Annotated in this window: 43 protein-coding genes and 1 other RNA gene; 11 read left to right on the top strand and 33 right to left on the bottom strand. The window is 43.0% G+C overall.

The genetic code is table 11. From position 1 onward, the window contains the following. Positions 1–391 precede the first annotated feature (391 nt). From CXF95_RS11295 to CXF95_RS11285, 3 genes are all read left to right on the top strand, one after another. Positions 392–1,438 carry an MBL fold metallo-hydrolase gene (locus CXF95_RS11295; protein ID WP_101198813.1) on the top strand — a complete coding sequence of 349 codons (1,047 nt, stop codon included), beginning with the start codon at positions 392–394 and terminating at the stop codon, positions 1,436–1,438. A 374-nt stretch (positions 1,439–1,812) separates the two neighbouring features. Further along, on the top strand, positions 1,813–2,187 hold the full coding sequence (locus tag CXF95_RS11290; RefSeq protein WP_101198812.1) for a hypothetical protein: 375 nt from the start codon (positions 1,813–1,815) through the stop codon (positions 2,185–2,187). Continuing rightward, complete coding sequence (locus CXF95_RS11285; RefSeq protein WP_232787792.1) at positions 2,181–4,589, top strand: GGDEF and EAL domain-containing protein; 2,409 nt, start codon at positions 2,181–2,183, stop codon at positions 4,587–4,589. The genes CXF95_RS11290 and CXF95_RS11285 overlap by 7 nt, the downstream gene beginning before the upstream one ends. Positions 4,590–4,609: 20 nt before the next feature. Here the strand turns inward: CXF95_RS11285 and CXF95_RS11280 are convergent, their stop codons facing one another. Beyond that, entirely contained in the window at positions 4,610–6,265 is a 1,656-nt protein-coding gene (locus CXF95_RS11280) for an ATP-binding protein (protein ID WP_101198811.1), read from the bottom strand. A gap of 149 nt (positions 6,266–6,414) precedes the next feature. Between CXF95_RS11280 and CXF95_RS11275 the strand changes: the two genes are divergently transcribed. Beyond that, complete coding sequence (locus CXF95_RS11275; RefSeq protein ID WP_101198810.1) at positions 6,415–6,618, top strand: hypothetical protein; 204 nt, start codon at positions 6,415–6,417, stop codon at positions 6,616–6,618. Positions 6,619–6,736: 118 nt separating this feature from the next. Here the strand turns inward: CXF95_RS11275 and gcvA are convergent, their stop codons facing one another. Genes gcvA through CXF95_RS11250 form a run of 5 tightly spaced genes read right to left on the bottom strand, consistent with a single transcriptional unit; the run spans position 6,737 to position 12,719 of the window. Then, positions 6,737–7,630, bottom strand: a complete 894-nt coding sequence (gcvA, locus tag CXF95_RS11270) for a transcriptional regulator GcvA (protein ID WP_101198809.1) — start codon at positions 7,628–7,630, stop codon at positions 6,737–6,739. A gap of 18 nt (positions 7,631–7,648) precedes the next feature. Beyond that, on the bottom strand, positions 7,649–8,431 hold the full coding sequence (locus CXF95_RS11265) for an IclR family transcriptional regulator (RefSeq protein WP_101198808.1): 783 nt from the start codon (positions 8,429–8,431) through the stop codon (positions 7,649–7,651). Positions 8,432–8,441: 10 nt separating this feature from the next. Further along, positions 8,442–9,938: a CoA-acylating methylmalonate-semialdehyde dehydrogenase gene (locus tag CXF95_RS11260; RefSeq protein WP_101199274.1), complete on the bottom strand. Its 1,497-nt coding sequence runs from the start codon at positions 9,936–9,938 to the stop codon at positions 8,442–8,444. A gap of 28 nt (positions 9,939–9,966) precedes the next feature. Then, entirely contained in the window at positions 9,967–11,124 is a 1,158-nt protein-coding gene (locus CXF95_RS11255; RefSeq protein WP_101198807.1) for an iron-containing alcohol dehydrogenase, read from the bottom strand. 2 nt (positions 11,125–11,126) lie between these two features. After that, entirely contained in the window at positions 11,127–12,719 is a 1,593-nt protein-coding gene (locus tag CXF95_RS11250) for a BCCT family transporter (protein ID WP_198556570.1), read from the bottom strand. Between the two features lie 235 nt (positions 12,720–12,954). On the opposite strand from CXF95_RS11250, the gene CXF95_RS11245 reads away from it, so the two are divergent. Then, a complete protein-coding gene (locus CXF95_RS11245) occupies positions 12,955–15,576 on the top strand; it encodes a CoA transferase (protein ID WP_101198806.1) in 2,622 nt (873 codons plus the stop codon). 250 nt (positions 15,577–15,826) lie between these two features. Beyond that, positions 15,827–17,386, top strand: coding sequence for a long-chain-fatty-acid--CoA ligase (locus CXF95_RS11240; protein ID WP_101198805.1), 1,560 nt, complete (start codon positions 15,827–15,829; stop codon positions 17,384–17,386). 208 nt (positions 17,387–17,594) lie between these two features. Here CXF95_RS11240 and treF read toward each other — a convergent pair whose 3' ends face one another. The 3 genes from treF to CXF95_RS11225 form a co-directional block, all read right to left on the bottom strand. Beyond that, on the bottom strand, positions 17,595–19,160 hold the full coding sequence (gene treF / locus CXF95_RS11235) for an alpha,alpha-trehalase TreF (protein WP_101198804.1): 1,566 nt from the start codon (positions 19,158–19,160) through the stop codon (positions 17,595–17,597). Positions 19,161–19,165: 5 nt separating this feature from the next. Continuing rightward, complete coding sequence (locus CXF95_RS11230) at positions 19,166–20,416, bottom strand: sugar MFS transporter (RefSeq protein WP_198556569.1); 1,251 nt, start codon at positions 20,414–20,416, stop codon at positions 19,166–19,168. 101 nt (positions 20,417–20,517) lie between these two features. Then, positions 20,518–21,573, bottom strand: a complete 1,056-nt coding sequence (locus CXF95_RS11225; protein ID WP_232787790.1) for a LacI family DNA-binding transcriptional regulator — start codon at positions 21,571–21,573, stop codon at positions 20,518–20,520. Positions 21,574–21,721: 148 nt separating this feature from the next. Between CXF95_RS11225 and CXF95_RS11220 the strand changes: the two genes are divergently transcribed. Then, positions 21,722–23,992: a TonB-dependent receptor gene (locus CXF95_RS11220; protein ID WP_101198803.1), complete on the top strand. Its 2,271-nt coding sequence runs from the start codon at positions 21,722–21,724 to the stop codon at positions 23,990–23,992. A 71-nt stretch (positions 23,993–24,063) separates the two neighbouring features. Here CXF95_RS11220 and CXF95_RS11215 read toward each other — a convergent pair whose 3' ends face one another. The 3 genes from CXF95_RS11215 to CXF95_RS11205 form a co-directional block, all read right to left on the bottom strand. After that, positions 24,064–24,936, bottom strand: coding sequence for an ROK family protein (locus tag CXF95_RS11215; protein ID WP_101198802.1), 873 nt, complete (start codon positions 24,934–24,936; stop codon positions 24,064–24,066). Between the two features lie 41 nt (positions 24,937–24,977). Beyond that, on the bottom strand, positions 24,978–26,192 hold the full coding sequence (locus tag CXF95_RS11210) for a sugar MFS transporter (RefSeq protein ID WP_101199270.1): 1,215 nt from the start codon (positions 26,190–26,192) through the stop codon (positions 24,978–24,980). A gap of 143 nt (positions 26,193–26,335) precedes the next feature. Continuing rightward, positions 26,336–28,837 carry a TonB-dependent receptor gene (locus CXF95_RS11205; RefSeq protein WP_101198801.1) on the bottom strand — a complete coding sequence of 834 codons (2,502 nt, stop codon included), beginning with the start codon at positions 28,835–28,837 and terminating at the stop codon, positions 26,336–26,338. A gap of 278 nt (positions 28,838–29,115) precedes the next feature. Between CXF95_RS11205 and CXF95_RS11200 the strand changes: the two genes are divergently transcribed. After that, positions 29,116–31,059: an alpha-amylase family glycosyl hydrolase gene (locus CXF95_RS11200; RefSeq protein WP_101198800.1), complete on the top strand. Its 1,944-nt coding sequence runs from the start codon at positions 29,116–29,118 to the stop codon at positions 31,057–31,059. Positions 31,060–31,201: 142 nt separating this feature from the next. On the opposite strand, the gene CXF95_RS11195 is transcribed toward CXF95_RS11200, so the two are convergent. The 20 genes from CXF95_RS11195 to CXF95_RS11100 form a co-directional block, all read right to left on the bottom strand. Continuing rightward, complete coding sequence (locus CXF95_RS11195) at positions 31,202–31,606, bottom strand: hypothetical protein (RefSeq protein ID WP_101198799.1); 405 nt, start codon at positions 31,604–31,606, stop codon at positions 31,202–31,204. A gap of 297 nt (positions 31,607–31,903) precedes the next feature. Continuing rightward, a complete protein-coding gene (locus CXF95_RS11190; RefSeq protein WP_157828130.1) occupies positions 31,904–32,563 on the bottom strand; it encodes a tetratricopeptide repeat protein in 660 nt (219 codons plus the stop codon). Between the two features lie 427 nt (positions 32,564–32,990). Next, a complete protein-coding gene (locus tag CXF95_RS11185; protein WP_101199269.1) occupies positions 32,991–34,037 on the bottom strand; it encodes a LacI family DNA-binding transcriptional regulator in 1,047 nt (348 codons plus the stop codon). Positions 34,038–34,253: 216 nt separating this feature from the next. Further along, positions 34,254–34,642: RNase P RNA component class A (gene rnpB, locus CXF95_RS11180), an RNA gene on the bottom strand. Between the two features lie 365 nt (positions 34,643–35,007). Then, positions 35,008–35,229, bottom strand: a complete 222-nt coding sequence (locus CXF95_RS30545; RefSeq protein ID WP_232787787.1) for a hypothetical protein — start codon at positions 35,227–35,229, stop codon at positions 35,008–35,010. A 12-nt stretch (positions 35,230–35,241) separates the two neighbouring features. Continuing rightward, complete coding sequence (locus CXF95_RS11170) at positions 35,242–36,303, bottom strand: AgmX/PglI C-terminal domain-containing protein (RefSeq protein ID WP_101198797.1); 1,062 nt, start codon at positions 36,301–36,303, stop codon at positions 35,242–35,244. Next, positions 36,300–36,866, bottom strand: a complete 567-nt coding sequence (locus tag CXF95_RS11165) for a biopolymer transporter ExbD (RefSeq protein WP_101198796.1) — start codon at positions 36,864–36,866, stop codon at positions 36,300–36,302. Before CXF95_RS11165 ends, CXF95_RS11170 begins: the two co-directional genes overlap by 4 nt. After that, the gene (locus CXF95_RS11160) at positions 36,863–37,426 is read right to left on the bottom strand and encodes a biopolymer transporter ExbD (protein WP_101198795.1); all 564 of its coding nucleotides are present in this window, start codon (positions 37,424–37,426) and stop codon (positions 36,863–36,865) included. The genes CXF95_RS11165 and CXF95_RS11160 overlap by 4 nt, the downstream gene beginning before the upstream one ends. A gap of 79 nt (positions 37,427–37,505) precedes the next feature. Beyond that, complete coding sequence (locus CXF95_RS11155; RefSeq protein ID WP_101198794.1) at positions 37,506–38,177, bottom strand: MotA/TolQ/ExbB proton channel family protein; 672 nt, start codon at positions 38,175–38,177, stop codon at positions 37,506–37,508. 64 nt (positions 38,178–38,241) lie between these two features. After that, positions 38,242–38,547 carry a hypothetical protein gene (locus CXF95_RS11150; protein WP_232787786.1) on the bottom strand — a complete coding sequence of 102 codons (306 nt, stop codon included), beginning with the start codon at positions 38,545–38,547 and terminating at the stop codon, positions 38,242–38,244. Then, on the bottom strand, positions 38,544–39,371 hold the full coding sequence (locus CXF95_RS11145; RefSeq protein ID WP_101198793.1) for a tetratricopeptide repeat protein: 828 nt from the start codon (positions 39,369–39,371) through the stop codon (positions 38,544–38,546). The genes CXF95_RS11150 and CXF95_RS11145 overlap by 4 nt, the downstream gene beginning before the upstream one ends. Further along, complete coding sequence (locus tag CXF95_RS11140) at positions 39,358–42,477, bottom strand: tetratricopeptide repeat protein (RefSeq protein ID WP_101198792.1); 3,120 nt, start codon at positions 42,475–42,477, stop codon at positions 39,358–39,360. The genes CXF95_RS11145 and CXF95_RS11140 overlap by 14 nt, the downstream gene beginning before the upstream one ends. Further along, on the bottom strand, positions 42,474–44,540 hold the full coding sequence (locus tag CXF95_RS11135; protein ID WP_101198791.1) for a lipopolysaccharide assembly protein LapB: 2,067 nt from the start codon (positions 44,538–44,540) through the stop codon (positions 42,474–42,476). The genes CXF95_RS11140 and CXF95_RS11135 overlap by 4 nt, the downstream gene beginning before the upstream one ends. A gap of 1 nt (position 44,541) precedes the next feature. Further along, on the bottom strand, positions 44,542–45,108 hold the full coding sequence (locus tag CXF95_RS11130) for a hypothetical protein (protein ID WP_101198790.1): 567 nt from the start codon (positions 45,106–45,108) through the stop codon (positions 44,542–44,544). 40 nt (positions 45,109–45,148) lie between these two features. Beyond that, the gene (locus CXF95_RS11125; RefSeq protein WP_198556568.1) at positions 45,149–46,315 is read right to left on the bottom strand and encodes a DUF3570 domain-containing protein; all 1,167 of its coding nucleotides are present in this window, start codon (positions 46,313–46,315) and stop codon (positions 45,149–45,151) included. Positions 46,316–46,322: 7 nt separating this feature from the next. Further along, the gene (locus CXF95_RS11120) at positions 46,323–46,577 is read right to left on the bottom strand and encodes a DUF4266 domain-containing protein (RefSeq protein ID WP_101198789.1); all 255 of its coding nucleotides are present in this window, start codon (positions 46,575–46,577) and stop codon (positions 46,323–46,325) included. 3 nt (positions 46,578–46,580) lie between these two features. Further along, entirely contained in the window at positions 46,581–47,060 is a 480-nt protein-coding gene (locus tag CXF95_RS11115) for a TlpA disulfide reductase family protein (protein ID WP_232787846.1), read from the bottom strand. Between the two features lie 93 nt (positions 47,061–47,153). After that, positions 47,154–47,828, bottom strand: coding sequence for an outer membrane beta-barrel domain-containing protein (locus CXF95_RS11110; protein ID WP_101198787.1), 675 nt, complete (start codon positions 47,826–47,828; stop codon positions 47,154–47,156). Further along, positions 47,798–48,547, bottom strand: a complete 750-nt coding sequence (locus CXF95_RS11105; protein ID WP_232787785.1) for an SH3 domain-containing protein — start codon at positions 48,545–48,547, stop codon at positions 47,798–47,800. The genes CXF95_RS11110 and CXF95_RS11105 overlap by 31 nt, the downstream gene beginning before the upstream one ends. Positions 48,548–48,582: 35 nt before the next feature. After that, entirely contained in the window at positions 48,583–51,318 is a 2,736-nt protein-coding gene (locus tag CXF95_RS11100) for a hypothetical protein (protein ID WP_232787784.1), read from the bottom strand. A 711-nt stretch (positions 51,319–52,029) separates the two neighbouring features. Between CXF95_RS11100 and CXF95_RS11095 the strand changes: the two genes are divergently transcribed. The 3 genes from CXF95_RS11095 (at position 52,030) to CXF95_RS11085 (ending at position 57,510) form a co-directional block, all read left to right on the top strand. Beyond that, complete coding sequence (locus CXF95_RS11095; RefSeq protein ID WP_101198785.1) at positions 52,030–53,262, top strand: hypothetical protein; 1,233 nt, start codon at positions 52,030–52,032, stop codon at positions 53,260–53,262. A gap of 2 nt (positions 53,263–53,264) precedes the next feature. Beyond that, positions 53,265–55,754: a LamG domain-containing protein gene (locus CXF95_RS11090; protein WP_101198784.1), complete on the top strand. Its 2,490-nt coding sequence runs from the start codon at positions 53,265–53,267 to the stop codon at positions 55,752–55,754. Positions 55,755–55,917: 163 nt separating this feature from the next. Continuing rightward, a complete protein-coding gene (locus CXF95_RS11085) occupies positions 55,918–57,510 on the top strand; it encodes a general secretion pathway protein GspF (protein ID WP_101198783.1) in 1,593 nt (530 codons plus the stop codon). Between the two features lie 10 nt (positions 57,511–57,520). On the opposite strand, the gene CXF95_RS11080 is transcribed toward CXF95_RS11085, so the two are convergent. Continuing rightward, on the bottom strand, positions 57,521–57,671 hold a 151-nt coding region (locus tag CXF95_RS11080), incomplete at its 5' end, for a tyrosine-type recombinase/integrase (RefSeq protein ID WP_157828129.1).

Below are 57,671 nucleotides of genomic sequence, written 5' to 3'. Positions count from 1 at the left end.
TTACACGCCACAATTTTAGATTGTTTATTAGCACTTTTCTGTCCGTGAAAAATTGATATTCCTCAGTGCAGGTCAAAGATTTTAGGGCATCCCCCCATTGATGATTTTTACATGCATTGCTGCTGCAAACCATTACTTCGAGGAACGAGTTGAGGATCAAGGTGTGGCACCCTCATATCGATGTAGCCCTTGATCTAACCTTAGTGAAATGTCACACAAAATCTACCCGACAAATACACTTACCATTTGTTTTAATTCAAACCCCTGATACTTATCAATACATAATGATGCTTGGTAGTTGTTACCCTAATTGGGTCTAATAGTGATTAATCAGAATGAATATTAGATACATGAAATCAAAAGATATCATGGTTCAAAAGGAGTAAAGACGATGCAAGTAACTTTTATAGATGCTGAAATACCCAAGCCAGGCACACTGCAAGAAGTGGCTCCAGGCATATTTTGGTTACGTATGCCATTGCCCTTTGACCTCGACCACATTAACTTATATTTACTCGAAGATAATCAGAATGGGCAAGAGGGTTTTGCGTTAATCGATACCGGCATTGGCACCCGCGAAACAGAAGAGCTTTGGGATACGATACTCGACATCTTAGGTAAGCCAATTACTAAAGTAATAGTTACCCATATGCATCCTGATCATATTGGTATGGCGGGGTATTTAGTAGAAAAATATCGCCTGCCAATGTATATGAGCCAAGCAGAATATTTCACAGCTCGAGCAATATTTGCAGGTCCTTGCGGCGCGTCTGATTGGCAAGATGATGAGTATTTAGTCCGCAGTGGTATGTCTGAAGACTATGTTAACAATGCAAAAAAAAATCGCAAAGAGAGCAAAGGAATACGCCAAGTTATTAGGCCTATTCCGTTGCAGTTCCATCGTTTGCAAGCAGGTGAGCATATACGCATAGGTGCACACGAATGGCAGGTGTATATTGGCCGCGGTCATTCACCGGAACATGTCTGCTTATTTAATTCAGACACCAACATCTTGATTTCTGGAGATCATGTTTTACCCGGTATTTCGCCAAATATAGGTGTATATAGTACCGAGCCGGATGCTAATTCACTGAAACAGTACTTAGACACTCTGCCGCAATTTACTCAATTACCAGAAGATACCTTGGTGTTACCTTCACATAAACAGCCGTTTCATGGATTACATACCCGCGTTAATGATCTTATTCGTCATCACCATGCTCACTTAGACAACCTTAGAGTTTTTTGCGAGCAGGGCAAGACCATAGAGCAATGTTTACCTGTGTTGTTTAAGCGTAAACTGAACTCTCACAGTATGAATTTTGCTATTGCAGAAGCGTTTGCTCATCTCAATTATCTATATTTTGAGGGAGAGTTTAGTCGCGAAATTAATGTCAAAGGACAGTTTATTTTCACTCTGAATAAATATGTAACCTGAACTCGGGTTATGTAGCAACCATAGCCTAGTAACAATAAAGCTAGGCTATGGTGTTGGAATAACAAACCCCATCTCTAACCTATGACCCGCTTACAATTCACATTTCAGCCAGATAAATGATTCTAGGAAATGCAACATAGATCGCTGTGTTGTGACAGCCAGATATTAAAGTCATGTTTTCTTAACCCCTCATAAAACATGCCATGAAACATGCCACAAATATTCAGATGCAGACATTAAAAATCAGTAGTTTTACGTATTTACCCCATCGCTAATTATTGTAAAGTTCATGTTGAACATCTGTTGCTATAAAATATTTTTAAATGGACGTTTGGTTTAGCTCTACTATTTCGATTCACACAGAGGATATTATTTTGAGTTTTTATGTTCCACAGCAGTGTATTTTAAACAAACACTTATTTGCTTATGGGTTATTGCTGCGCAATAGTCTAGATAAAAAACATGTTAGTCCCGCCACTGCAAAAATCATTGAAGTGTTAGTGTTTACTTTAGGATTAAAGCGTTTGATCCAAGGTTGTTTAGCTTTTTTCAACCTTGCCCATGCCCCATTACTAAATGGCTATTGCTTATCATCAAAACAGTATTTCCAGCCAATCATATCGGCATTAACACCCTGCCCTAATATTCAGCCCCCCTCAGAAAAGATCGACACTTACTCTGGTTGTCACCCCCCTATCAGTATTGATCTAACACACACTGAAGCAATACTAGGAGTGTGTAAGTGTTAAAATCGAAAAGCCAAAAGGAGATATTGGAGCACGTCGAAAGTATTATTAATACGCTTCGGGACCCCTTAATTACACTGGATGAAAATTTAAGGGTAGTCACTGTAAACCGTTCATTTTATACATTTTTTAAAACCAAACCTGAAAACACTATCGGGAGAACAATTTTTGAGCTAGGCAATAGGCAGTGGGATATTCCCGAACTACGAGAATTACTACAAACTATTTTACTGCAGCACACCAGTTTTGATAACTATGTGGTGGAGCACGATTTTGCCGACATTGGGCGGCGAGTCATGCTGTTGAATGCACGCCAGGTTGAACAAGCTGAAGGTAAAGAAAGTATTATTTTATTGACCATGGAGGACATCACTAAACGGGCAGATAAATTAGAGATTGCCAAAGAAGAACTTGCCTTTCAAAACAAAGAGAGAGATGAGCGGGCAGATGAACTAGTCATTGCAAAAGAAGAGAAAGAAAAACGAGCTGATGAACTATTCCTTGCCAACAAAGAACTTGCCTTTCAAAATACAGAGAAAGATAAGCGAGCTGATGAACTGCTCATTGCCAACGAAAAACTTGCCTTTCAAAACAAAGAGAAAGATAAGCGAGCTGATGAACTGCTCATTGCCAACGAAGAGAAGGAACTTCTGCTACTAAAGTTAAAACGTGCCGCCAGTGTGTTCAGCCATGCCCATGAGGGCATCATGATAACCGATGCCACCGCCACTATTACTGAAGTCAACGATACTTTCACTCAAATTACTGGTTACTCACAAGAGGAAGTGCTGGGAGAAAACCCAAGGATGCTTCAATCTGGCCGTCATTCGACACATTTTTATGCCGAAATGTGGGCTACGTTACTGACACAAGACCACTGGAGTGGCGAGGTGTGGAATCGCCGTAAGAATGGTGACGTGTATCCCGAAATGCTCACTATTAGCGCCGTAAAAAATGCAGCAGGTTTTGTGCAACACTACGTTTCATTATGCACTGACATAACAACGATGAAAGTATATCAAGGGCAATTGGAACACGTTGCTCATTACGACGTACTGACTAATCTACCTAACCGTGTTTTACTGGCTGACCGCCTAAGCCATGCGATGGCCCAGTGTCAACGCCACGAACAGTCATTAGCGGTGGCGTTTATGGACTTAGATGGCTTTAAAGAAGTCAATGACAACTATGGCCATAATGTAGGTGATGACCTACTCATTGCCGTGTCACAACGCATGAAAGCGGCCTTACGTGAAGGTGATACCCTTGCGCGTATTGGTGGTGATGAATTTATCGCAGTTATGGTAGATTTAGAAGATATCGAAGAGAGTACGCCTATATTAGAACGTTTACTTCAAGCTGCGTCTGATACTGTCACCATAGGTAATGACGTGATGCAGGTTTCAGCTAGCATTGGTGTAACACTTTATCCACAAGACGGTTCAGACGCAGACCAACTTATGCGTCACGCCGATCAAGCTATGTATGGTGCTAAACAAGCAGGTAAAAACCGATATCGCCTATTTGATACGGCGCTTGCTAATGCAAGCAAAGTACAACTAGAAGATATAAGTGATATTCGCTCAGCTTTGTATAGACGTGAATTTGTTCTGTATTATCAACCCAAAGTAAATATGCACACTGGTGCAGTGATAGGCGTAGAAGCGTTAATCCGCTGGCAGCATCCGCTGCGTGGTTTAGTGCCACCTTTAGAGTTTTTACCCATCATTGAAGTTCAAGCTATTAGCCTAGCGCTCGGTGAATGGGTCATCTCCAGTGCATTGTCTCAAATAAGTCAGTGGCAAAGCATAGGAGTCAATCTACCTATCAGTGTCAACGTCAGTGGTTACCAATTACAACAAGGTAACTTTGTAATCCGTGTAGCAGCATTGTTGGCAGCCCATCCTGAAGTGAACCCAAACTATTTAGAATTGGAAATACTGGAAACCAGTGCATTGCATGACATCAGCAAAGTGTCTGCCACTATGCATGCATGCCATGAGCTTGGTGTACGCTTTGCTTTAGATGACTTCGGCACAGGATATTCATCACTCACCCATTTAAGACGCCTGCCAGCACAATTGGTTAAAATAGACCAGTGTTTCGTGCGCGATATGTTAGAAGATGCCGACGATTGCTCTATTGTTGAAGGCGTAATAGGACTTGCTAAAGCCTTCAGGCGTGGCGTGATAGCGGAAGGCGTAGAAACCATCGGTCATGGTGTCGCACTGTTGCAACTGGGTTGTAATTTGGCGCAAGGTTATGGCATTGCTCGACCTATGCCTGGGAGTCAGATAGCTGAATGGGTATCTAACTGGAAAGTCGATGATTCTTGGAAGACACAAGACTACATTGAGGCTGATAGCGGTCTTCACATCCGTCAGCCTGATTACCCTCGACCTTGACCTTGAAAAGTGAGTTACACTTATGTTTTTGTTATAATCAAATATCGATTTAGGACGGTTTGTAACTGATCATGATCGAGGGGTTTAGCGAGATGTGAATTCATACCCACATCTAATGCTTTTTGAACCTCATCTTTTAATACCGCAGCGGTTAACGCCACAATTGGAATGTCGCGGTTGGTCTGCCTTATTATTGAACAGGCTTCAAAACCATCCACATTTGGCATGTGTAAGTCCATAAACACCAGATCATAGTCAGCGTGTTTAAGGGCATCTATACATTGCTGTCCGTCACTGGCAAGATCAACTTGCAGCCCGTATGAAAGCAGAATTTGCTGGGCTACCACTTGATTAATTTCATTATCTTCAGCCACCAAAACGTTACCAGCAAACTGTGTTCGCCTATGTTTAACTGTTTTTTGATTAATGGGCTGCTCTGCAGATACGCCTAGACTGAGTGTGAAAAAAAACTCACTACCTTCCTGCTCAACGCTGTTTACCCATATTTGACCACCCATTTGTTCAACCAGATTTTTAGCAATTTTTAGACCTAAACCGGTGCCGCCAAATTTTCTCGCTGTGGAATCATCTGCTTGGGTAAATGCTGAGAAAATGCTCTCTTTATTATCATTTGTAATACCCATACCGGTATCACTTATACAAAATTCAAGGGTTTGCTTAGTCTCTGTTTGATGGGATATGACGACTGCAATATTCACCTTACCTATGGCGGTAAACTTAATGGCATTGTTGACCAAATTATTCAAAACCTGGGTGATACGCGTAGGGTCGCCCATAAGACTCGGTTTAACGTTATCATCAACCTGGAAGGTTAAATCAATGCCTTTTAATTGCGCCTCTGATTGGAATACTACTGAAATATCAGTGATTAATTGCTGAATACTAATAGGCACATTTTCTATGATTAGTTTGCCGGCAGTCAGTTTAGAAAAATCGAGAATATCATTAAGAACGCGGTGCAACACATCGCCAGAATATTTAATTTTTTCAAGATGTGAGCGTTGTTGCTCGGACAAATCTGCAGACAACATAACATCCAGCAAACCTAAAATACCGTTCATGGGCGTACGAATTTCATGGGACATTGTGGCTAAAAACTTTGATTGGGTTTGGTTAGCCTCACGCTCGCGTATCAGTGCTTTTTTCATCTCATCTGACTTATCCAGACTTGCCACCAATGCTTGTTCTAAGAAACTGGCAAGTGCGAGCACCATAATGGCAACGATCGCGTTTGAAATAGATAATCTGAGCCAAATAGCCTTGTCATAGGGTAAATCAGCAAAGGGAACTAACAGAGTGGAACTGGCGATAATGATAACAGCAAATAATCGCCAGTAATGTTTGACTAACATTACTGGGAAGATAGTACCCAAGGAGATCAACGTTGCAGGAATAAGACCATTGGAGAGTATTAATATAGGTGCCAGAGGTACTGATATTAACACCCAGCTTTTAGCACACCAATGATTATACTTTGGTCTGATTAAAGCGATGGCAGCCAAAATAAACCAAGTAATCGTTATTATCCAGGCAATCAAAGGGTTATTAGGCTCAGTAATAACGATAATTGCCGAGATAAGAACCGCAAAACCTAGCATCACTTTAAACCCAGTAGTGCGCAGTTGCTGCTCTACTTTCGATGAATTATTGGACATTGAACAACATTATTGAGATTACTGCCTTTACTCACGACTGACGGTTAAGAAAAGAACTGTAAACTACAACCCCCCTCAATTCAACGTCCGCTTGGTACTGTGAATTGGGACAGCTAATCATCCAGGCTTCGTCTCTTGAGGTCCCCTTAATGTGTAATACCAATCCGTATAAAGAATTGCTCTCTCAGAAAGTCCCAACCGATTTTGGGCATGGCGTCGCTATGCAGGAATGGCATAGCGCGGCTACCGATCCCCTTTCAAGTAGCGAGAACGCAGTACAAAACCAGATGGGGCTTTCCCAAAGGGCGAGGTTTACTGACGCTTACTCTGCGTTGCGTGAATGCGTAAAATAGACCCACTATTTTACGCATTCACGCGCCTTGAATTGAAGCGCCCAAGTCGTCCTGAAACGCGCATTTTGTGGTAGTATGGGTGTATACCCATGTTTATAACACTTTTGGTTTTTAGCCCTCAAATACGCTCTCGTTCAGCTTGCTCTAACAACCAAGTATTAAATTTTTGCACATGAGCCTGCACAGTCTTATTCGATGGTGTCGCCAAAAAGAAGGACTCTGAGGCTACTGTCGTCTGAGTAAAGGGAGCAATAAGGCGTCCGCTGTTCAGCATTTGGCTTGCCACTGAGGTTCTGCTTAAGGCGATGCCATGACCCAGAGCAGCCATTTCCATCGCCGTCATCAAAGTGTCAAAATGAATACCCTGTGAAGGGTCAATATTGTGATGACCATGGTGTTTTAACCAATGGCCCCAGCCTTCTTCATAACCTACAACATGCAGTAAGGTGTAATCGTTGAGGCCGCTGGCTGAGATTGGAATGGCCTGACCATTTAACAATTCAGGACTGCAAACCGGTATAAGCTGGTCCCAGGTTAGACGGTCTGAATTAAAATCTTTCCACTTGCCTTTGCCATAGGTGATTTCAATATCAGCCTCTATGTCGGGACCTGCATTCCAAAGATTACTGGTAAAGCGCAGGTCAATATCTGGGTGTTTTAGACGGAAATCTGCCAGTTTTGGCGCCAGCCAAGTATTAAAAAATATCAGATTAACCTTAACAGTGAGGGTTCGACTGCGCTCTTTTCCAAATATCTCGTCGGTTATCAGTGCAAGATTTTCAAGAGATTTACGCACGCCAGGAATATAAGATTGCCCTGAGTCTGTCAGCTCTAAGCTTCTTGGTAAACGTTTAAAAAGCGCACAACCAAGCTGAGATTCTAAGCCTTTAATTTGTTGACTCAAAGCAGCCTGCGTCATGTGTAATTCAGCCGCAGCTTGAGTAAAATTGAGAAGGCGGGCTGCGGCTTCGAAAGAACGCAACCAATTTAGTGGTGGAAGTCTTTTTTTCATTATAATAATCTCTTCTATTTAGCGGGTTGCACTGTCAGGGCCATCAATTAACGAACCTAATTCAGCGGCAGCTGCCCGCAAAATGTCACTATAGCCAATTAATTGGTCTAGGCTTTTTCTAAGCACCGGGGCGTGGCTAAAAAGGCAGGCACAGAGTTTATTATCGCTGTCCAAAATCGGAACGCCACAGCCTACCATGCCATCGACAAACTCTTCATTGTCGGTACTGATTTTACGCATTTTTATGGCTGCCAATTCGGCTTCGAGCGCTTGTGCATCGACAATAGTGTTGCGCGCATATTGCCGTAACGGTAAGTGACTAATAATTTTCTGGCGGCGCTGTTTAGGCAGTGAGCTGAGATAGAGCTTGCCGCTAGCAGTGCACCAAGTCGGCGTATGACTGCCTACCTGAAGATTCAGTTGCAGTGGCCAATCAGATTGGACCCGATCGTAATAAACCATCTCAGTGCCCTTGGGTATGGCGATACCGCAGGTCTCACCAATTTGTTCTGTTAACTGCTCAAGGATCGCTCTGCGCGCCACACTAAATCGCTCGCTGTGTAACACCCCCCAAGCAACACTATGCATCCGAACCCCGGGTATGATTAAACCGCGCAGGGTAGTTTGTAAAAAGCCATCCTCTTCGAGTTGATTAACAAGACGATGAATACTGGGTTTGGGGATATGCAAAAAAATGGCGAGATCGGCTGGCGACAATGGTCGCTCAGCCTTAGAGACCGCTTCAATGATCTGCATGACTCGCGCAACAGCAGAGCCTTTTTCTCTTAAGCTACTTTGCATAGTAATGGACTTAACTCATGGTTGGCATGGAGAACAAAGCACCTTCACGCACTCCTGCCGAAGGCCAGCGCTGGGTGATGGTTTTACGCTTGGTATAGAAACGAACCGCATCTGGACCGTAAGCGTGTAAGTCGCCAAACAATGAGCGCTTCCAACCACCAAAACTGTGGTAGGCAACGGGCACGGGTAGGGGAATATTGATGCCCACCATGCCCACCTGAATATTGTCAGAGAAATACCGCGCCGCTTCACCATCTCGGGTGAAAATACAAGTGCCATTGCCGTACTCGTGGGCATCAATAAGATCCATGGCTGCCTGCATAGTATCCACGCGGATCACTTGCAGTACCGGACCAAAAATCTCTGCCTTATAGCTCTCCATATTAGGTGTCACGCGATCAATTAGTGTGCCGCCAATATAGAAACCATCGGCATGGCCTGCGACATCAGGATTGCGACCGTCCACAACGATGTTCGCTCCTTGCTGCTCGGCACTATCGATATAGCCCATTACCTTGTGCTGATGTTGCTGGGTGATCACCGGGCCAAAGTCATTATTACTGTTATCAGAGGGCCCCACTTTTAAGGCCACCATGGCTTTTTGCATCTTGCTAACCAAAGCGTCACCCGCAGCATCACCCACAGCAATAGCCACAGAAAGCGCCATACAGCGCTCACCGGAAGAGCCAAAAGCGGCGCCCAACAGCTGGTTAACCGCATTGTCCATATCGGCATCGGGCATCACAATCGCATGGTTCTTAGCGCCGCCCAGCGCCTGACAGCGTTTGCCATTGGCGCTGGCCGTGGTGTAGATATATTCGGCAATGGGCGTTGAACCAACAAAGCTTACCGCCTTGATATGTTCGTTGTGCAAAAGGGTATCAACCGCTTCTTTATCCCCATTGACGACGTTCATCACACCATCCGGCAGTCCCGCTTCTTTTAGTAAGGAAGCAATAAACAGAGTTGAACTGGGGTCGCGCTCAGAGGGCTTAAGTATAAAGCAGTTGCCACAGACAATCGCCATCGGATACATCCACAACGGCACCATGGCTGGAAAATTAAAAGGCGTAATTCCCGCTACCACACCCAGTGGCTGAAACTCACTCCAGGAGTCAACATTGGACGCAACATTTTTACTGTGCTCCCCCTTTAACAGCTCAGGTGCACCACAAGCGTATTCGACATTTTCAATGCCTCGTTGCAACTCACCTGCGGCATCATGAGCAATCTTACCCAGCTCTTCGCCAATCATCTGGCAGATTTTGTCAGCATGTTGTTCAAGTAGTTCTTTAAATTTGAACATCACCCTAGCGCGCTTAATCGCGGGGGTATTGCGCCACGAAGGATAGGCCGCTTGCGCCGCCGTAATCGCCTCTTCTACAGTGGCTTTAGAGGCTAAAGCAACCTGTTTGCTAACTGCACCCGTTGACGGGTTATATACATCCTGGGTGCGTTCGCTTGCCGTGGTCATTTGACCGTTAATAAAATGTCCTACTGTTGTCATGGGTATTTCCTCAAAATAAAATTGTGTATCACCACAGTTTTTTATAAATTTCAATAATGTCCTCAGCACTGGGTACCCTTGGGTTATTACCCGGAGAGCCAGAAGCTAAGGCCTGTTCAGCCATAATTTCAAGGTTGCCAAAAAAGTGTTCTCGAGAAATGCCAAATTGCTGCGGCGAAGGCACCTGCAACTCTTCATTGATAGCATAAAGCTCGGTCATCAGTTTCGCATTGGCACTGACATCGCTATCCGCCATGTTTGCAACACCCATGGCCCTAGCACAATCAGCATAGCGCTTCACAGCAGCGGGAATAGAGTATTCCGTTACCGTTGGTAGCAACATAGCGTTAGATAGCCCATGAGGGACATGGTAAAACGCGCCAATCGGGCGGCTCATGCCATGTACTAATGCCACAGAAGCATTGGAGAAGGCAATACCTGCCAACGTAGAGCCAAGCATCATTGCTTCCCGTGCCTCTTTATCGCTACCATCGTGAAAAACCCGGCGCAGATTAGGCGCTAATAGCTTCATTGCAGCGATGGCTTGAGTATCACTATAAAGACTGGCCTTTTTACTCACATAAGCTTCCATGGCATGGGTTAAGGCATCGATACCGGTATCTGCAGTGGTGCGAGGTGGAAGACTGAGCGTTAGCGTGTAATCAACCAGCGCTGCTGTTGGCATAAAGCCAATACCTACGCAGAGCATTTTCTCATCATTGGTTTCATCGGTAATAATGGTGACACGTGTGGCTTCAGAGCCCGTTCCCGCAGTAGTGGGGATAGCAATAATCGGTAGCCCTGGCTCTGATACAATGCGCGGGAATTTATAGTCACGCATAACCCCCCCATATTTACCAAGGATACTGATAGCTTTGGCACTATCGATAGGACTACCACCGCCTATAGCAATTATCGAGTCATAGTGACCCTGCCTAACCTGATCGACACCGGCTTGAATAGAGCTAACGGTTGGCTCAGGAACAGTGTCGTCAAACACATCAGAGCTGATATTGAGTGCATTGAGGCTATCTTGCAGCCTAGCGACATAGCCTAGCTGCACCATCATTTTATCAGTCACAATAAGGGGGCGCTTACAGCCAAGCGCGGTGACTATATTGCCAGCTTCATCGCTAGCACCGGGACCCACTTGAAGAATGCGCGGAAGAATGATTTGGTTTGACATGATTACTCCACAGGTTTGGTTGTTGAGGGATTAATTAAAAACGGCTCTGTGTTAATTGTTTTACCTTCGTTATACAGAGATTTACACAGGCCGAAGGTAGCCAAAATAAGCACCACAGAAAAGGGCAGAGCCACAACTATCGATGCGGTTTTTAAAGCCTGCAATCCTCCACTATAAAGTAGTACCGCAGCAACGGCACCAATGGCCACGCCCCAGAAAATGCGCAATTTGGCAGGAGGATCGTTATTACCCATAGCAACAAGGGTACAGATTACCAAGGTTGCCGAATCAGCCGAGGTGACAAAATAGGTCAGTAACATAAAGGTGCAAATGGTTGCCATAATGCCCGTCAATACATAGCCAACATCTAATAATTCAATGGTTTTAAATAGAGCTGTGGTGGTATCAGCATTGACCGCGGCTGCAACCCCACCATCACCAAATAACTCAATATACATGGCACTGTTGCCAAAGATGGTGATCCACAAAATAGTCAGAACAGTGGGCACAACAAGCACCACAAGAATAAATTCACGGACAGTTCTGCCCCGGGAAATACGGGCGATAAAAATTCCCGTAAAGGGCGACCAGGCAAGCCACCAGCCCCAGTAAAAAATGGTCCAATCACTCTGCCACTGGGCATGTTCAACTGGCGCAATCCAAACGCCCAGAGCAGGAGCATTAATCAGATAATCCACTGTGTTAACAGCGATGCAACTGAGCAAATAAAGTGTTGGGCCAAAAACAACAAACAGCGCCAAAATTAATAGGGTTAGGCTCATATTGAGCTCACTCAGTATGCGGATCCCCTTGTTGACACCACTTAGCACCGAGGCTGTGGCAACTATCGAAATAACGGCGATCAGCAGTATCTGAATGGCTGTCGAGATCTCAATGTCCAGCAGATAACTTATACCCGCATTCATTTGCTGAGCACCCAAACCAAGTGATGTTGCGATACCAAATACAGTACCTAGGACAGCGAGTAAATCTGCAATATTGCCAATTGGACCATAAATTCGCTCACCAAAAATTGGATAGAGCGCGGAGCGTATCGATAGAGGCAGACCTTTGCGATAGGTAAAATAAGCGAAGGTCATGCCGAGAACAGCATACAGGGCCCAGCCATGAAGTCCCCAGTGAAAAATTGCGACTCGCATCGCTACCTGAGCCGCCTCTGCCGTCATGCTCTGGGTATCAGAAATAAAGGGATTGTTCTGCAAATAAAATATAGGTTCAGCAATACTCCAAAATAAAATACCAATGCCGATGCCAGCACCAAACAGCATAGAAAACCAAGCAAAGTAACTGAATTCAGGTTTGTCTGAATTTGCACCAAGGCGTATTTTTCCATATTTACTGAACACCAACAGTAGGGCAAATATTAGGTAGAAGTTCATCAGGGCTATGTAGTACCAACTCAGATTGCTGGCGATAAAGTCTCGGGCAGAATTAAATACTGTGCCAGCATAATCTGGGTTAATCACCGTAAATAAAACAAACATAACCACCAACAACGCAGAGCCCGTGACCATAATTGGACGAATATCATTCCAGAAGCCTGGTTTGCATGACTGTTTATCTGTGCTTTGCATTGAGACCAGAGCCTATTTTTATCTTTATTCTTATTACTGAGCCTACGCCAATAAATCAATTAAAACCATCAATAATGATACAAATTGTATTGTTTTTGTAAATAAAATTAACAATAAAAAAAACGATGCCTTAGGCCAATTTTTAATTGATGGCGTGACTGACATTTCGTTCTTACACTTCGCAAAAATAGGGACACTAAAGCGCCCTGACAGTATCAATAGGATCGAGTTTATTATGCAAAAGCACACACATCTGCCACTCGCTGGAGTGCGCGTTATCGATTTTGGTCAGCAGATTGCTGGACCGGCAGTGGCCATGGTATTGGCGGATCTTGGTGCCACTGTGATCCATATAGATCCCCCCCAAGGTCCACAGTGGCAGAGTCCTGCCAATGCCATTTTAAATCGCAATAAAAGCGCGCTGCGCCTCGACTTAAAATCTGCACAGGGTTTAGCCCAAGCGCATAGTTTGATTGACAGTGCCGATATTCTTATAGAGTCATTTCGTCCAGGAGTGATGCAAAAATTAGGTATAGACTTCCAGCAACTGTGTTCACAACGCCCCGAACTTATTTGTTTGTCAATGCCGGGTTTTGCCAGTAATGACCAATTGCGACGTGAGTGGAAAGCCACTGAAGCTGTGGTTGCAGCCACCTCAGGAGCCTTTACCGACATGGGCTTTAATCGCACTTTGATGGGCCTCAATCCATGCTACTCACCTTTGCCACTTGGCTCTTCCTATTCCATTTGTCTGGCTGCTAGTGCTTTGGTGCTGGCCCTGTTTGGTCGCGAGAAAAACGGATATGGCGATATTATTGAAGTGCCCGTCATTGCAGCAATGATGGAAGGATTATCTTACAACTCCTATGTTGTCGATGGTTTGCCCCAGCGCTATAAGACCATGCGTGAGCTGGAGATAACACGTCGCCGTGAAAGCAATATTCCCTTTGATCTCAGTTATGATGAATTACAAGAGTATTTGGATCCCTTTTACCGCTCTTACGACTGTGCCGATGGCCGCAAATTTTACTGTGTCTGTCCCTCGCACCGCACGCACGCCAAACGTTGCTTACAGATGTTGGGTCTCTATGAAGAACTGGTTGCACAGGGCCTTCCTGATATTAGCGACCTACATTTGCCTACTAGCCAGTGGGATGGAGAAACCTCTATTGGTGTCTATCCCCTGCCAAAAAAATGGGCAGATATTATTGCCAAAAAAATGAAGTGGGTTTTTCTCAGCAAAACCTCAGAGCAGTGGGGAGTAATTTTTGGCGAGGGGCAGATCCCCGGTGCACCACACAGAACCACCCAGGAGTGGGTTAACAGTGAACATTGTAAAAGTGCCGGCCTGATCGTCGAAGTTAATGATCCTGAGTACGGATTGATGAAACAGCCCGGTCCAGTTGCTTGGTTAGAAGAGTCTGCGCACCTAATGCTGTCTCCATCACCGCGCAAAGATGTTAACTTTGAGGAGGCCTTGCAACAGCTGCAAAAAGTTAAATTAGCTGAAAAAATCACTCGCCCAGTGGTAACAGGTTCAGCGAGTGTGGAAAAAACAGGCTGGTTGGAGGGAATTCGCATCTTAGATTTAAGCAATGTGATTGCTGGCCCTCACTCGTCGGCATTTCTAGCGCGTTTTGGTGCACAAATCATTAAATTGCAGTCGGTTGTGCCTAGCTACGATCCCCTAATCGGTACCTTGTTTGCCTTTCAATCTGATATGGGCAAGCGCAGTGGCCTTTTGGACATCAATAAACCTGAAGGAAGAGAGGCTTTCGAGCGCTTGGTGCGCAGCGTCGACTTAGTGGTTATTAATGCACCCGAGCGCCAGATGATACCTTTGGGCCTAGATCACGACACTTTGCAGGCGATTCATCCCGGTGTTGTATTTTGTCGCTTAGATTGTTTTGGCGGCCCAAGCGCTGGCCCAAAAACTAATTATATTGGCTACGATGATATTATTCAGGCCAACAGCGGCATTATGTCGCGCTTTGGCGGCCAGGAAACTCCCGAGGAACATGCCCACCTAGGTACACTGGATGTTAATTGCGGTTTTGCCGGCGGACTGTCCATGGCAGTTGCCCTTTATCACCGACTAAAAACGGGCGTGACGTCCAGAGCGCGTACATCCTTGTCAGCAGTAACAAACTTAGCTCAACTCCCGTTCTGTTTTGATTATGTTGGCCTTACCCCTTTTAATGAGCCAAGTGGCCGAGCGGCCATGGGGGAGCATGCGCTGTCACAGTTCTATAAAACCTGGGACGAGTGGATTTTTATTGATGCCAGTAAATCTGAACTTGAAATCTTAGAAAAAAAGGTACCCGGTCTTCAAGGAATAACAGTCACAGGAGATATTCAAACATTTTTAACCGTCGCTTTTCAGCAGGCATCTACACAGGAGTGGGTAAAGCGCTTTATTAAAGCCGACATAGCAGCTGCCCAACCACTTTCAATCGAAGATCTGCGCGCACAATATAGTCGCCAAGCTGATGGCAAAGTGGGTACGGAATTAGGCAGCTTCGCCTTTTCAATTTACCCCGATCACCCCAGTGGCCATTGCCTGACCCAAATAGATCATTACTCAATTAGACCTCAGAGGGCATCAATAAGGGCCGTGACCGCCACCGAACGTCATGGCCATTCAACTCGAGCCATTCTTAAGGCAGTTGCGTATACCGACGATGAAATTAATACCATGATCGATAATAAAGTCGCTTCTCTGGGATGGAGTTCAGAGCATTTACCCTCAGACCTAGGGTATGCATTAACCGTTACGCAAGACAAAGCCAGCAATGTTGCACAGCTTTATCCAGAACTATTAAATATCGAAGAGTTTGAGGCTGAACACCATCACTAGTTAAATCATGGGTTTATTAAATAATGTAAATACAGGGTCTTTTGGTGATGGAATGGGCCTTGCGCCTAATTAAATTTCATCACACTAAGAGCAGATTATAGGTAGCATATTTTCCATATTGACCTCTCTTTTATATTTTTAATGAAATAAAAACATGCTGGTTTTTCAAACGAGTATCTACCATATTGGGTAAAAAGAGATTAATCTCGGCAAAAAACAGATATAAAACCCACGCCAAGGACATTACCCCATGCAAATCACATCCATTATTAGACGCGCAGCGCAAATCAACCCCAGAGGCATTGCCACCATCTATGAGGACAGGCAGCAAACTTGGACCCAGATGCAAGATCGCGTCGCGCGGCTGGCCTCAGGTTTGCAGAAGCTAGGCATGAAATCAGGGGATCGCGTGGCGCTACTGTCGCTTAACTCCGACCGGTTCATTGAATACTACTTTGCCACTGTCTGGGGTGGTGGAGCGATGATGCCGATGAATATCCGCTGGGCCGCGGCTGAATGTGCTTATGCATTAAATGATGCGGGTGCTGAGATCCTTATCGTGGATGAAGCCTTCAAGGGGGTCGCAACCGAGCTTAAATCCCAGGTGCCAGCTCTTAAAACTATCATCTACTGCGGAGATGCCGAAACACCTGAGGGCATGGTGAACTATGAAGATATCGTGGCATCCAATGCCCCCGTAGATGATGCGGGTCGCGGCGGCGATGATCTAGCGGGCATCTTTTATACCGGCGGTACCACAGGTTTTCCTAAGGGTGTGATGTTGTCCCATACCAACTTTTATGTAGGCGGTGTGGCAAATGCCCATGAACTAAACATGCAAGAAGGTACGATTTATCTGCACGCAGCGCCGATGTTTCATATCGCTGATTTGATTTGGTTTAGTGCGGTAACTTTTATGGCGGGCACCCATGTGGTGATCCCCATGTTCACCCCTGATGGAACACTAGCGGCAATCGAGAAGCATAGACCCAGTCAGGTGTTACTGGTGCCCGTTATGTTACAAATGGTGATGCAAAGCGACAAACTGGCACAGACCGATGTGTCATCTTTGCGCCAGATTGCCTACGGAGCTTCGCCCATCACGCAGTCAGTCTTAGAGGATGCGTTTCAGAAGTTCCCCAACACCTCTTTCATACAAGCTTTTGGCCAAACAGAACTAAGCCCTATAGCGTCAGTACTGTCTGAAGACTATCACGTTTTGGAAGGCCCAAAAGCCGGAAAGCTGCGCTCAGCGGGACGTCCAACACGCGTCTGTGAGATCCGCGTAGTAGACGCGAACATGGTTGAAGTACCTCGCGGCGATGTGGGGCAAATCACGGTTAAGGGTCCAACCACTATGCTGGGCTATTGGAACAAACCCGAGGTCACAGCCGAGACAATCCGCAACGGTTGGGTACTCACAGGCGATGCCGGTTATATGGATGAGGACGGCTTTATCTTCCTTATGGACCGAGTCAAAGACATGATTGTTTCCGGAGGCGAGAATGTCTATTCGGCCGAGGTTGAAAATGCGATTGGCCAACACCCAGCAGTAGCCACGAGTGCTGTGATTGGTATTCCAAGCGAGCAATGGGGTGAAAGTGTGCATGCTCTGGTCATTTTACATCCCGGTGTCGAAGTGACCGCACAAGCATTGCAAACACACTGTCATACGCTGATTGCCGGATACAAATGCCCTCATAGCATTGAATTCACAACCGAGGCATTTCCCTTGTCAGGTGCGAATAAAGTGCTTAAAACCGAATTGCGTAAACCCTACTGGGAAGGGCAAGAACGTCAAATTTCTTAATGCTTTAGCTTGCCGGGCGTTATCAGAGCTGCGGGTTATCACTTAGCCTGCAGCTCTTTGCATCGGAATTCTTTTAGGACCTCATGCGATTAAAGAGGCGAAGCCTTTTTCAAAAGGGAACATTCAATGACTATACCTATCTAAATCGTTGCAACAGCCATCGATTAGGTTGGGGGTATGCTTTATTTACGCGACTGGTTATGTGATTTTAGTTGCTAGCTGTATCAGCATCTAACAGTCGGTAGAATGCCAGTGCGACACCGTTTGTCCAGCCAAAACCATGTTGAACTTCATACTCCCCCCCCTGTGCAACACGTTGACTATGTTGAACATTATATTTTTCCATCATGTTGTTATCAGTAATAAATTGTTGCTCCACCGTAGTCATCCATCTATTCATGATAGTTACCGATAGCGGCGCAAACCCATAATTCATTAAGCCAACCACCGCAAAATATTGCAAGGGCGCCCATCCATTTGGCGCATCCCACTGTTGCGCAGTGTCGTTGAGTGTCGTAACTAGACCACCTTCCATTAAAAACGAATTTTCGAGTTTATCTGCAATGTGCTCTGCTTGTTGATGTGAAGCAATCTGACAAAAAAGAGGTAAGCAAGCAGCGAGTGATTGAATCGTTGTTTTTTGACCTTGGATAAAATCAAAATCATGATAAAAACCACCTTGTTCATCCCATAAATATTGATTAATCGCATCCTTTCTAATTTGGGCGTAAGCCGCAAATTTTGAACTCAGTTCACTCTCAAGTAACTCGGCATAAAATTGACTTAGTAAGGTCTCTAATTTATACAACAAACAGTTGAGATCAATAGGTACAATATGCGTTGTTTGGATTGTCGATAAATCATCTTGGTTAGCTAACCATCTTGAACTAAAATCCCAACCTGATTCGCAGGCTGCGCGGATATTGCGGTAAAAAGTAGGTCTTTTTGCTGCTGCAATATTTTCTGCCGCCTCGATATCTTCTCGATATGATTCAGGCCTAGGCTCAACGCTATCATCCCAATAACGATTTAAACACACTCCGTTTGGCATTTTTACGACACGTTTGATTGCTGTAGCAGCACCCACTAATTGCTCTTTACCTTGCATCCAAAATTGGTATTCTTTCTCTAACCCTTGCACACAATGTTCTAGAAACTGTCTTCTTACTTTTGTCTGAAGCGGGTCAATATTCTGTAAATACATTTCAACCATCAATCCTAATAAAGGGGGCTGAGAACGGCTGTTGTAATAGCTGCGATTACCATTAGGAATACACCCTAACGTATCCTGTAAATCAATAAAGTTTAAAATCATTGACCGAATGATATCTTGCCGACCCGACTCATTGAGACCCAAAGCTGTGAAATAACTATCCCAGTAATAGATTTCACGAAACCTGCCCCCCGGCACAATATAAGGATGAGAAAGGGGTAACAAAGAGCATAAGTCTAGTTTATCTGGCTGTCTTTCAAGTTTTGGCCACAACGATTCAATATAACTTTTCACTGAGCCTTTATCGGTATCGTTGCTGAGTAATATTGTTTCAGGAATGACAAAGTGCTGCTGCACAAAATCCCTAAGATCAAACCCTTCGCAGGTCTGATCTTTTTGATAACCAGCGAATATTTCAGACCATGAGAATTTAGGATAAGCGTCGGCAAATGTTTTGCTATCGGCAAATATTCCAGCTAGTTGCACATCGTGAAATAAGTCGCTTTCGAAAAAATCTAGGCTTTGCTGTAGGCACTGTTTTGCTTTATTAGTATCTGACATAACGGCTACTGCTCATTCTGCATGGTGGAAGAAGACAGCTTATTGGTCGACTTACGAAAAAAGAACAAAGTAAACGCAAGTAACGCCATGGGGAGCAATGATAAGTAAAAGGCATTTTTTCCACCAAAGGTATCAAACACAAGACCCGTAATAATGGAGCCGGTAGTTCCACCCAGTGCAGAAAACACCACAATTAGCCCGGTCATTTGTGCATGTTTCGCTTTTTCTAAAGAACTTAGCATCACAGAATTAATAACCGGATAAATAGGGGCCATCATCAAACCTGCAATCGGCAAAAGGTAGGCGGCGAGAGGTGCATTAAAAATACCGGTGACAGCTGTTGCGTCAATGTCATCCGCTAAGGGCAAACTCAATAGCATCAAAACCGCCATCATCGCGATACATATGTTTAAGAATAAATACCAATTCACGAACTTCAATATCTGCCCAGCCATTAATCTACCAATAGCAATCATAGCCGCAAAAATACTGGTAATTTGTACGCTCACGTCAACAGGTAGGTGTAATACTTCACTGTTAAAAGTAGGTAACCAAGTGCCAATCCCTTGTTCGATTAACACATACAGAAACACCGATAAAACAAACACTAAAACCAGCGGTTTATAAGCCAACTTAAGCATTTCAACAAACTCTTGGATCAAGCCATTAGGCTGAGATACAACTGGGGTTTTCTGGATCGGTGAGAATAAAACAATACAAGCAGTAATAAATAACCCTGCGGCTAATGGATAGTATACGTTCAGCCATTCGAGTGAAGTAGGCGCATCGGGATCAATGTAAGCGCTGAAGATCCAATAGCCAGATAACACCCCCAGCATAAAAATACCTTCAATGGTGTTAAGCAGTGATGAGTGCGAGCGCGTGTCATGGGTGAGCTGGCCAACAAGAGAATAAACCGACACTTTTACTAGCGCAAAAGATATACCAATACAGGCAAACAACACTTTTATCGCAATGAAGTTACCCCAAACAGGGGTCAGCAAACAGGCTCCTGCTGCCAATAACAAACCGATTAGCAAAGCGATTTTATACCCTATTCTTGGGATAAAAGAGGCTATAAAAAAAGACACAAAGGCTATGGATAAATCTTTAAAACCTTCAAGAGTACTGGCATCTGGTTTACCGATACCAAAGCTGTTTATGGATTGCAAAATAACCGTGCCGACACTATTCAACATAATAGCGAACATAAAATAACAGGCGGCTATCGCAACAATAACAAGCAATCTAGACATATACACTTTACTCATAGGCACTTAATGAGGTTAGTCTATATGCAACGCAAAATATATGCAATCGTTTGCATTTTAATGTTTATTTATAATCCCGATATTATTTAGTGCCGAGTAGAATTGCGCGGAATTAACTCAATATCAATAACTGTAGATTGTGTTGGCTTGCCTTCGAACTGAAGAACTAACTGATTGACCATCACCTCTGCCGCTTTTTTAACATTCTGTCTGATAGTGGTAAGCGAAGGATGGAACAACTCTGCCATCGCAATATCATCAAATCCAACGATAGCCACCTCGCTAGGAATACCAATGTATCGCTCTTTTAAAGCCTTGAGCGCCCCTAAAGCCACCATATCACTTGATGTGACGATGCCATCAAAAAATAAACCATGGTGTAAAATCGTTTCGCTAATTTTTTCATAAGCTGCTGTGCTAGTAATATCAATAGATAAGGTTAACCTGTCTTCAAGCACCCCGCCTGCTTCAGACAAAGCCTGACGATACCCTTTATAGCGTTCAGCCAATTCCAAATGCTCTGGATCCCCTAAAAACACAATGTTTTTACAGCCGCTGTTGATTAAATGTTGGGTCGCAATATATCCACCTAACTTGTTATCACTGCCCACCACGGTGTAATCAACGTCTGATGTGGGGTCGCCCCACACAACCATAGGCAGTCCAGTGCGTGCTACTGCATCAATTTTTTCATCGCTTTTACCTTGTCCCACCACAATGATGCCATCTGCGCGGCTACTGGATAGAAAATAGTTTGCCCAATCGTCAGACGCCATAAAAGAATTAGACAGTAACAATTCGTAGCCTTTATGGTTAAGTGCCTGATTCAACTCACCCACCACCTTAAGTAAGAAAGGGTCACTGATGCTTTGCTCGGTATGGTCAATCAGATTCAGGATTACAGCAATCACATTGGTTTTTTGAGTACGCAAACGGCTAGCAGCTGCATTAATACTGAAATTATGCTTACTTGCTAAGGCTTTTATTTTATCTCTGGTGGCTTGTTTAATAACGGGGTTATCGTTTAAAGCCCTTGATGCAGTAGATGTTGAGACGCCTGCCAGCTTGGCAAGTCCTGCAAGTGTTAATTTTTTATCTGTTTTCAAGATGTATTCAGACTCTACAAGTAAGTAAAAAAGCATTTATGCTGATACCCAAGCACAGTTTCATTCTAGCATAATTGTATTATTTGAAAATAATTTCAATCGATTGCACAAAACAATTGCAAACGATTGCATTTTTACATATGGTTTACATGTCGAACACAAACACACATGCTAGGTAACAAAAATGAAAACTAAAACATTCCATAAAAAATTACTTCCACTCAGCATTGCATTTATCATAGCAAGCCCAGTTATCGCTCAAGAAGAAGCGTCAGATGAAAGTAACAACACAGATTTTATTGAACAAATTATCGTAACGGGTACCGCAAGTGGTACCGCAATTAGAAAGGTAGACGCGAGTTATGCCTCCACCTCATTAAGTGCAGCAGACATTTTAAAGTTAGCTCCTAAGAGCACAGCCGAACTTTTTAGAGCAGTACCTGGTGTTTGGGCAGAAAGCTCTGGCGGAGTATCTGGCGCCAACGTATTTGTCCGGGGTTTTCCTGGTGGTGGCGATGCACCATTTTTAACGGTTCAACTGCAAGGAGTTGGGATATATACCCCTCCTTCGGTCTCTTTTCTTGAGAACTCAACATTATTTCGCGTCGACGAAACGATTCAGTTTATGGACGCATTACGGGGTGGACCCGCTTCAGTATTATCCAATGGACAACCAGGATTAACCACTAACTTCTTGCTTAAAGAAGGCAGCGAAATAACCGAAGGTACATTTAAATACACCACTTCAGACTATGGTTTACAACGTATTGATGCAGTACTAAGTGGTGCATTAGACGAAGATTTTTATTACATGATTGGCGGTTACGTACAACAAAGCTCAGGCGTAAGGGACGCTGGTTTCACCTCAGAGAAAGGCAATCAATTTACCATCAACCTGACCAAAGAATTAGACAACGGTAAAATTAACCTTTACACCCGCATCACAGATGATCATGGAACTTGGTACACACCTACACCTTTAATAGCTGATGTGGACAACAGCTTTGTTCATTTGGGTACCTTAAACAGACAAGCCACCATCAACTATGGTCCAGAAGGTGATAGCACCAGCGAAGCCTTTGATTTTGGTGAAGGCCGTGGCTGGGACGGTTCAGTTTCTGGCGGTAGCATTAACTTAGAACTAGGTGATGGCTGGACGTTTGTCGACCGTTTCTCTTTTACCAAGGGTGAAGCTGATACCTTAGGTTTAGTGACAAACGGTGACCCGGTAGCCCTTTCATCCGTTGCTGATAGTGGTAATTCTGCTACCGGTTCAGTAACAGGTAATACATACAGTGGCAGCACCGCGGTACAACAGCTTGGTCGCTGGGTTGTGCGTAAAGACATCGAATCATTTACTAATGATTTAGCCTTAACCAAAACAACCGATACCCTCAAGGCTTCAGTTGGACTTTTCAGCTCAAGTTATTCTTCAAATGACTGGTGGGCATTAGGTAATCATGCGTATCACGTGGTGCAAAGTGGCGGTGAAGCGCTGGCAGGGATTGCATGTAATGTCAGTGTGGCTGGTTGCGGCTGGAACTACGATATCAACAGCACCGGTGATGGTAAAACCACAGCACTTTATGCGGCTTTAGATTATCAATTTAGTGATGACCTAAGTGCAGATATCGGTATAAGAAACGAAAATCATGAAATTGAGTACAGTGTAGATGAAGGTTTGGATGGGGTCATAACGAAAGCGGTTCAGTATGATGAATCTGATGTGGCTTATACTCTGGGTGTGAACTGGCAGTTTGAAAAAGATTCAGGTGTGTTTACGCGCTACAGTGAAGGTAGCAAAATGCCCTATTTTGATGACTTTCGCGATAATTTTGGTAGCTATTCAAACGGCAATGACCTCATCTCTGATGTCACTCAATTTGAATTAGGTTATAAACTTGCTACCTCAAATTACAATGTTTATGCAACAGGCTTTTATAATGAAGTCGAAAGCTCTCAAACGCCTATACCCGGCGGCGTCTCAAATTTATTTGCAACCGAAGCCATGGGCATTGAATTTGATGCCGCATACTATGCTGATAATGGACTCGCTATATCGCTGAATGCGACGATCCAAGACTCGGAGATTGTGGAGTCTGCCGATGCGACCATCATTGGTAATGAGGCCCAGCGTCAGCCAGGTTTTCAATTACGTGTTACACCAAGCTATGACTTTGAAATGGAACATTTCTACGCCACGTTATACGGCACATTATCTATTATTGATGACAGATTCGCTGATCCCGGCAACACGGTCGTGCTAGACGGTTACGAAAGTCTGGATTTAGGACTAACCGTTGCTAATGATAGTGGCTTAAATATGAATATAGCGATACAAAACCTAACCGATGAAGATGCGTTGACTGAAGGTGACCCTCGTAACCCAACAGCACCCAATGGGCGCTTTATTTTACCTAGAACAGTCACTTTTAGTGTGGGTTATTCGTTCTAGTAAAACTTAACATATATTAATTTAATGCTTATAAACTGCTAGTTTATAAGCATTTTTTATACTTAAGCAATTCACAAAACTAAAGCTAACGCCCCTAAAAGTCCAGAATGCTCTCCCAAACCAGGCTTAGATATTATTTGCTTGAGGCTATAATTTTCTGGAAAAACAACATAACTATTTAATGACTTTTCAGCATAATAGATAGCACGCTCTAGTAGACCTGATTTAGCCATCACGCCACCACCCAACACTATACTTTGCGGACTAAAACTCAACATAAGGTTATGACATAATTGCCCAAGCACTTGGGCTTGAATCTCCCAAGCTTGGTGATCATCGGGCAAGGTTTCTGCAGGTTGTTGCCAAATTTCCGACATCGCTTTACCTGATGCCATGCCTTCAAAACATTGGCCATGAAACGGACAAATACCTTGTATGTTATCTAACCCTGAAACTAACATGTGGCCAATTTCGGGATGGATAAGCCCGTGCAGTGGTTTGCCATTTATGATGACACCGACGCCAAGACCAGTACCTACAGTAATATAAATATTTACTTCAGCGCCTTTACTTGCCCCCCATAAGTGCTCAGCTAATGCCGCGGCATTCACATCAGTATCTATCGCAACTTGGCAATCTAAGGTTTCAGCCAATATTGGCACAATCCTAGTATTGGACCAGTGGGGTTTTGGTGTTGATGTAATAGACCCAAAACTGGAAGAATGTTTATTCAAATCAAGAGGCCCAAAACAGGCTAGTCCTAGTTTTTCAAAATCGTAGCCCTTGTTTTTTTGACTCTCAAAAAAAGCCACAACAGCACTTAAGGTTTCGTCTGGTGTAGAAGTGGCTACACGATACTCCGCACATATCTGTTTTTGAGCATCGACTATTGCACAATTAAATTTTGTGCCACCACCTTCAATTACTGCAAAATATTTTGTCATCTCGTTAACTCATTTAGCGATCTATTGTTTACCAACACAACTCAAAGATATTCGGTTTTTTCTATTTCAGCCAAGCGCGCTTCGGTAGGATTAAATATATAGTTGTAAAGCAAACCAGCAAACAATACCGCTGCGAAACCTGTAGCCACCATAAAACCATATTTTGCTTCACCATCATATGCATCACTCACAATCCCCATAATCAGAGGACCTGCTGCTGCCCCCGCTGCAGTAAAAAACAAAATAATCCCTGCTACGCTGCCATGCTCAGCTTTAGGAAAACAACTTATGCCTTTGGAGTTGAAGGTAGGGTAAATGACTGACATGAAAATACCCGTTAAAGGAAATAGATAAAGTGCGGTTTCTCTTCCGCCCATTAGTCCGCCAACAAAACACACTAAGATAGCCCCACTAAACAGCATCAATACCAGTGCCCAGTTGAAACGTTGCATCATCCAAATACCCACAAATCTGCCCGCAGCTCGTAAGGAGAAAAACACCGCCACTGCGTACATCGCTAACATTTGTTGCCCGTCACTTGCGTAACAAGCAAAGGTGTCTTCTAGGCTAGATGCATCACACACTAAATAACTTGGCATCCAAACATAAATAGCGCTTTCAGCGGCGACGTATAAAAAAGCACCGATTGAGAACCCCATTGAATAGGGATTTTTTAATAACTTTAAACTACTCACGAAGTTACTACCTTTTTTGGCAGTATTATCGCTGGCCTTAAATTCTGGATAATCAACCTTGTAAGCCATTGCTATGAGCAAGGTACATAAACCTCCAGCTATTACGTACAGCCACTTCCAATCCACTCCTTCTCTGACTAACCAAGCGACGAGCAGAGGACCAATAATAGCTCCCACACCAAAAAATGCTTCCGCACCATTCATGGTACCGGTATGTTGTTTGGTAGAAGTAGAAATATCACCTATTAGTGCTAGCGCCGCGGTTTTAAATATACCAACCGCAATGCCAGACAGCGTAATTAAGCCAAGGATAAAAGCAAAACTAGTCCCTACTAAAAACAAATAACAAGAGATTGCAAATAAAGACAAACCTAAAATTATGGTGTTTTTACGACCAAATTTATCAGCCAAAAAACCTAAAAACAAACCTGAAAAAGCGATACCCACCATAAACAGTGTGTGCATTAAACTTGCTTCGGTATTGCTTACGTCAAACTCGCGTTTGACCTCTTTGATAATTTCGCCCACCGAGTCTGATGTCATGGCAAACATCATAAACATTAGATAGGTTAACCATCTAACCAACGCCAAATTTCTATTATTTGTTTGAGTATTAGTCATCACAACTTCACCTTCAGTAACAATACATTCTGAACACAACTTTTATTGCCCACTTAACAGCTAAGTGGGCATCTTATTATTAACTAATCAAACATATATTTAATAGATAAAGAAGACGTACGACCATTTAACGGTCTGGCTCGAATAATATCCCCAGCACTGGCACTGGTCTCTTCAGATTCAGTAATAACAAATTCATCCGTTAGGTTATTAACGTTTAATGAAACAGAAAACAAATCAGAAACATACCAAGTCGCATACAGGTTAACCAAGTTATAACCATCTTGTTTAAGCTCGTTTGTATCACCTAGGAAAAACTCAGTTGAACCTTGTAACGATGCGCCTAACAAATAATCATCAGCTTGATACTGCGGTGAAATGGTATAGATAAAATCAGCTTGGCGACGTGGGGTTTGCCCCACTAATGCAGGATTAAACTTATCATCACTAATCTCTGCATCTGTCCAAGTTGCATTACCAGAGAGAGAAAAGCCTGAGCCAAACTCATAGTTACCTTCAAGCTCAATACCTGTTGCTTCGTATTCACGAATAAAGGTGAGTCCGCTAGTGAGTTCCGCTTGAGTATCTTCAGTCACAGTGTCAAATAATGTGGCATTCAATCGCAAGTCACTCGTGGCATACTTAAAGCCAATTTCAAGCTGCTTAGTCTCATCAAAACCTGATGTAGTACTGGTTAATGAACCATCTGAGTTAAGTGTTCCGCCTATCTGTAAAAGTCTATCGGCGATAGCGCGACCGCCTTTACTATAACGAGCAAATATCGTTTTTGATTTATCCATGATATACGAACCACCAATAGAGTAAGACGTCATGCTGGCTTCATAATTAACGATTTGGCTAGCAGCGCCAGCACGATTGAGGTTAATGACACCGCCACCAAAGCCAAAACCATTTGATGCTGACGCATCTTCAGAATTACCTGAAATCACCCCATCACCATTTAAGTCAAAATCTGTATTACCGCCACAACAAGCGTTAATGAGTTCGCCATTCGCCTGCACGGTATCTCGCCTGAGACTGGCATCAAATAACCAATTGTCACCGGCTTCATAACCAATATTTAAGTACGGAGCGGTAGTGGTGTAACGTAGATCCCATTCCCAAGAAAGGAACGCGGGTGCCCACAAGCCTTCGTTAACTAACGCTTCGCCATCGGCATCTTCGATATGTAAGTACTGAGAATTATCGCCGTCCACTGTTTGAATAAAGGTATTCCAACTATTCCAACTGGTTGCGATATCTTGCATCGAATAATAATAACCACCCGTTAGGGATAAACCACTGTCCCATTCTTTGCGCAAATTCATATCATTGATAAGATTACCTAGATCGTTGATAGAAGTATCAAAAAGTAAGTTCAAAAAAGCTAAACCATTATAGGCTTCACCTGAATTAGGGCCGTTTGCCAAAGTGACACTAGTAGACGCACAGTTAAATGCATTACCTTCACCATCAAGGGCGGCATTACAAATATTACTGGCTAAACTATCAGCTGATTGTGGACCGTAGTCTCCGAACGTATCGGTAAATGGTGCGATAAAACTACCGCTGATTTCAGAGGTTCTGAATTTATTTAAAAACACTAAGTCTTCAGCCACTTCTATGTTTGCCTCAAAACCAAAAGATGTCACATTGGATTCAATTCCATCAGTGAGATCTCTGTTCAGAGGATTACCAAATGAGTCAAAGCTCGACACATTAGTGGTGTAGGCAGAGTGTAATGTTTGACTGCTGGCATCAAAATTTTCGACAGGTCCAAAGTCACCATTACTATTCACAAGAACAGGTGCTGGCAGATAAGTTGTCACTTTGTCATCAAGTTGCTTGAAGTAAAAACGTAGGTAACCATTGTCTAACACTTGAGTAATATTAAATTTGATTTGCCCCCCCTGATCACCATTATAACCAGTGTCGCGCGTACCTTCGCCACCTCTGGCAAAACCACCAACATGAAAATACAGGTCGTTGTTAATCTCTCCGCCGTAAGAAAAATCAAGTCGGAACTCATCGTAATCTAAGCCAAATGAAGTACCAAGGGCACCACCACCAGTTTCACCAGTTTTGCTTATAAGGTTAATCACCCCACCTGGAGAGTTACTGGCAAATGTGGATGCTGAACCACCTCGTACCGCCTCGACTAAACCCACAGACCAGTCATAACGTAAGAAATTATCGGCATTACCAAAGTTAATATCTCCATATTCTAAAACAGGTAAACCGTCTTCATGAATTTGTAAAAATTTGGAACCACCCGTCGCCAAAGGAATACCACGAATAGTAATATTGGCGTTGCCTCCGCCACCAGATGACTCAGCACGAATACCCGGCAAGGCTCTAAATATTTCAGCAGTCGAACGTGGTGCAATCTTAAATATAGCTTCTTCATCAAAAGAACTTACCGATACACTTGCTTCTTGCATAGTTGCACCTGTAGGGCTTGCAGTAACAACAATTTGCTCAATCTGCGGCTGTGCTTGTGCTTCGGCTTCTTGAGCAAAAGCAGAAGAATGCAGCGCAATGGCAAGTGCTGCGGTAATGGCAGATTGCCTAAATAACGTTTTCATATGTCTCTCCAGTTCAGTGGTGTCAATTTAGTCGAAACACTCTATTAATTAATAACTTTAAGCCTACTGCCCAGAGTGTTTTTACTGTGTGCTTTTATTTTTTTAAGTGTATAAAAATAATTTAAGGGAGTTTTAAAAATCAACTTAAACGATTAAGATGCAATTTAGCAAAAAAGATACTCATTGTAAACAACTTGTTATTATTGTTGCAAACAATGACCTTAAACCGTATATTGCTCATCACCAAATATACTTAAACGTTTAATTAAGTGGTTTAAATGAATCTAATTTTAGAAAGTAGACGAACTTTACAAAGATTACTAGAAAACACTGATCTGTCTGGGTTAAGCAAAAAAGATCAACAATTGTTTAACCAGCGCCTAGAAGAAAACTTTGTGGTGCTGTTTTCGTTGCTGCATCAAGTTTATGGTCAACGTTATGATTTCTATTACTTTTTACAGCAACTGGTGCACATCATGAAAAGTGCGCTAAAAGAAAGAAGTAGCAAATTAAAACAGCAAGACATTAAGCGTGCAAAAGAGCCTGATTGGTACAAAAACGAAAGCATGCTTGGACTATCCTGTTACGTAGATTTATTTGCTGGTGACTTAGTTAATCTTGAAGAAAAAATTCCTTATTTAACCTCTCTTGGGATCACTTATTTACATCTCATGCCACTGTATAAATCACCTCAAGGCGACAGCGATGGTGGATATGCGGTATCGGATTATCGTCAAACAGATGAAAAACTAGGCAGCATAAAAGATCTTAAAAGACTCTCTGATGCTTTGTCTAAAGCAGGTATCAACCTAGTCTTAGATTTTGTTTTTAACCATACTTCTGATGAACATCAATGGGCAAAAGAAGCGCAAAAAGGGAATACTGAATACCAAGAATTTTATTGGATGTTTGATGATAAAACCTTGCCTGACATGTATGAACAAAATTTAAGAGAGATATTTCCACAAGTTCGAAAAGGTAATTTCACTTGGAGCCAAACAGCCAATAAATGGGTGTGGACGACATTCAATAATTTCCAGTGGGATCTCAATTATTCCAATCCTGCGGTTTTTAATGCCATTGCAGACGAAATGTTTTTTTTGGCTAACCTAGGCTGTGATGCATTAAGGCTAGATGCACTTGCCTTTATTTGGAAAGAAATGGGCACTAGTTGCGAAAACCAGCCAAAAGCGCATTTATTGATACAGGCTTTTAATCGCTGTCTAAAAATCGTGGCGCCAAGTGTGGTGTTTAAGTCAGAAGCCATAGTGCATCCAGATGAAGTCATCAAATATATCGATAAAGACGAGTGCCAACTTTCCTATAATCCCCTGTTAATGGCATTAATATGGAATAGCTTAGCCACCAGAAAAACAAAGTTACTCACCCAATCCATGCGTACAAGTTTTGACATTTCAGGTGACTGCGCTTGGGTCAATTACGCCCGCAGCCATGATGATATTGGTTGGACCTTCGATGATACCTTAGCCGTTGAACTGGGGATGAATGGCAATGACCACAGACATTTCTTGAACCAGTTTTATACGGGTAGGTTTGAGGGGTCTTTTGCTTCTGGTGTGGCCTTTGGCGAAAACGCCGAAACCGGTGATTGCCGAGTATGTGGATCATTGGCATCACTAGCCGGTTTAGAAAAAGCCATTGAGCATGGCGATACCGAATTGATAGACCACGCAGTTGCACGAATATTGATGATCCACTCAATTATTCTAAGCATTGGTGGTATCCCGCTACTTTATTCAGGGGACGAATTGGGTTTACTCAACAACTATGAGTATCAAGATGATCCCAGCAAAGCCCATGACGGCAGGTGGGTACACCGACTAAGCATTAAAGACAGCGATGTAAACAACGCTAAAAAAATAGATACACCAAATCAAAGAATTGCACAGGAACTCGAGCATTTAATCCTTATCCGTAAACACAATAAAATATTAGGCAATGCAGATACTGATTTTATTGAAGTAAACAATGAACATGTGTTCGCTTATACGAGACGTAATGACCAAGGGCAAACTTTATTGGCTTTGGCTAACTTCAGCGAGAATGTGCAGTGTCTAGATGGCAAAGTCTTGACACAACTTAATGCAAGTCGTTTTATGGACTTAATCAGCGGAGAAAATATTTATGGCGTATCATCAGATATTCAACTTTTGCCTTACCAAGTCATGTGGCTGATTGCGAGTAACGAGATAAAAGCCTGAACCACATATAAGAAAGCTGAGGAAAAACCTGGCATCACTAAAGCTCCACTGCCTAGTTGATAATACCGATTGGATCAAAAAGGTGAGAGCATTACAGACTCCGAGTTGGACACTTTGTTAGCTCAATTTGTCTCGTATGGGTTTATAAAAATTGTGAAACAATGGAATCGTAATTCATTGCCACATACAAGAGTGTCGCCAAATTGGCAAAAAGTACTACAGGGATAAACCACAAAGCCACAATCAATAACGAACCTTCATTAAGGTATATAAGGAACATTGTTATAACTATACCAAGATAAAGATCGATTCCAATTTGCCTTGCCCAATGCAACGGATAGATAGTCTTGATAGTTTTAAAAATATTTTCTTTTGTGCTGCAGTAAATTGAATATGACAAAAAACAAATCAACATAATCCATGCTATTGCTTTACCGACAGGATATGCCCCATGACTTATAAACAACGGCTCGCCATCATGAAAATACATTGCAGTAAAAGCAAAGATCGCGAATACAACCCATAATCCATTTCGTTTCATTGACATTCTTCTTAACCTTTTTTCGCTGGTAACACTAACTACTCATATTCCTAACAAGGGTGTAGAAAAACCCTCAACCTAATATTCAATCTACAAATCAGCCAAAATTGCCCTTAAAAATCCGTCGCTACATTAAATCTAGATTGCTTTTAACCATTAAACAACATAAATATTTTACGTAAGCGCACTACAGTTTTTCTGGCTCTGACCTTTTTTACAGCCTCAACGCCTCATTAAGGGGCTAAAAATAGTTAGTATAAATTAGCGACGCAGGAGCAAAAACCAACTATTTTTTGTCCTGCTTTAATGACTTGTTAGATTGTGCCTTTTTGATAATAGACTTAATGCTTCTATTGCATTTTTATCGCCTAGCTTTATAGCTTTTCGTATATGCGATGATGCCTCATCAAAATTTCTATTATGATCGTAAATAGCCATACCATATAAAAGATATATATTTGAATCAGTTGTTTCATTTTTAATAGCTTGGCGTAGCCAGTAAATAGATTTTTCAGCGTATAACTTATTGGTTTTATCTGTTTCAAATAACGTTATGTATGTTATTCCTAAAAATTCCATACTTGATATTTCACCCTGAGCCGCTGATTTTTCAAGCCATGTTAAACCTAAGGCTATATCCTGTGGTATGAATAGGCCTTTTATCAATATTAACCCTAAATTATATTGCGCAAGTTTATCGCCAGCCCTTGCTGCAATAGCAAGGTGGTTGATAGTGAAGGCAACAAACGCTTCAAGTTCTCTTAGAAACTCATAAAAAATAGCAAACAATAATACTCTAGCATTATTACTCCCTTTATCAGCGAGCTCTTTAAAATTATTAAAAGCCTTTAAAGGTGTAAAAGCTGCTGTTCTATCTTTGTAAAAGTCTATGGCCTCTTTTTTTTTAAGTAGCAAAACAGTAAATGGAGAAGTGAATAATATAAGTAACAATATTACTTTCATACTTTGAATAGCCACCATAAATTGAGAAACAATCTAACACTTATTATCGAGCATTTCGTATATGTAACTGCTCGAATTGATTTGAGTCGTCAAAAGTTTCAGCCGTTACTTATTGATTTAAGTCTGTATATTTTATATTTTTCCAACCCGAAATTGTGTTGAAATCAAAAAGCAAAAGAAGACTTGACGGGGTCACCTTGACGGGGTCACCCTGACTTTAACGACCCTTTGATGCTTCCTATTAAAAGTCTTGTGAAAAACATTTTCCATAACTAAATTAATAACTTAGCGATTTTTAAGAAAACAAAAGGAGATCCGCGAAATTTATATAATAGGAAGCGAAGTGGGATACTCACTCCTACCCGCCTATTAAGTCTAATTTGAAGCTGTTGACCAGACGTTTCATTTAGGGGGTGAACGATTCAACCTAAGGACAACTTTGACGTATGACTAAACGCGTGTCCAAAACGATTTTTTGAACTGTGTCGTCTCCTTGTGCCGTGTTCAGCAGTAATTTAGCGGCAACACGTCCTTTTTCGATACTCTGTTGGCAAATGGTAGTGAGTGCAGGCTCAGAGCGAGATGCTTCTGGCGTATCGTCAAACCCAGTGATACGTAATTCCTCTGGTACATTGATACCCAACTCTTTAGCCACCCGCAGTACTGTCAACGCGATCACATCGCTCATGCAGAGTATGACTTTTGGTAAATCAGATAAACTTAAGACCTCTCTGACTGCCACTTCTGCTGTCTCGGCGTTATTAATAGGTACGTGCCATATCTGGCTGGCTACGACTTCAATATTGAGGTCTTTTGCGGCTCTTAAATAACCTTTTAATCTGCTGTGAGCTACGTCCTGTGACTCAGTCAATAAATCTTCATGAGTTAATCTACATACCCGATTTGAGTCAACTAATCTTAAGCCTAATATCGCAATACTTTGCTCCTGACCTTTAAGAGCATGTTTAGCAATGATAAAAGCCGCAGCTTCATTATCTATATTCACTGAATGAGTGCTACCTGAATGATAATCCACTTTGACAATAGGTTTACCTAAACGCTTGATCTGCTCGAATGAATTTCCCTGCAAAGCACCATACAAAATAAACCCATCAGGCAATGATTCAGCACTACTTTGTTCTGCTGAATCCAAAGCACTAGATAACAGCAGCATCTGTTTGCCATTTTCAACCAACACTTCAGCAATGCCCTGCAATAATTGACTGGCGACTGGATCGGAAAAAGAATAACTCAGGGAATCAACCATCATTACCCCTATAACACCTGACTCGCCTTTTCTTAGTAAACGCGCAGCCAAATTTGGGCCGTGATAGCCTAATTCTGCGGCTTCAGACAGAATGCGATCCCTGAGCTTTGATGACAATTGATCTGGCCGATTAAATGCGTTTGAAACAGTTGCCGTAGATACACCCAGTTGTTTGGACACTTGGGTTAAATTCAATTTTTTACTAATAATCAAACACTCCTAACACCTTAAGAACCTTTCTAGCAAAATCTTGTCTTTTCTGAGAATGATGACTCATTAAAACAAAACATTAGGGCTACTAGTCATCAACTTTGCTATCAAGTAACGAGAGCCTTAGTTTTGAAAAGGCCTAATATACAATGGATGTTATCAATTTTTCAAAAAAATGCTGCGAGGACTTATTCAACCCATCAAAGGAAGAAATAGTGGAGTTGGCCGATAAGCCGGGTTCTGTGAAGTTTGTTCGAAAACAAACAACGACAATCATTCATCTAGGCCAGCAATCGCTCACTGGCTCCAGCAACACACCCGATCTCAACGTGGGCCACGCCATACGAGATCCTATTTGGTCTTGCTCCGGGTGGAGTTTACCTTGCCGTATACTGTTGCCAGCAACGCGGTGCGCTCTTACCGCACCCTTTCACCCTTACCGATTTGTTACTGATAACAAACAGGCGGTCTTCTCTCTGCTGCACTTGTCGTCGGCTCGCGCCGCCCAGGCGTTACCTGGCACCCTGCCCTATGGAGCCCGGACTTTCCTCCCTTCAGAAATTCACGAATGAAAACTGAACGACGATTGTCTGGCCAACTCCGCGGCGGATTTTACGCAGGTTATAGCGCAGATACAATCAATATACCCAAACAATTGATAGCAGCGAAAATTGAAATTAAATTGAGATTAATGTGTAGTTTGATGCCACAAACGTTTATTAGCTAAGGGGTAAGCGCTTTTTTGGTAGAAAAGGGTTGGATAGTTTGTGCATAATCCTACTGTTTAACCTTGCCTTAGATAAAGCCTCTTGATGTGCTAGGTAGGAATATAGGAGTGTGTCGAAACTGCCGTCATCAATAGCTTGATTTAAGCCATATTCCAGTCTCTGAACTAAAGTGTGGTTATTTTTTTGAACGAAAAAATACATGGCAGGTGGATAATAGAGTAGGTGTTTATCTTCAACCACTAGATTTTTAAATCGATATTTTCGCATTTCTGCCCATGGCTCGAGAATGGACCGGGGTAAATAATCATAAAACCCCAAAGTTTACCTTTACCAGGCTCAATGGTTTTAAGGATGGCCGCTCTGTAAGCATTTGCTGTTTCGGCATTCCATGGGCCTGTCACAACCACAAACAAAATATCACCCTGAAGTGTTATGTTAAAATCGCCATGTTGGTTGAACATCTAGTCGCTACCTTAGAAGGGTAAAAAATTAAACGAATAATCCAGTAGCGTAAGGCTAACGTTTTGTTCACCAAAATTAATGAGTTTAATGCGACTGAGTAATTTGTTTTCAACATCGGTTGAATCAAGTTCGCTAAACACTAGTTCAACGTTAGATACGCCACCATTTGGCTCTATGCTTAATTTAACGGTGACCTTACCTTGCAAACTAGGGTCTGAGCGTAACGCTTTACGGTAAATGGCATAAATTGCTCCCTTGTTAGCATCAAGCACCTTGCGGATATTTTCAGTTTGGCGGCTACCCAACACACTGTCTTCGGTTACAACTTGCTTAGCTGCCAATGATGCTAAACCTTCACTAGGTGCCACATATTCAGTGTTCTTTCGTCCTGCCAGTTCCCCCCTTGAGCCGATATTAGTCGTCAAATTACTGGTATCTACACCGCCACTATTTCCCGTTACTTTCTTACCGATAAATTTACGCTGGGTTTGATTACTGGTTCCTGCACCTTTAATGGTGTTGGTATCAGCTAAATTACTCAGGCTGACGTTGTCTCGCATACTGGCTAAATCATCTTGGAAGGCCAACAATCCTGATTGTTTGGCTTTGGTTTTAGCTTGTTCGGTTATTTCTGCTTGTGTGGGCACTTTTAACTTAACCGGTTTAGGCGGCACTTTTTTGATTTCTTTGGGTGCTGCCTTCTTTGGCTCTGTTGGTTTAGGTGGCACAGGTTTTGGTTTTTCAATCTTAGGCTCAGGCAATGGCTTTGGTATGACCGGCTTAGGGATTGGCACTGGAATAGGCTTAGGTGATTCGACTTTCCTAGGCGTCATTAAACGCGTTAACTGGGCAGGTACTTTTTCTTTTTCAGCACGAGGGCGTTCTGGTAACTCCTGCCATTTCACCATTGCCGCAAAGGCCAAAGTGATGCACAAAACAACAGCGGTGATAGCTTTAAAACGTTTATTTTCCAGCTCACTTGACGACCATGGCAGTATTGTAATAAAGGAATTGGGCTCTGACATTTTACTGTTAGCAGTGGCGGTGTGCACATTCATAGCGGCCGCATTCATAACTCTTCACCTTGAGCCGCAGCCACATTATTCAATTTGCTTTCATTGGGCTGCAGGGCTGGCTCTTGCCCTTCAACAGCCAAAGATATATTAGTAAACCCTGCTTGAGCGCATGTCTGCATAATACGTTTGAGCAAGGTATAGGGAATATTCTTATCGCCCATAATGGTAATCGCTCTTTCGATATCGTTGCCATCGGGATCTTTGTCGCCGCTGTTACCTGTTCGATTAATTTGGTATGCCAGCTCGGTAGCCAGTTCAGGTATCAGGTCGTCGTTTTGATTCAGAATAGTTTTTACGTCGGCTAATTTCTGGCCTTGTAAAATCAGATCGTTATTGTTAACCATCAAGATCAGGGTTTCTTTAGCCCCTTGTTGTGCAGTCGATTCAGGCAACTCAACACTTTTGCTGTTTTGTAACACTTGCACTTCAGATGCATTAACCATCAAGAAAAACACCAGAATAGTAAAAATATCCATCAGAGAAACTAAGCTGAGTTTGGAATCTTTAGCCATACGTTTGTGATGACGTTCCATACGCATAGCTCTTGCTGATCTTTTCATTTTGCACTCCCCAAAGACTCATTGGATGCGACAGGAGCAATATCGATTGGCGCATCTCCTAGGGAAATTTCGGGAAAAAGTTCAGCGTCCACTACAGAGGCAATTAATACATCTTGGTATGAACGAGTGGTATCCATTAATGCCACAATCACTTGATAAGGAATGTCTTCTTCTAATAACAAAGTAGCGGCTTTTTTATCAATGTTTTTGTTTATCAGAGTCTGCTTAATTTGCCTAAGGACCATTTGTAAGGCCAGATAATCATAGCCTTGTTCGGTAACTACTAACTCTTTCACTAGATACCCTTGAGGGTAATAAACGGCAATACTGTCCGCTCTTACCACCAGCTCCAAACGCTGATCTTTTACATCAATATTTTGTTCATTGGCTTCACCAAGCTGCGGCAAAGCAAGTTCTAAAACGGTAATCCGCGAGAACACCATCATCATCAATAATACTGGCACCAGTACTATCATCAAATTCATAAAAGAGGTGATGTCCAGCTCAGCGTCTTTTTTGATGCCTCGACTACCACGTCCGAATTTAGCTCTACGCGCCATAACTTATTCCTATACTTGGATAATTTGTTGGCATGATCTATTAATCGTTATCTAGTGATCATTATCTATTAATAGAAATCTATCGATTGTCATCTGAAGAACGTGATTGGGTATTCAGATCATTCCGGGCTATCAATGCGTTCAAACATTTCACCCCAGCCATTTCCATGCTGTCGATGATTTCAGTGGTTTTGGTTTGTAACACCGAATGAAAAGCCAAAAGTGGAATAGCCGCAATCAAACCAAAGGCGGTAGTATTCATCGCCACCGAGATGCTCTGGGACAACAAGCTGGCTTTTTCTGATGGGTCAGCGGTTGCCACAGCTGAAAAAGCAGCAATCAAACCAATAATGGTGCCCAGTAAGCCTAACAAAGTTGAGATATTCGCCAAGGTCGCCAAATAAGCAGTACGTTTTTCAAGGCGAGGTGTGGTTTCCATCAAACCTTCTTCCATCGCATATTCGATATCCTCACGCCTTTGACTGTGATTCAAACGTGCCATACCGGCCCCAATTATGCGGCTAATCGGCGCTTTATCACTACTAGCAAAACTTAATACCCCAGTGTAATCGTGTTTATTCAGTAGGGGTTCCATTTGTTTAAACGCTTTCTTATTGACACTTTTAGAAAAACTTAAAAAGAAATACCGCTCTATTGCTATCGCTAGGCCTATTGCCAACACAACCGCAATAGGAAACATAAACGCACCTCCCTCTTGAAAAAATCTTACTACTACTTCAAAAAATTCCATCACTGACTCCTACTATGTAATCTGTTCATTATATCTTTTCGCCCAAAGCCTATAGGTATTAACCTTAAGGCTGGGGTATGTTTTTTTTATTTAGTATGTGAATTTGACGCTTGAGTTCTTCCCGTTGTAGCGGCACAAACGACTTATTAATTCGATCAACAATAGGGCTAGGCAAAGCTTGTTTGGTTTTAGGCGATTGCCACGGCACTATCGTCAGCACTTTGGGCTGCTCTTGATTACCCCGTATGGTCTCTTCTAACTGGATGACTGCAGGCTCTTGGGCGTTAACTATATTACCAAAAAAACCTAAAGACAGAGCGACACACATAGCGGTTAAATAAGCGCCTAAATAACGTTGTGGGTGGATCATAACATCGCTCCCGTTTGAGTGTCCTGTTGGGCATGCTTAATTTGCCTCTGTAAATCAATTATCCAACCTTTTAATTGCCGTGAACTGTCATTGGTCAAAGCTTGATAAAGCTCATAATCATCCAGTGCCAGAGACTTTCCCCCCATGTATAGGTCGTATAGTATGCCGCGATTGAGATATCCCTCTGCAAAAGCAGGCCAGCTTTTTATGGCTAATTCATAATGGCTTAATGCCTGCTGAAATTGTCCTTGTTGACGCAACACCATAGCAAATTCGTTGTGGGCTAGGTAATTTAATGGATTAGCAGAAATAGCGTTATTAAGATATCTCGTCATATCTTGGTGTTGCTGTTGCTGTTGCTGTTGCTGTTGCTGTTGCTGTTGCTGTTGCTGTTGTTGTTGTTGTTGCTGCTGTTGTTGTTGTTGTTGTTGTTGTTGTTGTTGTTGTTGTTGCAAATGGTCGTTGTTTTGTTGCTTGACCAACAAGGCTAATTGCAACCATATACCTGAAAGGTCTGGGTGTAGTTCAGACATGGCAATAAACCTATCCCTAGCTTGGGGGAACTGACCTTGCTGCTTTAACAACAAAGCCGCTTTAAATTGATTTAGGATCTTGGCACTAGATTTATTTTTGTTCGCCTGTGTTTTATATAGATTAGGCAGTGCCTGTAAAACCTTCGCCCTAGATTGCAGTGGTGTTAATGACACTACCGAGGCTTGTGAAACGTTTTTATCTGTTTCATCAACAGGGAATAAAGTAGCACAGCCGTTTAGTAATGTGATACTCATCCCCATCAAAACAACAAACACATTAGTTAATTTCATCCGTGACCTCCACGCTCTTTTCTGGTTTGTTATATCTGGCAGGAAGCAATTTTTCTAGAGCGCTGAAACTCTTTTGGACCCAAGTATCATAACTACCTTGCCAACTTCGTTTCGCGTTAGTTTCATGAATGTCGATGGCTTTTTCTTCAAAGGGGTAAGCTTGTTCTTCAAGCAATAAATCATATTGTTCTAGCTCTAGGGCATTGAGGTTTTTAGGCTTACTGGATGTCATCAAATCTTTGGCAAGTTGATGATAAATATCGGCAATACTAAAGTTGGCTGAGGTACTGAATTCCTCGACTTTATAATCCAAGGTTTTGTTGTAGGCATTCAGCGCATTATTTAATGCCGTTTTTTTCTTAGTTAAGCTTGCTTTTAATGGCTGCGTTAATTTAATTTTTTTGTACAGGTCTAGTGTTTCAGCGGCAAACACATTGGATGCCATTGCTGCTAGATACCGAGTACGATCATCCCGTTCAATATCTGGCGATTGTTGTGCTTGTTTGTCTGCTTGAATTAATTTATTCAACCAAAAACGGCGCTTACTGGGCTCATGACTTGCAACATAGAACTCACTCATAATGAAGCGAGCTTCGTTGGCTTCAGCAAAAGGCATGGCATAACTATGAGCATAAGTGCGGTAAGCCTCTAATGCCTGCTGTCTGTTATCAATTTTGTTTAAATATTGCGCCGCCACATACAAGGCTTGCCTGCCCTCTTCAGACTGAGGGTTAGCTTGGTGTAAAACCAATAACTCATCAGCGGCTTGTTGCCAGTTTTTATTCTGTTGATAAGCCATAATCAATTTATCTTGGATGTTTGCTGTCAACTTATCCTTTGGAAAACGGCGTCTAAAGTCCTCAAATAAGTCAATACCTTGCTGCCATTGTTGCATCTCTAACAAATAGGTCGCGGCATCATATTGTGCGTTGACACGAATAGCCGTCTCAGGTGTTTTAGCCAACACTCTCAAAAAATCGTTAATGGCCAAGGGTAAATAATTATAGCTAACCTTCTGCTCACCTTGTTTGTAAATGCTCGCGGCTAAACGATCACGAATATCTGGGCGACGGCGATCATTATCTGGCAACAATTGTAGGATTTGGTCATAGGTAGATTCACCAAGGGCATATTGCTGCAACGCAAATTGACTGTGCCCTGTCACTAAATAACTGGCTAGGCGTTTATCAGATGCTACTTTGAGGTGCCAATCCAGCAGTTTAGTGGCCGCCGCAATAGCCAAATCATAACGTTTTAAGGTAAAAAGTTGTTGCATGCTGCTGTACAAAATGTCGCTCGCCCTAGGATCATCAACAAAATTATTCACAAAATTGTCTTGAGCAATAAGCTGTTTGTCTAACCAACTAGTCTGCTGGTCATTATCTTGCAATGGTAAATAGTCAAGAGGGTCAAGAGAGTAAAGAGAGTCTAAAGGGACTAGAGACGTTAAAGGCAATAATTGAATTTTCTGGTAAGCCAAAATAGCAGCATAAGCCGCTTCTGCTGCTTTGGGGTGGGCAGTGGTGATATGGGTATTAGGTTGAAGATGCTGATAAGCATAACGTTCGAATGCATTAATAGACTCTGCATAATGCTGTGCTTCATATAAAGCCTCACCTAAACGATAGGTTGATTCAGGGGTTTGCTGATCTTTGGGGAAAGTCAGAATAAATTGCTGATACCACTTTGACGCTAACAACAAAGCTTGTGTGGCTTGTGCTTTTAGCTTTTGAGCTGAGGGTCGATTTTTATCACTGTCCTCAAGGGTGGTTTTTTGACTAGCGCTGGCTAACATCTGCCCGCGGCTATGCTCATATTGTGCAAGCTCTTGTAAATATTCGTTTAAATATGGTGCAACTTGTTCTTGCAACACAATCGGCCAATTAAGCCAATACGTGCCAGCAATACCATAACGTGTCACAAAATCCTGTTTGGCGGGTAAAACTAGAGTAGGGAATTTACCTAGGATGTAAGCGTCAATTTGTTTTACCGCAAAAATAGCGGCTTGAAAATGTTCACCATGGTTTTCAGTAAAGGCTTGATATGTTTTAGCGCTATCACGATACCTGTCGTTATTCAGATAGTGTTGCGCCAAAGCGTCGTACAACACATATTCATAATGCCTACTTGCAACTTGTTTGAAATGCTCTGCGACACTCTGGGCTGCATGTGCAACTTCGATATTTTGATAAGAAAGCTGGCTGTCCTGATAAGAAAACAACAAACTCATAATACGAATAGTGTCGTTGACCAAGCGTTTTTCACCCACAGGTAAACGCTCAATTTGAGCTTGACTGTCTACCTGCGACAACATCTGCTGGGCCACAATTTGATTGGGTAATTTATGGTCGAGCAAGGTAGTAAATGCTTTTAAGGCTTCGCTTTGCTGTTCATTTTTAAAATAACTCCAGCCCAGCATGTAAGCAGCGGTGCCGTAATAAGGGTTTTGTTCACCTTGGGCTAACACCTTATTGTAGGCACCTATAGCTAATGGATAGTTAGCACGATTAAATTCAACTTCCCCCATTCTAAAGTGGGTTTCAGCTAGGTAGGCATTATCAGGGAATTGCTGTAATAACTGCTGTAAAGTGGCAAAACTATCTTGTATTTGACCTTGTTGTTCATAGGCCTTAGCTAGCTGGTAAAGCACGTCTACGTTTTCTGGGTTTTGTGGATGATCCACCAGCAATTGTTGGTATTGCATTATGGCTAAATCAAATAACTTATGTGGTGCTGGGCTGGCTTGGTTAGAACCGCCCTTCTTATCATTGCTTGCAACTGAGTCAATGGGTGAACCGTCTTCTTGTTTTTGCTCAGCCAGAGATACTTCTAAGTCGGCTAACCGGTACTGCACTATTTTTTTAATTAGCGGATCGCCCACCACTTCAAGTAAAGCCTTATAGGCATCTCGCATGGATTCTGTTTTCGGCTGCTCTAGTGGTGTATAGTCAAGTGACAAAGGCTCAAAATATACATCGCCCAAAGTTTGTTTGCTTATTGAGGGCGCTTGCCCCACTTGTTGTGAATTTTCACCCGAAAACAATCCGCATCCAGATAACGGCAACATCAGACCGACTACAGCGAGCAGTGAATGACCCAATCTCATAGCTGGTCACCCTCTTTTACTGAAGTGTCATTTAATGGTGTTGGGCTGTCATTGTCATTTAATAACGCTTGATCATTCAAGCGCACCATGGCTAATTGCGCTTGTAAAATATACTGACTGATTTTTTGTTTGTGGGCTCGGATAAACTGATTGAAGGTCTCAGATAACTGCTCAATCAGTGCATCCTGCACACTATTGCTTTTGACAATTTCAATGTTAATTCGCTGCGCCAAAGCGCTGACCCTCAGTCTTTGCTTGGCAAAATCAGGTTTGGCTGCTAGTTGTATAAGGAGTTGCTGCTGACGCTGTTGTGCTTTGGCTATTTCAGCGTCTAGTTGATTCAAAGCCTTCTGAGCTTGCCATGTATTAGCCGAGTAAGCTTCGCTTGCTTGCCACACTAAACGCCCCGCCACTCGATCTACCCGTCGCTGGTAAGCGTCATCTAAAGGTGGTTGACCTAGTTGTTTTTTAAGCTGAGTTATTGTCGCTAAACGTTTTTCTGAACGCTTGACTCTGTCTAACCACTTTTGACTTTGCAGGCTCATAAAAACTTGCCCATCTTGCTGTTGTTTAGCGGTATCTATGACTTGCGCCAAGGCATCGCGCTGAACTTGCAGTGCTGACAACTGATCTAAGGTACGATTTTGTAAAATATGTTTTGCGCGCTTGCGTCGCTCAACTTGCCTTTCGTCCAACATCAAATGGTATTGCTGCATACGTTGTTGCCAGCTTTGCAATTGTTGTTGTAAATCTCGGCTTTGCTCTAATGCCGACAGTCCGGATCTAAACTCATTACTGACAGACACACTATCAAACAGCTGGGCCGTATTAAATTGCTGACCTTTAGTGTTAAGGGACACATTTTCAGCGTGTTCTGCATTTTCAGCATCGTCTGCTCTTTGCGAGTTAGCTATGTTGGGTAATAAATCCAAAATAAACTGGCGCTTATCTACTTGCTGCGCGACTTGATCAAGATCTACTAAAGCCTGTTTGAAGCGATCAAGTCCCAATTGTAAAACCTGTAATGATTGACCTGGTGCAAACGCTGTTTCGTAGGCATAAGCGCTGGCTAAATAGGCCTCTAAGGTGTATTCACTATTTTGTGGCATGTGTATCAGTCGTTGCCAAATAGCCAAAGCAGTTTGTAATTCATCCTTTTGAGCTGCAGCCCATCCGTAGCCTAATAACGCGGCTTCTGCGTCTAAACCCTCGGTGCGGATCTTTTCAAATACTCTGAACCCTTGATGAGGATCACCCTGTTGTAGCAGGGTGTAACCCAGTGTTAGGTTAGCGCGGTCGCGAATGGCAGCACGCTCAGCTACAACACTTTGTTCATCGCTCGCACTAAATATTGGCTCAGCCCACCCCATCCAGCGACTGACAAAACCACTTGAGTTATTTGTCAAAGAAGATAAACCAATTATGGCTTGTTGGCTTTCCCCTTTTTGCAGCAACGCTAACGCTTGATTGTACTGAACATAGTCGCGATAAATGGAATCCTCTGATAACTGTTCTAACCATTGAATATCAGTACCCTCAGCTCCCTGCCCCAATAAATAACCCTGTAACTGGGATTGCATATAAAGCCAATTATCACGGGAAGATGGCTCAAAATACTTATCTGCATTGTCATGTCTAATTTGCTGTAAAGCTTGAGCTGCGTCTGAAAACTGGCGTTTTTGATAATAGGTTTTACCCAGTAATAACCAAGAATAGGCTGTGACATCAGGTTCGATATTATTTTTTAATAAACGCAGGAAAATATCAGCGGCTTGATTATCTAAACCATAGGCCAAACTCATACCGCCTTTTAGTAACTCAGGCTCCACTTGATAGCCACTCAAAAAATCGGGTATCTGGTTCAACCCATTGGGGAATTTCTGCTCTAGTATCGCCATTTTGGTCAATGCTAAGGAAAAATTGCCTTGATAATATTCATACAAAACTTGCTGGTAAGCTTTTTCTATCTGCACAGAATTGGGTAGGGTTGCTTGCTGGGCGCTAATTTGAACACTAGCCACCCATGCAAAACAACAACCTAACGCCCTAAGCCACTTCAACATATTAAAGCTCAATCGCCTCAAAAATAGGCTGTTGTTTAAGACTAGAATCAATAATGCTCAACTCCAAGGATTTAGCCTCTGCGGTTTTAGTAAAGGTGATACTGGTAGCTCTTTTGTAATCTCTATCTTGTGGCCCTTTGCCAATAAAAAACGCTGTAAGCTGATGTTCGCCTTGGGCTAAATTATCGATATGTAATTTTTGCACACCGCCTTTAAACAAGGCTTGAATTTGTTTTTCGGTATACAGATGATAGGTAACAACCTTGTCATCAATTTTCAGCTCCACTGCGTCTAAGTTAAAATAAGTGCCTATATCCATTGAAAGATACACCACGACTTGAGTGCTAGAGGGAAACAATAAGTCCTCTTCCAACACAAACAGGTCTCGGTTAAGGGCAACCACTTCTTTTCGCAGTTGTTGTAATTGTTCAGCCACAGTATTGTTGGCTGGCGACTCACTTTGCTGAGCATTAACGTTCAAACTGATACTGAATAAAAAACCAACAAGTAATGATATTAACCAGTGAACAATATTATCTTTGGATGCTTTGTCTGAATAAAAACTCATGGTGTTAGACTTCCTGTAGCCCTTGGACAATCAAAGGACACTAGTAAAATAAGGACACATATAAACGTGTGATATTGGCCGAAAACGCATAAAGCGGCTCGGCACCTACGGGTACGTCAATAGCAAGCACATCTCTAAAATCATCATAGTCATAGTTAACATGATCAAAATCGAGGTTGATAGTGCTCTTCTTGAAAAAATTAGCCGCTGAAAATTGAAATTCATAGGTTAGGCTTACACCCAAAGATAAATTGTTAAATGTACTCATTTCTTTATCCCGAGCTCGGAAATTAAATTCAGCACTACGCGTATATAAATCCTGATAAAAATCAGCTTTGTCTTGTTGATAATGTCGAGCCCGTAATTCCACAATCCAGTCTTCGCCGAAGGTATGGATATAACCCAACTTAACTGTATTCGCTTCAATACCCCAGGAGTCCGAAAACATCTTAGCTTCGCCATACACTGAAGCGCGATAAGGTAAATAATAGTTAGCGGTGATAGCGGCAGCATTACTTCTGCGGGTATTCGGGTAAACCTCGGTTTCAAAACGATAACCACGGGCGCTCGTGGCATCTAAAAAGCGCACTGAACGATAAGGATTATTCAAATACCCTTGATCGGATATGTTCTCGACACTCAATCCTATTATCATGTTCTTGGTAATCACTTGGGTGATCCCGAGTTGGTAATTTTGGCGTTCAGCTAGTTCTAAAAAACTATCATCACCGGTTTTACCCACTTCATCGTTGCCTTTGGAATAACCTAAAGTCAAAGTGGTTAAGTCACCAAAAAAGTCTTGGCTAACGCCAAAGTGAATCGACTTAGCTTCAAAGTCGTTCTCTGAGCTAGTGGTGTAGTTCAAGCTCATCAAGGTTTTATTATGAAGGAAATCAACACCCACACTATTTTCTGTCCGCTCTTCTGCATAGGGACTAGCAGTGGCTAACACATCTATGGATGCACCAGAAATAGTATCGACGTAATAATTAGCAGAAACAGAAACATGGTTACCGATTTTTTTACGCAATAAAATTGACGGTCCGTCGATTGACATGCCACCCCCTTGATAGGAGTGATACATCGCATCAGAGCGGTCTTGTGGTAACACGGCAGCAAAAGCTTGCCAAGCCGCCAATCCCAGTACAAAGCAGGCAAATATAAATCGAGCAGGCAATTTTCTTACCGTGCCACTGGGACTAGCCATTTTTCGCCTAATTACAGCCACAACCGCCTCCTGCACCACCTTCAGCGCCTCTTGCACCTTCCCGTGCTTGATTAGCATGGTGGGTGTACGACATCGACACAGGATTGCGATTCATGCTCATGATCGGGTCAGCCAAATTGTCACGCTCGTAAGGCTTCACCCAAGGTTCGAAGGTGCTACTACAACCACTGGTTAACATGGATGTCATGAATGCCATGATCAACAAAAGCGAGCGCAATGGGTTTGCTTTGATTGCCTTCACTGTTTACTCCCGAAGTAATGCTTTAACGGCTTGTTTATATTTCATTTCATCACCACTTTTATAACCGTGATGCAATAAACGTTGGTTACCATCGCGATCAACTATCACAGTGGTCGGCATAGCCTGCACATCATACAATTTGCTGACTTCGTCATTCACATCAAATAACACCGGAAACGAAACAGGGATATCGTTTAACAAGATATCAGCTTTAGATGGGTCTTCGTCCACATTGACCGCTAAAATAGTGAAACCCAAATCGGCATATTCCTGTTGCAATTCTTCTAAATAAGGTAATTCTTCACGACATGGGCCACACCAAGATGCCCAAAAATTAATCAACACCACGTTACCCAATTGTTCTTGCAAACGCACATTGCCTCCCTCTTTACTAGCCAAAGTAAAGTCTGGTGCTGGCCCTTTTACATCTGCTGCAAAGGTGTGAATTGATGTGCACAAAACAGCTAAGGAAACCATTACCATACCTAAAAGAGGATAGAATTTAGGACTGATATCATGGTGATTTTTTTTAACAAATAACGACATATAATAGTCTCTCAATAAGTAAACAACGGACTAAAAAAAGAAGGTGGCACCCAGGCCATATTCAATGTTCTGTGTGGTTTTTTCTTCTCCGATTAACTCAGAATTAAACAAATGGTTTTTCATATTGATGTGCAAAGCAAAAAAGTCAGTGAGTAACAGGCGATAACCCGCCCCTAAGGTCAGGGTAAATCTTTCATCACCACCAAATTCGGTACTGCCAGCGCCTAGTGTGAGATAAGTGGCAGAGTTAAACACCCAGCGGTCGGTGAGAAAAGTTTCACCATTGAGGTTGTAACCTAATGATAAGTTGTAATAGCGATACTCTCGTTCTTCATCCGTTAAAAATGGCGCACCACCACTGAGCACTTCAAAACTGGTCTCTCCCCCTTCAGCTTGACCGTAAGTGGCTTCAACAAAAAAATCTTCATTGACGTGATAAGCCGCGCGAGCACCCACTAGCATACTAGATGAAAAATCCTCTATGCTGATAACGCCAACCAACATCCCAAACTCAAAATTTTCTGAGTCAATGTTGGCTTCGTTAACATCTCGGCGTTCAACACTAGGCTCGATAACACTTTGTGGTGCTTCTTGTTGCGCCCTTTGTGGCCCAACGTCTTGTTGCATGTTTTGTTGCGCTAACAAAGAAAAACTCATCACTGTAGCTATCAGGGCTAGAAAAAAACTGCGAATCCCAATTTCCATTGTTCTAAATCCTCGTTCACGTCTCTGTCGGTTAAAGCTTGAAGATGCTGATACTCAAGCTTGAGCATAAAATTTTGTGCCATGTAATATCGCAAACCAACACCTGCAGCTAATAAATCACTGGTGCGAGTTTCACCTCCACCTTGTACTAAGTTAGCTCTAGGTTTAGTGCGAATTTTTCCTGCGCCTAAAGTCACGTAAGGCGACACTCGCCATTCGGGAAATGTCGTATGTTGAACTCGCACTAGAAAAAATTGATTTTCAGATAAATCACCCAGCGCTTGGGTCACACTGACACCAGCGACTAAGTTTTCAGTTGCCACCCAATCAGCAAATACCGTCATCGAAGGCACACCTTCAAATGAACCACCTAAAGCGCCAAATTCAACATTACGCTGAGCAAAGGACTCAAATGAACCATCAGACAATTTCACCGGCTGACCAGCACTGCTTTGGGTCATGTGCAATGCGTCTTGTTTTACCCAACCTTGCACACCTTTATTTGTTTCGACTTTAAACCAGTTGGTGCGGCGTTTTAATACCGTGATCCATTGATTTTTTGCCGCCACATGAATAACAGGAAAACCACCCGCTGGACCAGAATGCAATTCGATAAAAGGCTGTTTAACCTGCACTTGCACTGTTTCATCCGCTAAGGCCTGACTCACCATTAATCCGAACGTTAGCCATACCCCAAGGCTAAGTTTGATTAAACCCAAAGAGCTGATGAATACCTGCTTGAAGCCCATTAACATCAGTTTAGTGGCGCCGCAAAGGGGTTATTGTAATACTGCCCACCCACATCTAACCATTCAGATAACAGCTTTAGTTCAGAGGATGTTAACCATCCATCATGGGCTCCACCGGTGTTAAAAGGAATAAAAAATCGGTTGCTTGATCGGGCACCATTCACAGACATACTATTTCCCACAGCTACGGTTTGATTTACGGGGATAGCATTACCCTCAGCATCCAGTATTAACTCGCCCTCTTCGTCCAATTCAAACACAGTATTGCCATTTTGATCTGTGACAATCACCAGTCTATCCAGGAGTGCACCTTCTATTAGCGTTTGTTCATTATCACCAAACATTAATTCTCGATAACTGCTGAGAAAATCGGCGTTGTCTGTAGACGGGGTGGCACGCAAGTCTAATTGGGCAGCAGGTATTTGTGCTAAACCATCTGCGCCTTCAGGTGTATGGCAACTTAAACAACTGCGATCTTCGAGTAGTACCAAACCGTCTTCATCAAACACTTGCCTGTCGACTAAAAATATCGGTTGAATATGTTCGGGAAAATTAATTTGAATACGGCATAAACTTGTCCAATCAAGAGCACAAGCTGCAGTAATAGGTAAGGAAGATTGTAAGTCAGCGTAGCGGTAAGCGAAACTGGTTGCAGGGGTTTGCATGTCAGGGTCAGTCCAAATATCTGCAAAATTGATATCTTGAGAAGGAGTGTTGATACCGTTAATCTTACCTGATGTTTGCGCCATGGTATCGCCTAAATCCGCAAATAAGGCTGGATTAGTATTCAAAAAGGGGCTGCCAGTATTCGCCGCGCCTAAGTTAATGCTGTCTGCTTCGGCATCTGCACGACCATGGGGGGCTTCACTATTTTGACTATGACAACCATTACAGGTGCGCACTTCACCGGCTGCCAACTGTAACCAATTCTGATGTCTTTCACCTATTCGTCTCCCGTTTACATCTAATATGCTGAAAGCCAACGGCACATTAGCGGGCGCATCAAAGTACACCGAGCCATCTGGCTCAATGGGCACATAACCAATAATTTCTCGCATCAATTGATTGCGGCTGCGTCCAAATGCAGAGTTGTCAAAATCTCGCACCTCTTCACTTGGAATGGACACGGCTTTTACGACTCGCAAAAATCGCGCGGGTCTATCGCCAATAGGGGTTTGAGTGGGATCCGCCATAACCGCAATGCCTTGTGCTGTGACGTCGATACCAGAAAAATCATAGACACTTTTAATATGCACCCGCCCTAAGTCATTGTTAGCTAAGTCTTGGTCAAATTCTTCAGCCTGTTGTGCGTCTGTGGGAAAAGCACGTGCCTGCATGGCCACAATGTCAGTATAAAACTGGCCTTCTTCAGGCACATTGATCACTAATTGAGTATTTTCAAGGGGGTCAAAGATCCACAATCCGAATAACAAGGGTGCGGTTTCAATTTGTGGGTTAGCTAATAATTCATCATCACAGGGTAGGATAGTCCGAACGTCGCTTTCACTTTCATTTTCATCTAAAACCTGCTCGGGATCATATACACGACATTGACTCCAGCTAAACAATAACCTTTGACTGTCATCCCAAAGTGGGTAAACCGCTGCAAACAAACCGCCAGTTGAAATACTGCCGTCGATTAAAATATTGTCAAATAACGCCGATACTTGCGCCGGCCCGTTTAGTCCGTTTTGCGAAGTAATTGGCATGGTATTGTCAATATAGTTAGTGATATCAATATTGACGTATTCGCCCCCCCAACTATTGCTTACAAAAGGCCTAAGCGCAGCCAATAACTGACCGTTAGGCTGCTCCCTCAATTGTGTAAATTGCAACACCTCATCAGACAGTTCGCTGTTATGACTATGTCGACCGTACACAATTTCTAAACTACTGCCGTCAGCATTCATTTGATAGATGTTGATACTATTATTGTTCGCCACGTTATCCCATCGGCTAAATAGAATTTTACCTGAATGCAGTACCATGGGATTAAGATCGTGACTTTGATTAAAGGATATTTGCTGAATATCGCTGCCATCAGCATCCATGACATGTAATACAGAGGCTATTTGCTCGCGGTTTTCATCCAGCCCTTGATATTGGGGTTTACCTTCGTCTAATAAAATAGCTTGATTAGCCTGTTGCCTAGTAGAGCTAAATACAATGCGACCATCGGGTAAATACGTCGGTGAAGTGTCTTGGCCAAAGCCAGCCTCTAAGTCAGAGGTAATAATACGCCGCAGCGTATCTGCGGTTAGATCATACTCCCAAATATTCCAGCTGGGCTGTTCGTCATCATCGGCATCTTCAATGTCTGGTGCACGCATAGCAAACAACAAATGGGTGCCGTTATAAGACACCGCCAAATCTTTCACATCATAACCGGCTAAGGGGCTGATTTCTGAAGCTGCTACTATTTCTTCTTCAGTAAAAAATGCGCGGTCTGTAATATTTTTCTCAATGGCGTTAACCGATGCCCTTGGTTTAATAAACAACTGTGCACCGGGCAAAAAGTCATTGGGAATACGTAAGTCTTGTGCCACCAATGCAGAACCTTCATCTAAAGGCGCAGGCCTTTTGATATAAGCGATGGGAACATCCACTACCACGGGATCGGGTTGTTGCTCTGAGGTTAATATTTGATCACCGCCACAGCCCATAACTTGAGCACATAGCAAAATAGCAACTGCCCGTGTCAGTCTAAAGTGGGTGAGTGTGGATAATGACCAGTGGTTCAAGGTATTTTCGCTATGGTTAATAAAATGCAATCGCTATGGATAATAAAATGTAAATAGTCTAACAGTATCTGTCGTAGTCAAAAACTGTCTACAGGCAGCTACTTTCTATCTATGAATACGCGATAGATTCTTGCATTAACCGCTTTGGGGAACAATTCATGGTTTTATCATTAGGAATGTTTTTCAATACCTTAATCTATACACCACGGAAATAATGCCTATTGAGTCTAGCCTTTATTTAAAATAATTTTTACGATATTCAGCACAATACAGAATGTATAAAATTAACGACACCATAAAGCACTGGCACAAAAACACCTAGAGTATTAATAATTAAGCATTTAACTAAACTTCAACAAATCCATCAGGTAAAGTAATGTATCGCTTTTATTAAAAAAAGTCAGATAAAAGCAACATTTGTGCCGATGCACTCATCATCCTATTTGCTTTACTTCCCATAAACGCTGACCAATTCAAAGTATTCAGCGACATGGGGTAATTCGTGCTCTTCGTACTATAAGCTTTAAATCAAATTCGAATTTAATTTAAATGCATTTATCGCTGAGAAATAGACGTGTTAACTGCAACCCCTGCTTTTAGGTATGAATTACTAAACCTAACTTGCAACAGTAGTATTGTCATCAATGGATTTATTGATTAAAACCCATACCAAGCACATAAATCGTTATTGACGGTAAGAGGATTTCCAACTTGAAACAAATAGTCAGGCAAATTGGCGTAAATAAAAAGGCTATCAGTTGGGCATTAATTGTTGTCAGTTTAACCACTCTACCGCACACCTTTGCTGGCACCAGAGAACAAGCCAAACGCATCCATGACAGATTGGCAGGTGTGCCACCAAATAACGATGTATTGGATCAAATGGAGAGTCTGGTTAGTGCAGGTGATGTGCGCGGCGCAGCGGATATCGCAATGGACAATCCAGCTTTTTATTCAGTGACCTTAAAAAACTGGATAACACCTTGGACCAATGAAGACGCTGATGTATTTGCACCTTTGAATGACTACACTGCGACTGTTATTGGCATCACTCGGGACGAAATTGATTTTAGGCAAATACTCAGTGGCGATATTTTATATATAGGTGCTGCAAGTGCGGGTGTACCTGCGTATTCCAACACTAGCAATGCCCACTATCAGGCCTTGGAAGATCAAAGTGCGGATTTAAAACAAGTATTGCAAGCCACTACCCAATCAGCGGTGACAGGTTTACCGGCAGAGGCAACGGCAGGTGTAATGACCACCCGTGCTGCTGCTAAGTCATATTTTAAAGACGGCACCAATCGCGCCATGTTTCGCTTTACTTTAATCAATCACATGTGCACTGATTTGGAAGGCTTGAAAGATACTAGCCGCAGTCCCGACCGAATTCGCCAAGATGTGAGTCGCAGCCCCGGTGGTGATAGCCGCATATTTAATAACTCTTGTGTGGGCTGTCACTCAGGCATGGATCCACTGGTGCAGGCATTTGCTTATTACAACTACGAGTACAATATTGACAGCGATCCCGAAGGTGAACAAGGCTCACTGCAATACAACCAAGTGGGAGAAACCGATACCGATACGGGTTCGCGGACACAAGGTAAATATCATATCAACAGCAATAATTTCCCCTATGGTTTTATTACTACCAACGACGATTGGAGCAATTATTGGCGACAGGGTTTAAATAAAAACCTCGGTTGGGATCAGTCCTTGCCTGATAACGGTAGCGGCGCTAAATCTATGGGCCAGGAGCTAGCCAGCAGCCAACAGTTTGCTGGTTGCCAAGTCACCAAAGTATTTAAAAACATCTGTTTACGTGCACCACAAGATTCGGCAGACAGGATGCAAATTTCCAATATGACCAACACATTTACGAGCACCGGCTATAACATCAAACAAGTGTTTGCGGATTCCGCTGACTACTGTAAAGGGGAATAAGAATGCGCCATTACCTGACCTCTTTACCTTCATATTACCTAAACAAGGTGCTTGTAAGCTTAGGTGTAGTGTTAACGGTTTCGTTATTGACTGCTTGTGGAGGAGGCTCGGCTGATGTGGTACAAACACCCGCGCCAGCGCCATTGGATAACGCACCCATCACCTATTCCGGTCCTGTAGCATCAACACCAGACGTGACTCAATTCAAATTGGCGTTATGGGACAACATTAGTTCACAAGAACGCTGCGGTGCCTGTCATGTGCAAGATAACCAGTCACCTGCCTTTGCACGTAATGATGATATTAACTTGGCTTACAGCGCAGCGAATGCTTTGGTGAATTTCACCTCCCCTGAAGATTCTGCCTTAGTATCAAAAGTAGCAGGTGGACACAACTGTTGGTTAACCAGTGACGCCGCTTGTGCCGATATTATGACAACATGGATCACTAACTGGGGCGCCACAGAAAGTACCGCTAAAGAAATTCAACTTGAAGCGCCGGTCGCAAAAGAGCCGGGTGCGAATAAAAACTTCCCGGCAGATGCTCAGCTTTTTGCAGACACCGTTTACCCATTATTAGAAACCTATTGTGCCAATTGCCACACTAACTCTGCCACCATTCCTATCTCGCCGTATTTTGCGTCTAGTGATATAGACGAAGCGTATGGCGCATCAAAGGCCAGAATTAGTCTCGACACGCCCGGTATTTCACGCTTTGTCGGCAGAGTGCGGGACGAATTTCACAATTGTTGGAGCGATTGCAGCGACAATGCCAATGACCTTATCAGCGCCATTCAAGCCATGGCCGATGGCATTGCTATTACCGAGTTAGACGGGGCATTGATCAACAGTAAAGCCTTAACCCTTTTTGATGGCACACTCGCCACAGGTGGCGGACGTTTTGAAACGGATGTCATAGCCAAATGGGAGTTTAAGACAGGTTCCGGCACAACCGCATTTGATACCAGTGGTGTTGAGCCAGCTATCAACCTCACCCTAAATGGTGCAGTAAGCTGGATAGGCGGTTGGGGTATTCAGTTAACAAACGGTAAAGCCCAAGGGTCAACCACTAGCAGTAAAAAGTTACACCAGCTGATCACTGCAACGGGTGAATTTGCGATAGAAGCATGGGTAGTACCTGCCAATGTCACCCAAGAAGGTCCGGCAAGGATCATCAGTTATTCGGGCGGTGCCGACACCCGTAATTTCACCTTAGGTCAAACCTTATATAACTACAACGCTCTATTACGCACCGATAAAACAGATTTAAACGGCCAACCAGCTTTGTCTACAGCTGATGCTGCAGAAGTGTTACAAGCCAGTTTACAACATGTGGTTATTAATTATGACGCGGTCAATGGCAGACAAATATTCGTTAATGGCCAATTTACCGGTGATACCGATAACACCGAAACAGGCAACTTTGCAGATTGGAACGACAGCTATGCGTTGGTGTTAGGGAATGAAGTATCTGGAGATATTCCTTGGTCCGGGTCCATAAGAATGGTCGCCATCCATAACCGTACATTAAGCTCTGAACAAGTGGCACAAAACTTTGATGTGGGTATTGGCCAAAAATTCTTCTTATTATTTGAAGTGAGCGACATCACCAATATTGCCCAAAGTTATGTGGTGTTGGAGGTCAGTCAATTTGATAGTTATAGCTACTTATTTAGCGAACCCTTCTTTGTCACCTTAGATAACAATGCCAGTATTACAGACATACCGTTGCAAGGTATGCGCATTGGCATCAATGGCCGCCAAGCCAGCGGGGGCCAAGTATACCAAAATCTAGATACTCAACTCACTCAAGCTGATTATGTAGCAGGCCAAGGACAAATATTATCGCCCTTGGGCACCATTATCCCTGTTGAAAAAGGTGCTGGGGTAGATGAGTTTTTCCTGACCTTTGAAGTATTAGCTGACCAAACTAATGTGGTGGTCGAAGCCGATCCCCCTGCCCCTGCGGCCAGCGCAGACTTACAAGCGCAAGCACAAATTGGTATGCGTAACTTTGCGGAAATACATGCCAGTATGTCGGCAGTAACCACTGTACCTATGAACAACTCAGCCGTTAAAACCGCCTTTGAAAAGTTAAAACAACAGCTGCCATCTGTGACCAATATGGATGGATTTTTAGCCTCTAATCAGATGGCTGTCACCCAAATGGCGATAAAATATTGCGACCAGCTAGTGGAGACTCAAAACCTAAGAGAGAATTATTTTACGGGTTTTGATTTTAGTCAAAATGCATCGTCGGCGTTTACGACCCAAGACCGACACTTAATATTGACTCCACTCACTACCAATATGCTAGGTACCAGTCTGAGTGACCAACCAAATGACACCGATGTTATCGATGAATTAGATAATTTAATCACGCGTTTAACGGACTGCAGTGGCGACAAAGTATGTGATGCCAATTACACCAAGACGGTCGTCAAGGCAGTGTGTGCTGGTGCGTTAGGCAGTGCGGCGATAACCATGCAATAAGTGTTAGATAAAAATAATGAACTGCATAAAGGCATTTTACACCACAGAGGAAAAAGAGGGCACAGAGGAAAGATCATAGTACTTAAACTCTTTTTCTCAGTGTGCGACACCCGGCACTCAGTGCTCTCAGCGGTGATAAATTTTTAAAATTAAAGAGGTGAAAATGAAAAATGAAAATCCAATCGGCCTAAACGACCCTCTTTATCATGCCTGTCATGCCAAACCGGTGACTCGCCGTGATTTTATTGCTCAGGGTTTTATGGCCGGTATGGGCACTGTGCTTAGCGGTTCAGTGCTAAGTTTGTTTGCCAATCCGGGTAAAACTCATGCTGCTTTATCGCCAGATTTAGAAGCACTAAAAAGTAGTTGTGGTATCGCCACTCAAGGTGCCGGAAAAATTCCTTTTATTGTGTTTGATTTAGCAGGCGGAGCCAATATTTCGGGTTCCAATGTATTAGTGGGGGGCCGCGGCGGACAATTAGATTTTCTGAGTACGTCAGGGTATAGCAAACTAGGTTTACCCGGCGATACCATCCCCTCTATTGCGAATCCAGACACGGGTTTAAGTGATTTTATCAATACTGAACTCGGTTTGGCCTTTCACTCAGACAGTGCGTTTTTGCGGGGTATTCAAGATAAATTAAATGTGACCAACCGCGCCAATGTGAACGGTGCGGTTATTCCTGCCCGCTCTGAAAATGATACCGGCAATAACCCTCACAACCCTATGTATGGCATCAATAAAGTAGGTTCTGATGGCTCATTGTTAACCTTAATCGGCTCCCGTAATTCAGACTCTGGTGGCAATTCTATGGCACCAGCAGCCATGATAGACACCTCCAAACGCCCCACTAAAGTCGACAGACCTTCAGATGTGACCGGATTAGTAGATACAGGGGATTTAGTGGGTTTATTAAGTCAGCAAGACGCGGTAGCTGTGATGGAGTCGATTCAACGAATTAGCGCCATGAAACTCGGCAAAGTGAATACCCAAATTACCACAGACGATGTGTTAAAAGATCTCGTTAATTGTGGCTATGTGAAAAGTGCTGATATCGCCGACAGATTTGGCGATCCCTCCTCTCTTAATCCTGAACTGGATACCGACATAGTGGGCGAAAGCGGGATTTTCAGCCAACAAGAGTTTGACGGTGATAGTGAGTTTCGAAAAACCGCCTCGACCATGAAATTAGTGATCAATGGTTTTGCAGGAGCAGGCACTATCACCATGGGTGGGTTTGATTACCACACAGGTGACAGAGCCACAGGCGAAGTGCGCGATTTACGGGCAGGCCGATGTATGGGAGCCTGTTTAGAATATGCCGCACGAGTGGGCGTGCCACTTATGATGTATGTGTGCAGTGACGGCTCAGTGGCCAGCAACGGCATGATAGATGATTCAATTAATGGTCGCGGCAAAGGCGTATGGACAGGTGACAATTCATCTACCGCATCATCGTTCTTTTTAGTTTATAACCCCGGCGGTACACCACAATTAATGGGTGCAACCGCTGATGCCCAAGCCCAACATCAACAAATAGGTTACATGCGCAACGACGCATCAGTGGAAACCGCCGCCACGCCCGCCGCTAACAATGTTAATTTATTAGTAGAAACAGTGATTTTAAATTATATGGCACTACATGGTGAGCAAGGCAACTTTGCCAATATATTTCCACAAAATGGTTTGGGTAGTGCGGTATTAATGGACAGTCTTACCGCGTTTGAGCCTATTGTTAATGGGGTAATTGCCTAGGAGATCGTGTTCAAAGCCTAGAAAGAGGACTTACTACAGAATTACCACCACGTTGTAAAATGTGGGTGTAGATTTGAGTAGTGCGAAGGTCAGCATGGCCTAGCTGATCCTGAACAGTGCGGATGTCTGCGCCTGATTGTAGTAGGTGGGTGGCGAAAGAA

Origin of the sequence: Paraglaciecola sp. MB-3u-78 (assembly GCF_002835935.1) — a bacterium.
Lineage (GTDB): Bacteria > Pseudomonadota > Gammaproteobacteria > Enterobacterales > Alteromonadaceae > Paraglaciecola.
This window is presented reverse-complemented; position numbering and strand designations above follow the sequence as displayed.

Excerpts from the sequence above, each read along its gene's own strand:
- CXF95_RS11295 (WP_101198813.1), top strand. The coding sequence starts at position 392 with ATGCAAGTAACTTTTATAGATGCTGAAATACCCAAGCCAGGCACACTG.
- CXF95_RS11280 (WP_101198811.1), bottom strand. The coding sequence starts at position 6,265 with ATGTCCAATAATTCATCGAAAGTAGAGCAGCAACTGCGCACTACTGGG.
- CXF95_RS11275 (WP_101198810.1), top strand. The coding sequence starts at position 6,415 with ATGTGTAATACCAATCCGTATAAAGAATTGCTCTCTCAGAAAGTCCCA.
- gcvA (WP_101198809.1), bottom strand. The coding sequence starts at position 7,630 with ATGAAAAAAAGACTTCCACCACTAAATTGGTTGCGTTCTTTCGAAGCC.
- CXF95_RS11265 (WP_101198808.1), bottom strand. The coding sequence starts at position 8,431 with ATGCAAAGTAGCTTAAGAGAAAAAGGCTCTGCTGTTGCGCGAGTCATG.
- CXF95_RS11260 (WP_101199274.1), bottom strand. The coding sequence starts at position 9,938 with ATGACAACAGTAGGACATTTTATTAACGGTCAAATGACCACGGCAAGC.
- CXF95_RS11255 (WP_101198807.1), bottom strand. The coding sequence starts at position 11,124 with ATGTCAAACCAAATCATTCTTCCGCGCATTCTTCAAGTGGGTCCCGGT.
- CXF95_RS11250 (WP_198556570.1), bottom strand. The coding sequence starts at position 12,719 with ATGCAAAGCACAGATAAACAGTCATGCAAACCAGGCTTCTGGAATGAT.
- CXF95_RS11245 (WP_101198806.1), top strand. The coding sequence starts at position 12,955 with ATGCAAAAGCACACACATCTGCCACTCGCTGGAGTGCGCGTTATCGAT.
- CXF95_RS11240 (WP_101198805.1), top strand. The coding sequence starts at position 15,827 with ATGCAAATCACATCCATTATTAGACGCGCAGCGCAAATCAACCCCAGA.
- treF (WP_101198804.1), bottom strand. The coding sequence starts at position 19,160 with ATGTCAGATACTAATAAAGCAAAACAGTGCCTACAGCAAAGCCTAGAT.
- CXF95_RS11230 (WP_198556569.1), bottom strand. The coding sequence starts at position 20,416 with ATGTCTAGATTGCTTGTTATTGTTGCGATAGCCGCCTGTTATTTTATG.
- CXF95_RS11225 (WP_232787790.1), bottom strand. The coding sequence starts at position 21,573 with ATGCTTTTTTACTTACTTGTAGAGTCTGAATACATCTTGAAAACAGAT.
- CXF95_RS11220 (WP_101198803.1), top strand. The coding sequence starts at position 21,722 with ATGAAAACTAAAACATTCCATAAAAAATTACTTCCACTCAGCATTGCA.
- CXF95_RS11215 (WP_101198802.1), bottom strand. The coding sequence starts at position 24,936 with ATGACAAAATATTTTGCAGTAATTGAAGGTGGTGGCACAAAATTTAAT.
- CXF95_RS11210 (WP_101199270.1), bottom strand. The coding sequence starts at position 26,192 with ATGTTTATGATGTTTGCCATGACATCAGACTCGGTGGGCGAAATTATC.
- CXF95_RS11205 (WP_101198801.1), bottom strand. The coding sequence starts at position 28,837 with ATGAAAACGTTATTTAGGCAATCTGCCATTACCGCAGCACTTGCCATT.
- CXF95_RS11200 (WP_101198800.1), top strand. The coding sequence starts at position 29,116 with ATGAATCTAATTTTAGAAAGTAGACGAACTTTACAAAGATTACTAGAA.
- CXF95_RS11195 (WP_101198799.1), bottom strand. The coding sequence starts at position 31,606 with ATGTCAATGAAACGAAATGGATTATGGGTTGTATTCGCGATCTTTGCT.
- CXF95_RS11190 (WP_157828130.1), bottom strand. The coding sequence starts at position 32,563 with ATGAAAGTAATATTGTTACTTATATTATTCACTTCTCCATTTACTGTT.
- CXF95_RS30545 (WP_232787787.1), bottom strand. The coding sequence starts at position 35,229 with ATGTTCAACCAACATGGCGATTTTAACATAACACTTCAGGGTGATATT.
- CXF95_RS11170 (WP_101198797.1), bottom strand. The coding sequence starts at position 36,303 with ATGAATGCGGCCGCTATGAATGTGCACACCGCCACTGCTAACAGTAAA.
- CXF95_RS11165 (WP_101198796.1), bottom strand. The coding sequence starts at position 36,866 with ATGAAAAGATCAGCAAGAGCTATGCGTATGGAACGTCATCACAAACGT.
- CXF95_RS11160 (WP_101198795.1), bottom strand. The coding sequence starts at position 37,426 with ATGGCGCGTAGAGCTAAATTCGGACGTGGTAGTCGAGGCATCAAAAAA.
- CXF95_RS11155 (WP_101198794.1), bottom strand. The coding sequence starts at position 38,177 with ATGGAATTTTTTGAAGTAGTAGTAAGATTTTTTCAAGAGGGAGGTGCG.
- CXF95_RS11150 (WP_232787786.1), bottom strand. The coding sequence starts at position 38,547 with ATGATCCACCCACAACGTTATTTAGGCGCTTATTTAACCGCTATGTGT.
- CXF95_RS11145 (WP_101198793.1), bottom strand. The coding sequence starts at position 39,371 with ATGAAATTAACTAATGTGTTTGTTGTTTTGATGGGGATGAGTATCACA.
- CXF95_RS11140 (WP_101198792.1), bottom strand. The coding sequence starts at position 42,477 with ATGAGATTGGGTCATTCACTGCTCGCTGTAGTCGGTCTGATGTTGCCG.
- CXF95_RS11135 (WP_101198791.1), bottom strand. The coding sequence starts at position 44,540 with ATGTTGAAGTGGCTTAGGGCGTTAGGTTGTTGTTTTGCATGGGTGGCT.
- CXF95_RS11130 (WP_101198790.1), bottom strand. The coding sequence starts at position 45,108 with ATGAGTTTTTATTCAGACAAAGCATCCAAAGATAATATTGTTCACTGG.
- CXF95_RS11125 (WP_198556568.1), bottom strand. The coding sequence starts at position 46,315 with ATGGCTAGTCCCAGTGGCACGGTAAGAAAATTGCCTGCTCGATTTATA.
- CXF95_RS11115 (WP_232787846.1), bottom strand. The coding sequence starts at position 47,060 with ATGGTAATGGTTTCCTTAGCTGTTTTGTGCACATCAATTCACACCTTT.
- CXF95_RS11110 (WP_101198787.1), bottom strand. The coding sequence starts at position 47,828 with ATGGAAATTGGGATTCGCAGTTTTTTTCTAGCCCTGATAGCTACAGTG.
- CXF95_RS11090 (WP_101198784.1), top strand. The coding sequence starts at position 53,265 with ATGCGCCATTACCTGACCTCTTTACCTTCATATTACCTAAACAAGGTG.
- CXF95_RS11085 (WP_101198783.1), top strand. The coding sequence starts at position 55,918 with ATGAAAAATGAAAATCCAATCGGCCTAAACGACCCTCTTTATCATGCC.